The following is a 57,671-nucleotide window of genomic DNA, read 5'->3' as shown; positions in this document are numbered from 1 at the left end:
AACTGATTCGTGATGTTGAATTGTTAGACAGAGGATTATATGGTGCACCGATTGGCTGGATAGATGATGAAGGAAATGGTGAATTTGCGGTTGCACTTCGCTGCGGATTATTAAATGGCGAGAAAGCATCCTTATTTGCCGGTTGCGGGATTGTAATTGATTCAGTACCGCAACTTGAATATGAAGAGACAAGTTTGAAGTTTAGACCGATGCTTGGTGCTTTGGAGGAATTAATGAAATGAACAATCATATAGAAGCATTATCATATTATTTAGGCGCGTTCGTGGATGAACTGACGCGTCTAAATGTATGTGATGTTGTCATTAGTCCAGGCTCACGGTCAACGCCGATTGCTCTACTAATGGAACAACACGAAGGAATGAACACATATTTACATGTAGATGAAAGATCTGCAGGATTTTTTGCGCTCGGTATCGCAAAAGCGAAAAAACGTCCGGTTGCATTATTATGTACGTCAGGAACGGCAGCAGCGAACTACTATCCAGCTGTATGTGAAGCTTTCCATTCACGAGTGCCGCTTATCGTCTTAACAGCAGATAGACCGCATGAATTAAGAGATGTCGGTGCACCACAAGCGATGAATCAATTTAATTTATACGGTACGTTTGTGAAGCAATTTACAGAGATGGCACTTCCAGAAGCGAGTGAAGCGATGTACCACTACGCTCGCATGACAACGCAGCGCATGATAGCAAGTGCTTGTTTAGCGCCGCAAGGACCTGTTCATCTTAATTTTCCAGTTCGTGAACCGCTTATCCCGGACTTTTCATTAGAAAGTTTATGGGATAAAGGACGCGGGGAATATACAGGAGTAGTTCAGCAAGGGAACGTGGTGATGCCGAGTGAATATGTAGATTCTCTTGTAGGGCGCCTTTCACATATGGAAAAGGGGCTTATTATTTGTGGAGATGATAGTCATTCAGAAATCGCAACGTTTGCAACGCAACTAGCTGAAAAAACGGGATACCCAATATTAGCAGACCCACTTTCTAATATTCGTAGCGGACACCACGATAAAACGATGGTAATCGACTGTTATGATACATTTTTACGAAATGAATTGTTAAAAGAGACGTGGAAGCCGGACGTTTTAATTCGTTTTGGTGGTATGCCTGTTTCGAAAGCATTAACGCAGTTCATTAAAAAACAAACGAAAGCTGTTCATATCGTTGTTGACGAATCTGGACAATGGAGAGATCCAGCTCTTGTTGCGACAGAAGTTGTACAGGCAAGTGATATTGCATTTTGCAGTACATTAATAGAAAAAATGCCAGTTATGAAAAAGAATGATTGGCCCCAAATGTGGCAACATATAAACGAAAAAACGAAGGAAACGCTTCGTGAAATGGAAACATATGAAACTGCATTTGAAGGAAAAGTCATTACAGATATTGTACGCGTATTACCAGAAGGAGCAACGTTATTTGCGAGTAATAGTATGCCAATTCGTGATACAGATTCATTCTTCTTCACATCAGATAAAAATATTCAAGTGATGGCAAACCGCGGTGTAAATGGGATTGATGGCATCATTTCGACAGCTTTAGGAGCGAGCATGATTTGCGATCCGCTCGTATTAGTCATCGGTGACTTATCATTCTATCACGATTTAAATGGACTATTAGCTGCAAAATTACATGAATTAAATATAACGATTGTCGTTGTAAATAATGATGGTGGGGGTATTTTCTCATTCTTACCACAATATGAGAAAAAGGAACACTTCGAATCGTTATTTGGAACGCCGATTGGGCTTGACTATGAGCATGTTGTTAAAATGTACGGTGGTTCATTTAGCCGTGTAAATGGTTGGGAGCAATTCCGGGAGGAAGTACAAAAGGGAGCAACGACAGAAGGTTTACACGTTGTAGAAATTTGTACGAACCGTGATGAAAACTTAACGTTGCACCGTACGTTATGGGCAAAAACACAGGACGTAATTACTACATCATTGCAAGGTGAATCAAAATGAAAGTAACGCTGCAAGGTGTATCGTATGAATATGAAGTAGTCGGAAGCGGGGAACCACTTCTACTTCTTCATGGTTTTACGGGAAGCATGGAAACGTGGCGTTCTTTTATCTCTTCATGGAGTGGGCAGTTTCAAGTTATTGTAGTGGATCTTGTTGGACACGGAAAGACCGAGAGTCCTGAAGATGTTGCGCATTATGACATTCGAAATGTGGCATTGCAAATGAAAGAACTATTAGATTACCTTCATATTGAAAAAGCACATATACTTGGCTATTCAATGGGCGGTAGACTGGCGATTACGATGGCGTGTCTATATCCAGAATATGTACGTTCTCTTTTATTAGAAAATTGTACAGCTGGACTCAAAAGTGAAGATGAGCGAAAAGAACGCTGTGAAAAAGATGAGCGACTTGCCGATAAAATTGAGCGAGAAGGCATAGAAAGTTTTGTATCGATGTGGGAAAATATTCCGCTGTTTGAAACGCAAAAACGTTTAGCAAAAAACGTACAAGAAGCGGTGCGAAAAGAACGACTTGCTAACAATCCAAAAGGACTTGCAAATAGCTTGCGCGGCATGGGAACAGGGGCTCAGCCTTCATGGTGGGATGAGCTACACAACTTGAAAATGCCTGTTCTTTTAATGAACGGAGAGCATGATGAAAAGTTCTTTCGCATATTAAAAAACATCGAAAAATGCGTCTCTGACGCGAAATTTGTCAAAATTGATGGTGCTGGCCATGCAATTCATGTGGAACAACCGGAAAAGTTTGATACAATAGTAAAGGGATTTCTAAAAACTATGCAGTGATGCTTTTTTCAGTTAAGAATGAAGTTACACTTATAGAGGAGATCAGAAATATACAAGGAGGTAGTTGTAATGGCTATTGAATGGGTAAAAGAAGGCAATTACGAAGATATTATTTATTCAACATACAATGGTATCGCAAAAATTTCGATTAACCGTCCTGAAGTACATAACGCATTCCGTCCAAAAACGGTAATGGAGTTAATCGACGCTTTTGCACAAGCTCGTGATGATGCAAATGTTGGCGTTATCATTTTAACAGGTGAAGGTGGACGTGCATTCTGTTCTGGCGGCGACCAAAAAGTTCGTGGTCATGGTGGATATGTAGGTGACGACCAAATCCCACGTCTAAACGTATTAGACTTACAACGTCTAATTCGTGCAATTCCTAAACCAGTTATCGCAATGGTAGCAGGTTATGCAATCGGTGGAGGACACGTACTTCATATCGTATGTGACTTAACAATCGCTGCAGACAACGCTGTATTCGGACAAACAGGTCCTAAAGTAGGAAGCTTTGACGGTGGATACGGAGCTGGTTACTTAGCTCGTATGGTAGGCCACAAGAAAGCTCGCGAAATTTGGTACCTATGCCGTCAATACAGTGCTGGGGAAGCGCTTGATATGGGCTTAGTAAATACAGTAGTACCATTAGAACAACTTGAAGCAGAAACAGTACAATGGGCACAAGAAATCTTAGCAAACAGCCCAATGGCACTTCGTTTCCTAAAAGCTGCATTCAACGCAGACACAGACGGTCTAGCTGGTATTCAACAACTAGCTGGAGATGCAACGTTATTGTACTACACAACTGACGAAGCAAAAGAAGGTCGCGACGCATTCAAAGAAAAACGCAGTCCGGACTTCGGTCAATTCCCTCGTTTCCCTTGATCAAATCAAAAGCGGAGCCGACTGTTTAGCCTCGTAGGCTAAGGTTCTTTCGCACAGAAAGTGTTTTTTACTTTCTCGTGCGGAAGGTTCTTAGACGGAAGGGGCTAGGAGGCGCAGCTAGATGAAACCAAAAGCGGAAGCGGCTCGCTTAGAACAAGAGGGCGTTGGAACTCCTGACGTAGAGGCGCTTTTTGCCTCGTAGGAAGGCGTGAAACGACCGACTGTTCTAGCCGCTGTAGCTAGATGAGATCAAACCGGAAACAAAACAACTAAGAGACTTGATGTCACATCAAGTCTCTTTCTTTCATGAAAGGAGAATGTATGATGGAGACGATGCCAAATTGGTTAAAGCAACGTGCATTTTTAACACCAGATCGTACTGCAATTGAAATAGAGGAAGAGAAAGTTACTTTTATGCAGCTGCATGAAAAGGTAGTATCTGTTTGTGAACACCTCACGCATGTAGGAGTGAAGCGAGGACAAAAGGTGGCTGTTCTGATGAAAAATGGTATGGAGATGATTACAGTTATTCACGCCCTATCGTACGTAGGGGCAGTAGCTGTGCTTTTAAATACGCGTCTTTCAAGAGAAGAGCTACTTTGGCAAATGGATGATGCTGAAGTTATTTGTTTAGTGACCGATCAAGAATTTGATGCTAAAGATGTTCCTGTCTATTCATTCGCCGAAGTGATGAATGGACCAAAAGAGGAAGCCTCTATACAAGAAGAATTCTCTTTAGAAGAAGCGATGACGATTATTTATACGTCAGGGACGACAGGGAAACCGAAAGGCGTTATTTTAACATATGGAAATCACTGGGCCAGCGCGGTTGGCTCTTCGCTTAATTTAGGACTTCGTGATGATGATTGCTGGTTAGCGTGTATGCCGATGTTCCATGTTGGCGGGTTATCTCTTCTAATGAAAAATATTATGTACGGCATGCGCATTTTACTCGTTCCGAAATATGATGCTGATTTTATTCATACAGCACTTCAAACGAGAGGCGTAACGATTATTTCAGTCGTATCAAAAATGTTAACTGATTTATTAGAGAGACTTGGAGAAGAAACATATCCTTCTTCTTTACGATGTATGTTACTTGGTGGAGGACCAGCGCCAAAACCGTTACTCGAAACATGTGTAGATAAAGGAATTCCTGTGTATCAAACGTACGGTATGACAGAAACGTCTTCGCAAATTTGTACGTTGTCCGCAGATTACATGTTAACGAAAGTAGGATCAGCTGGAAAGCCACTATTTCAGTGCCAACTTCGTATTGAAAAAGACGGCGTAGTAGTGCCGCCACATGCGGAAGGTGAAATCGTAGTAAAAGGACCGAACGTAACAGGTGGTTACTTTAACCGTGAAGATGCGACGCGTGAGACTATTCAAAACGGATGGCTTCATACTGGTGACCTCGGTTATTTAGATGAAGAAGGATTTTTATACGTATTAGATCGCCGCAGTGATTTAATTATTTCTGGCGGAGAGAATATATATCCGGCTCAAATTGAAGAAGTGTTGCTGTCCCATCCAGCGATAGCGGAAGCTGGTGTTGTAGGTATGACTGATGATAAATGGGGACAAGTACCCGCTGCTTTTGTTGTGAAAAGCGGGGCGGTAACAGAAGAAGAAATTCTTCACTTTTGCGAGGGGAAATTAGCGAAATATAAAGTGCCGAAGAAAGCATGTTTCTTAGAGGAATTACCACGTAACGCTTCGAAAAAATTGTTAAGACGAGAGTTAAGAGAATTAGTGGAGGAGAAAGAAACAGTAAACAAAAACATAGACAAAAGTAGGCATATATAATAAAAAGTAATTATGAAACAATATAAACCAAAAGAATTTTCAGAAATGCTTAATGTCTCTGTTAAGACATTGCAAAGGTGGGACAATCAAGGTGTTTTAACTGCTTACCGAAACCAAAAAGGAAGATGATACTATACAGAAGAACAGTATAAGGAATATATGGGTATTCAAGAAGAAAATAAAGTAGGCAAAGTAGTTATTTACACAAGAGTATCAAATCCAGGTCAGAAAGATGATTTAGAAAATCAGGTTGAGTTTTTAAAAACATTCGCAAATGCACGAGGGATGATTGTAGATGAAGTTATCAAAGATATTGGTAGCGGATTAAACTACAAAAGAAAACAGTGGAATAACCTGATTGACAGTTGTATGGAAAGAAATATTTCGACTATCATCATTGCACACAAAGATAGATTTGTACGTTTTGGATATGAGTGGTTTGAAAAGTTTCTTCGTAAAATGGGAGTGGAAATTATGATTGTTAACAATGAAAAACTATCTCCTCAAGAAGAACTTGTGCAGGATTTAATATCTATCATTCATGTATTTAGCGGTAGAATATATGGGTTGAGAAAATACAAAAAGAAAATGTCGGAGGATGAAGATTTATGAAAAGAGCATATTTAATAGAAATCAAACCGACAACTGAACAAGTTAGTAAAATCCGTCAAACTATTGGGGTGTGTCGATATGTATATAACCTGTATATCTCTAAAAATAAAGAGGCATATGAGTCGGATGGGAAATTTCTTAGTGGCTATGACTTTTCTAAATGGTTAAACAACATTCATACAAAAGAGTGTGACCAGTGGATTAAAGAAGTGTCGAGCAAAGCGGTAAAACAAGCGATTATGAATGGAGATAAAGCTTTTAAGCGATTTTTTAAAGGTTTATCTAAGTTTCCACGATATAAAAAAAAGAAGAAGCAAGATGTGAAGTGCTACTTTCCGAAAAACAACAAAACAGATTGGACAGTAGAAAGACATAGAGTAAAAGTCCCTACAATTGGTTGGATAAGGTTAAAAGAGTATGGATATATTTCAAAAAATACAACTGTAAAAAGTGGTACAGTATATCAAAGAGCAGGAAGATACTATGTGTCTATACTCTGTGAAGTGAAAGAGGTAAAACCAAATTCAATTCTCAATGCAGTAGGTATAGGAATTGATTTGGGAATTAAAGACTTCGCTGTACGTAGCGATGGAAAAACTCACAAAAATATAAATAAAACAGTACAAGTAAAAAAGATAGAAAAACGGTTAAAACGTGAACAACGCTCTTTATCACGCAAATTTGAAAATATAAGAAAGAGAGGTGAACAACCTGTTACTAATAAAAGAGCGAATATAAACAAAAATATTCTTAGGGTGCAACAGCTACATGCTAGGCTAGCAAATATTCGATTAGCGTATGTAAAGTCTATTGTAAATGATGTGGTGAAAACCAAGCCAATGTTTATTACAGTAGAAGATTTGAATGTGAAAGGTATGATGAAGAACAAACATCTATCTAAAGCTGTAGCGCAACAATGTTTTTATGCTTTTAAAACATGGTTATCAACGAAATGTAGGGAATATGGAATTGAACTACGGCAAGTGGACAGATTCTATCCATCTTCTAAAATATGTTCATGTTGCGGTCAAAAAAAGTCGGATTTAAAGCTGTCTGACCGAGTATATACATGTGATTGTGGAAATGTAATGGATAGAGATTTAAATGCATCTATCAACCTTTTACAAGCAAAAAAATATACAATACTAACGTAAATAGATTGTATATATGTACGGTGGGCTACATCGGAATTTACGCCTGTGGAGTGTCACAGCAAACTGTAGTAGCAAGTGATTAGCGAGGCAGGGCACGTAGAAGCAGGAATACTCTAAGAATATACATTTGTCTATATTTTTAGTAGCAGATGTAGGTGGAAATAAAAAAAGCGACACTTCATATAACAGAAATGCCACTCGTAATCCCGTTTGCTGCAAGCTACGGAACGTATGAGAAGCGTGAGAGCATCGTTATTAAATTAGAGGATACGGACGGATACATTGGATTTGGCGAAGTCGTCGCCTTCTCTGAACCGTGGTATACGGAAGAAACAGTGAAGACAGCATTGCATGTACTGCAAGATTTTTTATTACCTGATTTATTAAAGGCTGAAATTTCTCATCCGAATGAAGTGCCAAGTTTGTTCCAGCATATAAAAAGAAACCGAATGGCAAAGGCAGGAATAGAAGGAGCTGTTTGGGATTTATATGCGAAGCGACAAAAGAAGTCATTAGCGACATTACTAGGCGGGACTAGACCTGAAATTGAGGTCGGTGTTGTAATTGGTATCAATACAATTCCGGTTATGTTAAAACAAATCGAAAAGTACGCAGAAGAAGGGTACGAGCGTTTTAAAGTGAAAATAAAGCCAGAGCATGACTACGAATTATTGAAAGAGATTCGTAAAGAATTCCCGCACATCTCGTTAATGGCTGATGCGAACTCAGCGTACACGTTAGCGGATACGGAGAAATTGAAACGATTAGATGAATTTCAATTGATGATGATTGAACAACCGTTAGCGGATTACGATTTTCTTGATCATGCACAGCTGCAAAAGAAAATCGAAACGCCAATTTGCTTAGACGAAAGTATCCATAGTTTAGAAGACGCGCGCGTTGCGACTACGCTTGGAAGTTGCCGCATCGTAAATATTAAACCAGGGCGAGTGGGCGGATTAACGGAGTCGATTCAAATCCATGATTATTGTATGAAGCATAATATCCCCGTTTGGTGTGGCGGTATGGTGGAGATGGGGATTTCAAGAGCACAAAATGTTGCGCTTGCCTCATTGCCGAACTTTACGATTCCAGGCGATATATCTGCTTCTAGCAGACATTGGGAGCAGGATATTATTTCGCCGGAAGTGATGCTTAAGGGCGGAAAAGTTATGGTGCCGCAAAGTGTTGAAGCTGAGTATGAAGTAGACCGCGGAAGGTTGGCGGAGATCACGAAACAGCGAATTGTTTTGGAGCGGTAACTTGAGTCTTTAAAGTAGCGGGCGAATTTCGTTGTTAATTGTCGGTAAGTCGATATATTTCAATAATCGCTGATATAATGCGAGTTACGGTCGATATAATTGAGAAATCGCCGATATAATTCAAGTTATGGTCGATATATTTGGAAAATCGCTGATATAATTTTATTTACAAAGGTTACTCTAACGGGTAACCTTTTCGTATTGTACAAATTGGATAGACTAGTTTACAATCGAGCGTATAAAAGGGGGAGTAAAATGAAGCGCATTTCAATTTTAATAGTGGATGATGAGGCAGAAATTGCTGATTTAATTGAGATACATTTAGAAAAAGAAGGGTACCACGTCGTGAAGGCAGCAGACGGGGAAGAGGCTGTTCATATTATTGAAACGCAGCCAATCGACTTAGTGGTTTTAGATATTATGATGCCGAAAATGGATGGGTATGAAGTGACGCGTCAAATTCGCGCAAAGCACCATATGCCAATCATTTTCTTAAGTGCGAAAACTTCGGACTTTGATAAGGTGACAGGTCTTGTATTAGGCGCAGATGATTATATGACGAAACCTTTTACACCGATTGAATTAGTTGCGCGTGTAAATGCACAATTACGTAGGTTTCTTACATTAAATCAGCCGAAAGTAGCGGAGAATAAATCTGCTTTAGAGATAGGCGGAGTTATTATTGATCCTGAGCGAAGAACAGTGAACGTCTATGGAGAGCAAATTGAGTTAACACCGAAAGAGTTTGATATTTTATATTTATTAGCGAGCCATCCGAAGAAAGTGTATAATGTGGAAAATATTTTTCAGCAAGTATGGGCAGATGATTATTATGAAGGCGGAAATACAGTTATGGTACATATTCGTACGTTGCGGAAAAAGCTTGGGGAAGATAAAAGAAAGGATAAATTAATAAAAACAGTGTGGGGAGTAGGTTATACTTTCAATGGCTAATATGATGAAAAGTTTTCGATTTAAAATGATTGCCTTATTTGCGTTAAGTATGGTGCTTGCAGCAACTGTAACTTATATAATTTATAAAGGATTACAGCTGTATTATAAAACGATGGTTCGCTACGAAGAGCCTTTAGCGCAATTTAGGTCAGTGGTAAGGGAAGTTGGAGACATTAACTTCTTTTTAATTTTCTTTATTCCGTTATCTATTATCTTTTTCTTCTTTTTGACAAAACCGTATTTAAAGTATTTTAGTGAGATTTCTAACGGGATTCATCATCTTGCGAACGGTAACTTTACGAATAAAGTTCAAGTTTCATCAAACGATGAGTTTGGAGATATCGCACGTGAAATAAATGTTGCGAGTGAAAAGTTAAAAGAAGCGGTGGAAAGAGGAGACTTTGCTGAAAGTAGTAAAGATCAGCTCGTTGTAAACTTAGCTCATGATTTAAGAACTCCATTAACATCCGTGTTAGGGTATTTAGATTTAATTCTTAAAGATGAGAATTTAACAAAAGAACAAATTAAACATTTCTCCACAATTGCATATACGAAATCGCAAAGGCTCGAAAGTTTAATTGATGAGTTATTTGAAATTACACGTATGAATTATGGCATGCTAAAGCTGGATAAAAAGCCGATTGATATAAGTGAACTACTTATACAGTTAGATGAGGAATTGTATCCTTTATTAGAGAAACATCATTTACAAGCTAGGTTGAATATTGATCCTCATTTGCCAATTAACGGTGATGGAAAATTGTTAGCTAGAGTATTTGAAAACTTGTTAACAAATGCCGTTCGATACGGATATGATGGGCAATTTGTTGATCTGAATGGGTATATCGATAATGGAGAAGTTGTCGTACAAGTTATGAATTATGGAGACAGCATTCCAGAAGAAGATTTACCGTATCTTTTTGATATGTTTTATACAGGTGATAAATCGAGAACTGAGAACCGTGGCGGGACAGGCCTTGGACTGTTTATTGCGAAAAATATTGTTGAGCAGCATAACGGCACAATTTCTGCTGAAAGTAATGTAGTTAGAACAATGTTTGAAGTGCGATTGCCAAAAGACGAGAACTTAACAATTTAATAAAAATTTAAACTTTACCCCACTTTTTATTTTAATAGTTTTTTCTATTCTATACGTAAGTTACGTTAAGGAGGAACTAGAAATGAAAAAGTGGGTATTTATTTCTTTTTTTATAGCATGCACAGTATGTGTAGGCTTTTATATATCACCGTTATTTCAAAAGGAAATCGATGTTAAAATTGTCGGAAAAGATGAGCTAGTAAAGGCGGCAAATACCGAGAGGAAAGAGATTACGAAGGAACAAATTTATAAGGGTGATTTATTATTAGTTAATAGGGATTATCCAGTAAAAAAAGATAGTATTAGGTCTGATATTATAAATGTAAATCATAATAGTGAATTAGTAAGAGGCTACGTAATATTTGATAGAAATCTTCGTTTATCAAAGTATGTTGTAAAAAAGTTTTTGAACGTTGTCGATGCGGCTGGAAAAGATGGCGTACAGCATTTCTTAATGAGCAGTGGGTATCGAGATTTTAAAGAACAAAGTAAATTATATAAAGAAATGGGATCTGATTACGCGCTTCCAGCAGGATATAGTGAACATAATTTAGGATTATCACTAGACGTTGGATCAACGCAAAAGAAAATGGAGAAAGCGCCTGAAGGAAAATGGATTGAAGAGAACGTATGGAAGCATGGCTTTGTACTACGTTATCCGAAAAATAAAAGTAACATTACTGGAATTCAATATGAGCCATGGCATATCCGTTATGTCGGCCTACCTCATAGCGCGATTATGCAAAAAAAGAATTTCACACTAGAGGAATATTTAGATTTCTTAAAAGAGGAAAAAGAGATTTCAACTGAAGTAGAAGGTAAGAAATATACTGTTTCTTATTATAAAGTTTCTGAGAATATGAAAGTGAACGTTCCAGCAAACAAGCAGTATGAAATTTCGGGGAATAATATGGATGGGGTTATTGTGACGGTTCAGGAATAGAGAAAAAGGCTGTGCCATTTGGGACAGCCTTTTTTTATATAAGAAAGGAATTGACGTTTCTTGTCGGTAAATCGATATTCCTTGTCGAATCGTTGATATATTGTAAGTTATGATAGATATAATTGAAAAATCGTTGATATATTGTAAGTTATGATAGATATATTCAAAAAATCGTTGATATAATTTCCTATACTACTACCATTTTGGAGGAGCATCTTTTTATTCACTTTCAAACATTATAACGTTATATTTACTTCTGACTTTTTTTGTGTTACGCTAAACGTGTGAAAGAGATATAAAAAATGAAACTTAAATGTAAGCGTATTCTTATGGCTTCTTATAGAAAAGGGTGGAAATACAATGACAGAACGATTCGTACTACGTAATGTGAAACGTGTGAACGGGGAAGAGATTGACATTGTAATTGAAAATAACAAAATCGTACAGGTGACGAAAGCTGGTGCTGGCGAGGGTGGAAAGGTTCTTGATTACTCTGGTACTTACGTATCGAGTGGTTGGATTGATTTGCACGTTCACGCTTTTCCAGAGTTTGATCCGTATGGCGATGAGGTGGATGAAATTGGCGTTAAGCAAGGGGTAACGACAATTGTTGATGCGGGTAGCTGCGGAGCTGATCGCATTGCAGATTTAGTAAAAAGTAGAGAGCAGGCAAAAACGAATTTATTTGCCTTTTTAAATATTTCTCGCATCGGTTTGAAACGAATCGATGAATTATCCAATATGGAATGGATCGATAAAGAGAAAGTAATAGAAGCAGTAGAAAAGTATAAAGATGTAATCGTTGGGTTAAAGGCGAGAATGAGTAAAAGTGTCGTTTGTGATAGTGGAATTGAACCGCTGCATGTTGCACGCTCTTTATCTCGTGAAACATCATTACCGATTATGGTACATATCGGTTCAGCGCCTCCTCGCATAGAGGAAGTTGTACCTCTTTTAGAAAAAGATGATGTGATTACACATTACTTAAACGGGAAAGAAAATAATTTATTTGATGAAGAAGGCAAACCGCTACCTGTATTACTAGATGCAGTGAAGCGCGGTGTTCATTTAGATGTTGGTCACGGCAATGCTAGTTTTTCTTTTAAAGTAGCAGAGGCTGCGAAGCGTCACGATATCATCTTTAATACGATTAGTACAGATATTTACCGGAAGAATCGTATACACGGTCCCGTGTATAGTATGGCTCACGTTCTTTCGAAATTCCTTTACTTAGGTTATCCGCTAGAAGAAGTAATTGACGCGGTTACGAAAAATGCAGCAGAGTGGCTGAAAAAACCAGAGCTTGGCCGTATTCAAGAAGGAGATATTGCAAACTTAACTTTATTTACAGTGAAAGATGAGAAGGTTACGTTAATTGATTCAGAAGGGGATCAGCGCATTGCTGAAAGAAGGATTGATACGAAAGGGGTTGTAATCAATGGGTCATTCATTGAATGCTAAGTACGGATTAAAAAGAGTAATTAATGCGAGCGGTAGAATGAGTATTTTAGGTGTATCCGCTCCTACAGATACAGTTATGGATGCGATGAAACATGGTGGACAAAATTATGTGGAAATTGCTGATTTAGTAGATAAAGCGGGAGACCATATTGCGAGAATTCTAGATTCAGAGGCAGCGGTCGTTGTGAACTCAGCATCGAGTGGCATTGCGCTTTCTATCGCTGGTATCGTGACGGAAGGAAATCGCCGTAAAAGTGAAAGACTTCATCAAGAAGTAATCGCGAAAAACGAAGTAATTATGTTAAAAGGTCATAACGTTCAATACGGTGCTCCAGTTGAAACGATGATTTATTTAGGCGGCGGTAAGCTTGTTGAAGTGGGTTACGCAAATGAAGGGAAAGCAGAGCATATTGAAGATGCAATTGGTGAAAATACAGCAGCGATTCTGTATGTGAAATCACATCATGCAGTGCAAAAAAATATGATTTCTGTTGAAGAAGCATGGGAAGTAGCGCAGCGAAATAACGTACCACTTATCGTTGATGCGGCAGCTGAAGAAGACATTCAAAAATATGTGAAGTATTCAGACCTTGCCATTTATAGTGGTTCAAAGGCAATTGAAGGACCTACTTCTGGTATTGTTGGCGGTAAACGAAAATATATCGAATGGCTGAAAGTGCAATTACATTGCATCGGAAGAAGTATGAAAGTTGGGAAAGAAACAACTTTCGGCTTACTTCAAGCGCTTGATGAGTACGGCGTAAAAGAAGATAAAAGTGAGCAAGAAAAAGAATTGCTACAAATACTTATGCCGCTAAAAGAATTAAAAGGTGTAAATGTAACGATCGTTCAAGATGAAGCTGGAAGAGCAATCTTTAGAGCACGTATTCATATTAGCGAAAAAGAGTTAAATAAATCGGCAAAAGACGTTGTGACAGCATTACGCGAAGGGGAAATCGCAATCTATACACGTGATTACGGAGTAAGACAAGGATTCTTTGATATTGATCCACGTCCACTTCAAGGTGATGACATACATGTAATTGAAGAAAAATTGAGAGAAATTGTAGGGGGAAACTAAAATGACAAATATTCAAAAACGTTTTTATAAAGGCCGCGTAGCATTAAATGTATTAGCGAACAATACCCGAAATGCGAAAGATATTTTTGAAGCAGCAGAAGGGTATGTAGTAGTGGGGGTATTATCAAAAGACTACCCAACAGTAGAAGAAGCCGTTACAGCGATGAAAGCATACGGAAAAGAAATTGATGACGCTGTATCAATCGGACTAGGAGCAGGAGATAATCGCCAAGCGGCAGTTGTAGCTGAGATTGCGAAGCATTATCCTGGCAGCCATATTAACCAAGTGTTCCCTTCAGTTGGAGCGACACGTGCAAATCTTGGCGAAAAAGATAGCTGGATTAATAGTTTAGTATCCCCAACAGGAAAAGTGGGTTACGTAAATATTTCTACTGGTCCAATTAGCGCAGCTGGAGAAGAAAAAGCAATCGTTCCAATTAAAACAGCAATTGCACTTGTACGTGATATGGGCGGAAATTCATTGAAATACTTTCCAATGAAAGGTTTAGCTCATGAGGAAGAATATCGCGCAGTTGCGAAGGCTTGTGCAGAAGAAGGATTTGCATTAGAGCCAACAGGCGGAATTGATAAAGAAAACTTCGAAACAATTGTACGTATTGCGCTTGAAGCAAACGTAGAGCAAGTTATCCCGCACGTGTACTCTTCTATTATTGATAAAGAAACTGGTAACACGAAAGTAGAAGATGTTCGTGAATTATTAGCAGTCGTGAAGAAGCTAGTTGATCAATATGCGTAAGAAAATTGCAGCGTTTGGCGAAGTAATGATGCGCATGCAAGTACCTGGATATGAATTGTTGTCGCAAGCTAACACGTTAAATTACTCATTTTCAGGTACAGGTGTGAACGTTGCAGCGGCACTTTCTCACTTAGGGCATGAAGGGCTTCTTATTTCAACTTTACCGGAAAATTCGGTTGGAGAGGCAGCTGTATCTTACATTCAAAAGTTAGGGATTCAAACTTCTCTTGTTTCAAGAGGCGGTAAATATGTAGGTATGTATTTTTTAGAAAATGGATTCGGTGCACGTGCAAGCCGCGTTACGTATTCGAATCGACTAGAAAGTAGCTTCAATACGGCGTCTGAAGAGATGTACCAATTTGAAGAAATTGCTAAGGAAATTGATATCGTTCATTTTTGCGGTATTACACTTGCGATGAATGATACGGTGCGCCATCATATGAAGTCTTTAGCGAGAGCAGTTAAAGAAAACGGAGGAACCGTCGTTTTTGATTGTAATTATCGTCCATCACTTTGGGGAGAAGACGGATATGAACAGGCAAAACCGCATTATGAAGAAATGCTGGGACTTGCTGAAATCGTTATGATGAACGAAAAAGATGCAATGTTCGTTCTTGGAATGAAAACAGAAGAGACAGAGCGAGAGGCGCAACTTGTTGATCTTATTCCAAAGGTTGCTGAAACATATCATATCGCTACAATCGCTGGTACACATCGCTCTATTAATAGTGATAATACACACTCGCTACGCGGGTTTATATGTAAAGATGGTGCGTTCACTTTTGCAAAAACACTTGCGTTTTCTGTATATGATAGAATAGGTGCTGGAGATGCTTATACGAGCGGGATTATTCATGGCGAGATAGAAGAGTTTGCACCAGAGAAAGCTGTTTCATTTGCGTCAGCAGCTGGAATGCTTGCACATACAATCGTCGGTGATACGCCCATGTCATCAGAGAAGGATATACTTCGGGCAATGACGGCATCAGTAGGTGATGTAGAAAGGTAGTGGGTGTAACGGTGAACGTAACGAGGAAAAAAGGACCATTATATTTACAAATAAAAAATATTATTCGTGATCGAATATTGCATGGTGTATATGCGATTCATACGAATATTCCTTCTGAACCGCAGTTAGAAGAAGAGTTCAAAGTGAGCAAAATTACAGTGCGTAATGCAATTAAAGAACTCGCTCAAGAAGGATATTTAGAAAAGAAAAGCGGTAAAGGAACGAAAGTTATCCGTAATACTTCTGCGACAAAGTTGTCAAAAGGTAAGAAATTTACAGAAGTGTTAGTGGAAGAAGGATATAAAGTACAAAAGAAATTGCTAAAAGCAGAAATCGTTCATAATGAAGAAGGAACGGTGCCATTTCGATTATTCGGCAAGGAGAGTTTTCGTATTGAACGTTTATATACGTTAAATGATGCACCTTACATTCATTATACGCACTATTTCTCAGCAGGAATGGCAAGTACAGATTTATCGGACTTTGACTTGCAATCGCTTTATGATTTAGTTGAAGACCGAGGCATTCACTTAGAAAACTTCAGAGATGAATTCGCTGTTGGACTCGCGCCTAGTTTCGTTGCAGAAGCGCTAGGTGAAAAAGAGGGGACAGCGCTATTAAAACGTATGCGTTATTCTTACGATGAAGTTGGCGAAGTAATTGAATATAGCGAAGGCTACTACAATACAGAGATGCAGCATTATGTAGTGAATTATGACGTATAAAAAAGAGGGGATGTTCCCTCTTTTTTTTTAAAGTAAAACTTTAATTAGTGGAGGAGGGCATCATCCACTAATTATTAGCTCACACCAATCGGGATAAAAGTAAGGGGAATGAGAGATGGATATATACTTATTAATCGTCACGTTACTTGCGATCACAATTGTTATTTTAGGGGTATCATGGTGGAAATGGCATGCATTTATTAGTTTAACAGTTGCGAGTTTATTTTTAGCTATTATGTCTGGACTGAACTTAACGAAAATAGTGGCTGCCTATGAAACTGGTGTTGGTAGTGTACTAGGGCATTTAGTTGGTATTTTAGCACTTGGAACAATTTTAGGAAAAATGATGTCCGATTCAGGGGCAGGCATGCAAGTTGCAGATTTCTTTATTCGATTTTTCGGCGTAAAAAAATTACCTTGGGCTATGTTATTTGCAGGGTTTGTTATAGGGATTCCCGTATTTTTTGAAGTGGGGATTGTCATTTTATTACCACTCGTTATTTCAATTCGAAAAACGACGAAGCAAAATATATTATTAATTGCGTTACCTGTCATTGCAGGATTATCTATTGTTCACGGGCTCGTACCACCACATCCAGGGGCGATGACAGCAATCGGTATTTATAACGCGAACTTAGGAAAGGTACTTTTATATTCATTAATTATCGCGTTACCAACAGCCATTATCGCAGGCCCAATATTTGCAAAGTGGGTACATAAGAGGGTTATACCTGAAAATGAACCGGAGCTTGTTCGAGTTACGACAGTATCAACTGATTTGCCAAGTCGTAAAGTTTCATTCTTTATTATTTTATTACCAGTTGTATTGATGATTTTATCAGTAGTTGCACCATATATTTCATTACCGAAAAAATTGACTGAATTTTTTGTGTTTATAGGGAGTCCAGTAATCGCCTTACTTATTTCATGTTTCGCAGCATTTTATTTACTTGGTATCAAACAAGGTATTAATAAAAAGATGATTAAAAAATTAACAGATGAAAGTTTATTGCCTGTCGGTTCTATTATTTTAATAATTGGTGCAGGCGGTGGATTTAAACAAATATTAATTGAAAGCGGCGTTGGAACAGCTATTGCACAAATGGCAGAACATATTTCGTTATCACCAATTGTATTAGCTTTCATGGTAGCTGGTTTAATTCGAATTGCAACAGGTTCAGCTACAGTAGCATTAACGACAGCAGCAGGGATTGTTTCACCAGTTATTCAGCACATGTCTGGTGTGAATTTAGAGTTGCTAGTTATTGCAACCGGTGCAGGATCATTAATGTTTTCTCACGTAAATGATGCAGGGTTCTGGCTTGTAAAAGAGTATTTAGGTTTGACGGTGAAGGAAACATTTAAAACGTGGACGGTACTCGAGACATTGTTATCATTTATTGCATTTGGTTTTGCTCTTTTGTTGAATATGTTTCTTTAGGGAGAAAAGCCCATTTTAATTAATAAAACCCACAGGAGAAATTCAATTTCTCTGTGGGTTTTGCTATTTTTTAATCGTAGTTACTTACAAATATACAGGGCAAGGTGCTTTTTATATCTTTTTTCTATTGTCCTATTATTTAATAGAACGGACATACTGATTTTCTCCATCGTCTTTGACAAAGACTCCTAGCTCATTCAAATCTTTGCGTAAATGCTTCTTTTTTTTCGAGTTTCCTTCTCGAAGGGCATTTCGTCTTTCATACAAAATAGTATTTATGCTTTTATTAAATCGCGCATCCTCTAATTTCCATAAGCTATACTCATGTTTATAAGGATCTTGTTCCACCCAGGGGAAGTCGTGCATTAAGAAAGTATCTTTAATTTTGCTTGGGGTAATGTCAGATGTTTCACGTAACCATTCTCGGTCTTCTTGATCAATGATAACCACTTGACGCTTATCTACAAAAACGGCTTTTACATTTGATCTGGTGATTTGTTTCTTTTGATCGTCCTTATTCACGTGAATGCTTTCCGAAGTAATGTTCATTTTTAAAGCTTCACTATAAATAATTAAAGAAAATAAAATTCCTGCAATAACACCAATTAGCATGAGGATAATAGGAAGCCAGAAGGGATTAATAAAATTTAAAAGTTCTATAATTTTTGAATCAGAAAAGAGAGGAATCTTTTTTATAATCTCTATTAATTTAGGTGAAAAATATCCAATAACGCCTAAAAGGATTGGACTTACTATAGCAAGTAACTTTTCTAAAAAACCTAATCCAATGACAGATGCCTTTTTCATGTGTAGTTCATCCTTTCTTATATATATTTTTTAACCAGGGCATGTTTTAAATAGTGAGTTTTTTCACCATTTTTATGAGCTCACCTGAGTAATTTTCTATGGATATAGATGAATTTGCCTTCAACATTCTTTCTTCGATTGCTCCTAAAATAAATGAAGCTAATGTGTCGGTTTGAAAAGAGTTAGAAAACACGCCATTTTGTTGTCCAGTCTTCAAAATATCTAATAACATCGTTCTAAGAGCATCCTCTTCGTCGTCTTCGATTCTGTAATAAGGAATGTTCTCTTCATTTCTTGCATTAAAGACAATCTCAATTAAGGCAATATTATTTTTGTAATGAGTTTCTTGATAAGCCAAGTGTGCTTCAATAAAAGCCTCTAGTTTATTTATTTCAGATTGAGCTAATAGTACTCGATTACTAATAAATTCATGTTGTTTGGCAACTAAAAATTGTAATGTACGGTTCATAAGGTAAAGCTTATCATTAAAATGATAAGAAATAAGTCCGGTACTAATCTTAGCCTTTTTTGCCACCTTCGTTAAGCTCAAGTTGTTATATCCAACCTCTTCTAATGTATCAATACATGCAAGAATAATTTGTTCACGCCTAGCCTCTGCAATAAAAGAATCAGTCACGCTATTCAACTCCTGATTTATATAATTTGAATGTATAATCAAAAAATTGATTGATCGTTCAATTAAATATTAGTAAGAAATTATTAGTATGTCAAATGTTTTATACCTACATCTTGATAAGGCTCATTTTCTGAAACAAGCCCGTTTTTAAGAAAGCCAAGCTTCCTATTCGCCCTGAAAACATACTATAAATGGAATCCCCTCATTTAGAACAAGAGGAACTTGTTATGAATGATACTAAAGGAGGAATAGGGTAATGAGCGAAAAGTGTGAACACAGACATGATGATTGTAACCGCAGACATGGTTGCGGAGGCGGTTTTGCGCTTCTAATCGTATTGTTTATTTTATTAATTATCATCGGTGCTAGCTGCTTCGGCGGAGGCGGCGGTTGTGGTTATGGCGGTTACGGCGGCTACGGATATGGTGGCTACGGCGGATATTGCTGCTAATTATTAAAAACTATTGAAAATGGCCTTGTGCAATACGCACAAGGCCATTTTATTCATATTTTTATGTGCTGTGATAATTTATTAATGTACAGAGAACGGATTAAGAAGAAGAAAATGATCTCGATAATCCCGAAAAGGGTGAGTACGATACATGTCTCTTTTAGTAAGGAGAAAGAAAACATGCTTTGTAAAAACTTAACCGCAAATAATGTGTGAACACCAGCAACGATGTAAGGTACGAAAAATAAAATTCCTAATTGAATCGTTGCAGAGCGAAACATTTCTGATTCAGTTAAGCCAAGCTTTGTAATCGTAATATACTTTTGTCTTTCAGTTGTTAAGTCATTATACATACGGAAGTATAGAACACTAGCCGCACCGATAAAGAAAATAAAGCCGAGAAATGCCCAAATAAAAAATTGAGCAACTGCATTTCCTTTACCGTAAATAAGTTCATCCGTAGCCGTATGTATGAAGAAAGGAACTTGAGCGTTCTCTTCAGTATGCTTTTCGTAGAACTCACGTGCATCACCACTAATAACACGTAACATATTTTTTGTTGGAACGATTGCATTTTCCCAGTTTTCTACGAAATAGTTATAGATTACAGTTGTTTCAATATGAGGAATCATATTATCAAATACATAATCTTGTACGACAGCTAAATGAGGGAATGCAAATGATGGTTCGATTCCCTTATTAATAAACCCTTTAATATGAAATTCTTTTTTATTAGATCCAAGTGTAATCGTATTTTGCTTTGCAAATGGATTAGATACGAGATCGAGAAGTTCTGGTGAGTGCCGAGAAATAATATAAACTTCTGTAGAATCGATTGTTATTTCCGGTCTTTTCAATTGTTTAGCAATTGCGTTATAATCACTCATCTTCATAAGCATAATATCTTCTTTGGAAGCTGTATCTTTTAATACTGTAAACTTATATTTTTTGTAAAGAAAATTATTAGTTGTAAGCTCCGTTTCAATTGTAGAAATATGCTTTTGTTCAAGGGAATTGTCACCTTCTGATGTATACGTGAAGGGAACGGGATATCGCTCTAATACTGATGCCTTCGTATTGTTATTAGCGGCGAATAATCCAATAATAATCGTAAATGCAAGTGCAGATAGCATAGAAACAATAAAGAGTACATTAATATTACTGCGTGTACGAGAAACTAAATCTGAAATCCATAACATATTTATTTGTTTCAAATAAAACTTTCTGCGCTTCTTTAAAATATAGATGAAAAGAAGGAATGTTTGTGAAAAGAATAAATATGTCCCGACTATTACGAGCGGTAAAATAGATAACATAATAAAAAAGACAGATCCATTTTGCACATTTTTTTCCGTTACGTAGCCTCGCGGATAACCAGCGATATAATAGCATAGCCCTAAACAAATTAAAGCGAATAAAGAGATGAGTATAGATGGTCTTTTTTCAGCTGGCATTTTCTTGTTCCCTTTAATGAGGTGGGCTGTCTTTCGAGTACGAATAAACATTGGTGTAAATGTAGAAACGATTAAAAATAAAATGATAAACGTTACGGTTGTAACGATAATCGCTTCTGTTGGCCAATATAAATAGAGACCTTTCGCACTTGTTAATTTCGAAGTGACTAATAAGAAAAAGTTAGAAAATACAAGTCCACCTTGAATGCCGATAAAGATAGATAATATCCCAATTATCATGTTTTCGGTAAATAACAATCTTTTTAATTGTCTCTGTGAGATACCAAGAATAGTGAGTATCCCGAATTGCTGCTTCCGAACATTTAAAAATGTTCCAATTGAATATAAGAGAAAGAAGAACGAGAACATAACGATCACAAGTTGTGCTGTACTAGCTAAGTTCATTAGAGGATCACGTTCTTGAAAGCTTTGTACATGTTGCAAGCGCGGATGATACGCGTATACGGTAAATGAAAAGAAAACCATGATAGAAAAAGCACTACTTACAAAATAAGCGAAATATGCTTTAGAATTACGCGAGACATTTTTAAATGCAAATTGCCAAAATGTCATCCACGTCTTCCTCCTAATAATGCTAAAACATCTAATATTTCTTGATAAAATTTCTCGCGATATAATCCGCGGTGTAGTTCATTGTAAAGCTCTCCATCTTTAATGAAAATAACACGGTTACAATAACTTGCTGCAAACGGATCGTGCGTAACCATTAAAATCGTTGCATCTTCTTCTTTATTTAATTTCGTAAATAACTCCATTACGTCAATTGCCGCTTTTGAATCTAAGTTTCCTGTCGGTTCATCGGCTAGTAAGAGAGAAGGGTGATGAATAACAGCACGTGCTACTGCGGTACGCTGTGCTTGTCCCCCAGAAACTTCAAAAATACGCTTGTCCAAAATATGATCAATTCCAAGCTTTTTTGAAATGTTATCAAGCTTTTCATCCATTTCTTTTAATGGAACATTATCTAATGTTAAAGGTAGTACGATATTTTCACCGATTGTTAGTGTATCTAGTAGGTTAAAGTTTTGGAAAACAAATCCTAACTCTTGGCGGCGGAAAATAGCTAACTTCTCTCTACGAAATGTGTGCGGTTTTTTTCCGTTAATTACGACATCACCAGAAGTCGGAGAATCGATTGTAGAGATAACGTTTAAAAATGTAGATTTTCCGCTACCAGATGGTCCCATAATGGCAACGAATTCCCCTTTATCCACGTGTAAATTTATATTTTTTAAAGCAGTATGAGGGACTTTCCCCTCATATACTTTTGAGACGTTTTTTATGTGTAATACTTCTTCCATAGTAATCACCTTTCTACTTTTTAAAACTTAATGTGTTGTGATAATTTTTGCATATAAAAGGAACGAATTAAAAGGAAAAATAAAATTTCAACTGTTCCAAAAATCAACAGTACGACTGTAATTTCAGCGAAGAACGAGAGATGTAATATTTCTTGTAGCATCTTTGTCGCAAACATCGTATGGATTGATGCCATAATGTAAGGTACGAAGAAAAGAATCGCAAGCTGAATTGTCGCTGAACGTTTCATTTCAGTCTCAGTTAAGCCGATTTTCGTAATCGTTATATATTTTTCTTGTTCATTTGTTAAATCTGTATACATCCGGAAGTAAAGAACACTGCCAGCACCGATAAAGAAAATAACTCCTAGGAAAGTACCAATTAAGAAGAACGAAGCGACATTTAGTTTTGTCTTATATAGAGAATCGCTCGCTTCACTTGCATGGAAAGGTGGATGCTCTGCTTGAATTGCTGCATTATCGTTATGGATTTTTGTTATAAACGATGAACCGATATTATGTGCTTTTTCCCAATCTGTAACTTTGAAGTTATATACACTCATTTGTTTGGAAACGGTGGATAAGGCTTCTACATTTTCATCAGATAGTATGAGTAATTGGTATATTAAGCTGTTTGGGAATGGGCTATAACTTTTATATTCTTTCACTTGTAGTTGTAAATTGTTTTGAGTAAGTGTAAGAGTATTTTTCTGTTCTTTATTATGGAGCGTTCCAATAACTTGATCATCTAAGTCTTTCATAAGAATATAAGATTCATTCTTATTGACCGTGAGCGTTTCCCAATTTAAAGCCTTAGCAAGTACATTATAGTCACTTTGTTTAATGGCATAATAGAGCTGCGTGTTATCTTCAGCTGAAGATACTTCATATATATCTGTTTTAAATTTTGTATAAGTGAAGTGCTCTTCATTAAATTTCTGCTCTAACCAGTTTAAATGTTCATCAGCTAACGTATTCTCAGTATGCGATAAATAAGTAAACGGGAAAGGATTTTGTCTAATCGCATCAAACTTTGTAAATTTCCCGAAGCCATATAAGAATGTAATCATTGTAAAAGCGAGCGTCGATAGCATCGCTACAATAAAGAGCATGTTAATGTTTGTCCGAATACGTGATGCTAGATCTGAAATCCAAAGCATATTAATTCGTTTCATATAAAACTTTCTTCGTGTTTTTAAAATACGAATAAGTAAAAAACTAATTTGTGAAAAGAAAAAGTATGTTCCAGCTGCAATAAGCGATGGGATGACAAATATACTAGAGACGGCATATAAAAGCCCAATTATGTCACCTAGCGACATAAAATACAGCGGATTTGCGGCTAACGCATATCCACATATTAAACAGGTCGCACCAAATAGAGAGATGAGCACGGATGCTTTTCTTTCTTTTTGTTGTTTTCCTTCTTTTAAAAGACGTACGGCTTTTCTCGTGCGAATGAGCATCGGTGTAAAAGATGATACGAGAATGAAGAGGCCGAGAAAGATGATGATAGTTAAAACGATAGCACTTGTAGGCGGATATAAATATAAACCAGGTACGTGTGTAATTTTGGCGGTAACTAACAAAAAGAACTGTGAAAAGACAAGTCCAAGTTGAATGCCAAAAAATATAGAAAGAGCACCAATTAACATATTTTCTATAAATATGAGTCGCTTTAATTGTTTTTGAGATATGCCAAGCACTGTTAAAATCCCGAACTGTTTTTTTCGTACTTTTAAAAACGTCCCGATTGAATACAGTAAAAAGAAAAATGAAAAGAACACAATGACAACTTCTGAAATTGTCATTAATATGTTCAGAGAAAAATTCACGTCTGTCATATGCAATTTAGGATGAAATAAATAAACTGCAAATGAGAAAAAGATTGCGATGGAGAACGCACTGCTTACAAAATAGGCGAAATAAGCTCTGGCGTTTCTTGTGACGTTTTTAAATGCAAACTGCCAAAATGTCATTCACCTAAACCTCCTAATAGGGTGAAGATGAAAAGAGTATGAGAGATACTCTTTTCATCAAGTTTGTTTTAAATATTTTGTCCACTCGTGTAATGTGATAATTTTTGCATATAAAGTGAACGAATGAATAAGAAAAATACGATTTCAACGAATCCAAAAATAATAAGAACGGCTGAAACTTCTTTGAACAGAGATAAACCAATTACATCTTGTAGCATTTTTGTTGCGAACATTGTATGAATGGATGCCATAATGTACGGAATGAAAAATAAAATACTAAGTTGAATGGTTGCAGATCGTTTCATCTCTGTATCTGTTACACCGATTTTAGAAATCGTTATATATTTCTCTTGTTCGTTCGTCAAATCCGTATACATTCTAAAGTAAAGAACGCTACCAGCTCCAATGAAGAAAATAACTCCTAAAAATGTCCCAATTAGGAAGTACGCGGCACTACCTGATGTTATTTTGTATAACGATCCTGCTGATTCAAAGGATCGAATAAGAGGCCCTTCATACTGGTATTTATTTCGATCTTTTTGCACTTTTTTTATAAAATTATCAGCAATTTCATATGTCTGTTCCCAGTTTTGAATTTTGTAATTGTATGCTGATATATGTTTTACGGTGTTAGGTAAGTTATTTACGATAACATCAGGCAACACTATCGTTTGATATGAAAAGTCAGATGGGATTGCGTTTACATGCTCATAGCCTTTAACTCTTAATTTCGTATTTGTACTAGAGAGTGTAATGTAATCTCTATTGTAGCTTTGCTCAAATTCGTTGAATATGGTGATATAAGATGTCCCTGTTAGCACATATGCTTCGTTATCATCCATAAATAGTTGTTTCATTCGTAAAGAATTCGCAAGTTTGTTATAGTCACTTTGCTTAATTGCGTATACGTCATTATAAATAGCTATATCTTTATCTTCTTTTAGTGGTGTTTCATATATATCAGCTTTTATTTTTTGATAAGGGAAATGCTCTTTTTGTAATTGTTGCTCAAGCCAATTTAAATGCTCTGTAACAAAAGGGTTCGCATCATAAGAGAAATAAGAAATTGGGAAAGGGGAAGTTCTATTCACCTCTAGCTTAATAAATTTCCCGAATCCATATAGGAACGTGATCATTGTGAAAGCAATTGTAGAGAGCATCGCTACAATAAAAAGCATATTAATATTCGTCCGAATACGGTTTGCTAAATCTGAAATCCAAAGCATATTAATCCGTTTCATATAAAATCTTCTTCTTTTCTTTAAAATATAAATCAGTAAGAAACTAATTTGAGAAAAGAAAAAATATGTTCCTATTGTAACAAGCATTGGGATAACGAAAATACTCGAAACCATATATATAACACCGATTTGCGGGCTTACTGATACGAAATATTTAGGATTTCCAGCTAACGCATAACCACCAAATAAACAAATCGCACCAAATAATGAAACAAGTATGGATGGTTTTCTTTCTTTTTGTTTTCCACCATTTGTTTTTAAAAGGTGTACCGCTTTTTTTGTACGAATAAGCATTGGTGTGAATGCAGATACAATGATAAAAAGACTAAGGAAAACAATGGTTGTTAAAATAAACGCGTTAGTAGGACCGTATAAATATATTCCTGGAACATGCGTAAGTTTGGCTGTTACTAATAAAAAAAATTGAGAAAAAACAACTCCAAACTGCATGCCGAAAAAGATAGATAAAATCCCGATTAACATATTCTCCATAAAAACAAGACGATGTAATTGTTTTCTCGATATTCCTAAAATGGTCAAAACACCAAATTGTTTTTTTCTAACTTTTAAAAAAGTACCAATGGAATATAGTAAAAAGAAGAAAGAGAAAAATACAATTACTACTTCTGAAAATATCATTAATCCTGAAATTTCAGAGGTCATGTCAAAGTTTTGTAATTTCGGATGGAATAAGTAAACAGCAAACGAAAAGAACACAGCAATGGAAAAGGAACTACTTACAAAGTAAGCAAAATAAGCTCTCGAGTTGCGCGTGACGTTTTTAAATGCAAATTGCCAAAATGTCATAGATTATACCTCCGGCTAGAAGATATAGAAGTAGTTGTATTGCAAAAAATGTATGAGAGTGTGTTCTCATACATTTTGCTTGCATATGTTACGATCATGCTTCGGTCACCTTCTCCGTATGTTCTGCTTGATTATTTGCAGCGTTGTGGAAGATGATTTTAATCGTCGTTCCTTTACCAACTTCAGAATCTAGTTTGACAGAGTGACCTAAATAATCACAAATTTTACTTACAATATAAAGCCCCATACCAGTAGATTCTCCGAATGCGCGACCGTTTTTCCCAGTGTAAAATGGTTCAAATACTCTTCGAATATCTTCTTGCGGAATACCAACACCTTCATCACGAACTTCTAAAATAATATCCTTTCCGTTTCGGTAAGCAGATAAGAAAACTTTCTTTCCGCGCTCACCAGAGTAACGAACAGCATTTGTCATTAACTGATAGATGATAAATTTTAGCCATTTCGCATCAGAAGCAACTTTTAAATCAGAATGGACTTCTAAAACAGGGAAGACACCATTACGAATGAATAGTTCTTTTAATCCGTTAATATTTTTTGTTACCGTATCTTTTAATGAAATCGTCTCCACATGGAAATCTTCATGGAAGTTATTTAACCTAGCCATGTATAAAGCCATATCAAGCCCTTGGTTTAGACGCTCTAATTCTTTTTTAAACTTTGGAATTAAATGCTCGTCTTCCATTTCTAGCACCATAAGCTGCATAACAGAAACAGGTGTCTTCATTTGATGTACCCAGTGGTTAATGAATAATTGATGTTCTTGTTGTTTTACTTCATACGATTGTAGTTCTTTTTGGAAGAGGCGGTACTGCGTACGCACGAGTTCATTGACACCGTGAGGCATCGGAGCAGTTGCTCTTTCAATAAACGCATCTTCCATTTTTTCTGGTTGCTCGCTTAATCTATGGTACATTCTACGATTGCGAACGTAACGGTAAGCGAGGAAACAAATAAATAAATATAAACTTAAAACGACGAAATAAAATTTATTGTTTTGAAATCCATCTACTGCATCATAAAGAACGAAAATGATACCAAAGTTTAAAACGTACAGTAGGAAAAATGCAAAATGATCACGTAAAAATAGCTTCATGCTTATTCACTCCAAGTTGCGTTAAAGCGATATCCAAGTCCACGTACTGTTTCAATAGAGTTCTCAATACCAAGCTCATTAAACTTTTTACGAAGACGCGTAATGTTTACGTTTAATGTATTTTCTTCAACGAAGCTTTCGTCATCCCAAAGTGCAGCTAATAAATCTTCACGGCTTGCTGTACGAGGGAATTTAGATAATAACATTTCAGCTAAAATAGCTTCTTTTTTCGTTAAAAGAACTTGTTCAGATCCGAAGTGAATTTCAGGACGTTCTGGGAATAGTTTTAAACCTTCTACTTCAACGATACGTTCAGAAATATTTGGTGCATAATCACCGTAAATACGGCGTAATTGTCCTTTAATTTTTGCCATTACAACGTCGTAGTGGAATGGTTTTGTAATGTAATCATCCGCACCGCTTTCAATTGCCATAATTTGTTCCATCTCACCAGCACGCGCTGAAATGAAAATAATTGGACAAGTAGATTCATGACGAATTTGACGGCACCAGTAGAAACCATCGAATTTCGGTAAGTTTACATCAAGTAAAACAAGATGTGGTTTCACAGCGTTAAACGATTCCATAATATCATCGAAATTCTCTGCAACAACAGCTTCATAACCGTACTTCTGAATGTGAGATTGCAGTAATGATGAAATATTTGGATCGTCTTCAACGATTAAAATTTTATACATATGTATATTCCTCCTCAGAAAAACAATTGTAGCTATAGTGTATCATGTGTTTCAAGTCTTTTCATTATGTTGAAAGATAAGCTAGTAAACAGTATAGGATAAAAGTGAGAAAAGTAAAAAGGGCCTCGTATATAATTGACAATCAACTGAAATCATTTTAACATTTAGATAAGTATCTAAATGTCTAATTATCGAAAGGAAGAAAGACATTGAATCAAGCATTCAAAGCATTAGCAGATCCAACAAGGCGAAAAATTTTAGACTTATTAAAAGAAGGTGATCTAACCGCTGGTGAGATCGCTGAACATTTCAATATGACAAAACCAAGTATTTCACACCACTTAAACGCACTTAAAAATGCTGAACTTATTCAAGATGAAAAGAAAGGGCAATTCGTTGTGTACTCTTTAAACACAACGGTCTTTCAAGATTTGTTGACTTGGGTGTTTACATTTACGAATAAGGGGGAAGAGGGGAAATGAGAAAGCATATATTTCCGTTACTATTAATAGCTTTAACGATTATTGCATGGTGCATCGCGTGGCCGCATTTACCGGGAGAGGTTCCGAGTCATTGGAATGTGTCTGGTGAGGTAGATGGGCGTATGTCAAAAATGGGCATGATGATTTTGGATGTTGCAGTTATGGTTTTTATATATGCTTTATTGACTTTATTGCCTAAGATAGATCCTAAGCATGAGAATTATGAGGAATTTTCTAAAGGGTATAATGTAATAAATTATAGCGTATTATTCCTATTATTTTTAGTAAGTATCATTGGAATTGGAGCTGGATTAGGTTATGACATTCCAATGAATAGTACACCATATATTCTTGTTGGTCTTTTATTTATAATCATCGGTAACTATTTACCACAATGTAAACCAAATTACTTTGTAGGTATAAAAACACCGTGGACATTAAGTAACGAGGAAGTATGGAGAAAGACACACCGTTTTAGTGGGAAGGTGTTTGTTGTATTAGGAGTTATTATGATTTTAAGTATTTTTGCTCCGGCAGCGTGGAAAGGTTTCCTAATCATTGGCATTATTACCGGTGCAGTAGGATTAACAATGGGATATTCATATATTGCTTATAAAAAAGAAATAGGGGCTTAATAAAAAATTATGGGGGAGAGAGGATGAAAAGACACGTATTACCATGGAGTTTAATTATTGGCATTGTAATTGGATGGTATATTGTATGGCCACATTTACCAGAACAAATTCCACGTCATTATAATGCGGCAGGAGTAGTAGATGGATATTTTTCTAAAGTAGAAGCAAGTTCTGTTTCAATAGGTAGCATGATGTTGCTGTATTTGATATGGCTAGCTCTTGGGTATATTGACGTAACGAAAGATAAGTATAAACAGCATGCTAAAGTCCTTTCCGCAATCCGTTATGCTATTCTTTTGATAGGATTCGGCTGTAACTTATTTGCGCTATTAGCAGCGTCTAATTATATTGCATCGGGCTCAATTGCATTTAATTTTGGACTTGGAACATTGTTTCTTGTACTAGGTAATTACATGCAACAAACGAAGCCAAACGGGTTAGTAGGCATTCGAATGGACTGGACATTAGAAAATCCTGTAGTTTGGAGGAAAACACATAGATTTGCTTCGAGGGTATTTGTAATAGGTTCACTTTGTATATATGCCGGGGCTTTGCTTCCAGATCCATTTAATATTTTTATAGGGATTGGAATCATATTAATATGCATTATCGTATCAACAATAAAGTCATATAGTATTTATAAAGAAGAGTTGAAAATGTAAATAAAGCTGCTTTTCCTTTTAGGGAAGAGCAGCTTTGTTTTTAGGTTATTCGAATTACTATATTTAATAAGTTATATTCAAATTTTTAATTAACCAAGGCTTTATCAATGACAGAACTGTTATAGGTTGCATAGCTTTAGTGTGATCCATATCATTTCCTCTTAAGATTTCTATATCCCATCCAAGATGTTCTAACTTTTGTTTGTTTTTTTGAAGTATACCAATAATATCAACTACTACATTGCCAAAATTTTCACCGTAAACAATAGTGTCTTTTTCCCCAGAAAACGCTAATCTCGGAATGATTAGTTTATGTTGGATGTCTTGATCATCAAACTCCATCAAATTCTCGTACATTGTAACAAACTGTTTAGTTTGACTCATGTCGATCTTTATCTGTATGTTATCCCAATCAATTTTTTCAGGATTAATATGTGCTTGATCAATAACAGGAGAATTGTGATTATTCACAGCTTGCTCATATGTTTTATTTGTTACTACCATCATTTCTTTATATGGACCATCTATTGGTGGAAACCCGCCCATGATTATACTGTCTAATCTATCCGTTCGAATGGCTAATTGTAACCCAGCTAAAGCTAACCAAGAGTAACCATAATAACTAAACTTATTAATATTCATTTCGTCAGCAATTGTTAATAGGTCTTTTACTATATTTTCAGGTGTGAGATTCTCTGGATTTGGATGTTGCAAACGATGGCCTTCGTAGTCAAAATATAAAATCTGAAACTTATCTATGAGTCCATCAATAAAATGTTTTCCAAATTCAGGATCTACTCCCCACAACTTCAAAGTTTCAGCATCTTGCCCATATACAGATTCTTTAGCAACTGGGAGCATGATTGTTCTAAATTTTGGATTTCCAACCAAACCAACCTTTAATACTGATTCGTCCGTAAGTTTTATGATTTTCTCCATTTCTATCACTCCTAAATTGTTTATACTAAAATCATATAACATTCATGCAATCTTCCGGATTTATGACTTTTTTCTCGTATATATAAGGATTTTATTTGAAATATGTTAATGTAGCACTTTAAGGTTTTACTTTAAAAAGGAGTTAATAAATGGAGACATATAGCCCTAAACAAATTGCAAATGTCTTAAATGTTAGTACAACAACTTTGAGAAGATATGAAGAACAAAATCTCATTCCTGTTGTGCCAAGAACGGAAAGTAATCACCGGTTTTATACATCGATACACTTTCAAGCATTTATTACCATTAGAGCATTATTAAAAGGATATGATATACCTATTGTTTATAAAGTTATGAGGATGATTAAAAACGTAAAGTTTGAAGAAGCGCTTTGGTTAATTAATGAACAGCAATTCAATGTTCAGGTGGAGAAAAAACGAGTAGAAGAAATACTAAACATGATTCAAAATGCTGATTTTACTAAATATAAAAATGTAGAGTTAAATGAACGCATGAGCATTGGAGAGGCTGCAAACATAGCAGGCGTAAATACTTCGGCTATCCGTCATTGGGAACATGAAGGGTTAGTCCACTCAGAAAGAAATAAAGAAAACGGTTATAGAATGTTTCCAATATCTGAACTGCGTAAAATACTGGTTATAAGCAGTTTGAGAAAAACCGTGTATTATATAGAAAATATGAAAAGCTTGCTAGATGATTTAGAAACATTACACTATGGAAAAATTGAACGTTCCTTTCAGTTGGCTTTAGAAAACTTGAACAATCAACTATTACTCCAATTTAAAGGAATCGAAGAACTGATGAAATATATACACTTTTACGAGTAAGCAAATATGTAAAAAGAGCTAGGCACAATGCTTAGCTCTTTTCCTTTTGTTATCACTTCTTCAAAACCGGTATCCAAATTTCACTTTTAAAGTTTGGAGAAGATATATCTTTCTGTTTATTCCACAATATCTCCGGTCCTTCCGCTAGTTCATAGTTCGAAGAAGGGAACCATTCAGAGTAAATACGTCCCCATACATTTTGTAATGCATCAGGAAATGGACCGACAGCTTCGAATATAGCCCATGTTGAAGCAGTAACTTCAAGCTGTTTAAACTGCTCTGGACAATCCTTTGTTGTGGCTACTCCAATGTAGTGATCGAGTTCGCCTTTTTCCTCCATTCTTCCTTCAGAAAAGTTAGTAGAAGCACTAATGATTCCAGTAGGTTCAATGTTTGAAAGGGACTTTAATGTTTGAATAGAATCTGGGTTTAAACTTTTCCACATAGAAGCAATTTCTTCATTTACACCGTTAAAAACGATTGGTACTCGTTTTGTAATACCTATAATTCGAAATGGCTCTTTTTCTTCAATTCGATAGTTCATTTCATTTCCTCCTTGAATGGATAATTGGAAGGTCATTGGTGAATAAGCCTTCAAAGAATGGCTACTATTTCGGGCCTCTGAAGGTGTTATACCGTGCAAGTTTTGAAATGCACGGGCGAATGAATCTGGTGAGTTGTAGCCATATTTTATAGCGACATCAATGACTTTTGCATCGCTATTTTTTAGTTCAAAGGCAGCGAGAGTAAGACGTCTACAGCGAATATAATCAGATAGTGATATACCTGCTAAAAACGAAAACATTCTTTTAAAGTGATACTCAGAACAGAGAGCTAGCCTCGCAACTTCTTTAAAATCAATTTCATTCGTAAGGTTATCTTCAATATAGCGCATTGCAGTATTCATATTTTTAAGTGAATCCATATTATGACCTCCTCTGTACATAGAATAGCAGGAACGAAATAGCTCCATCCGACATTTCGTGCACAACTTTGTAGGGGACATTTTTAACCTTACAAAATTGTAATGTTCCTGTAAGGAGAATGAATGGATGGTATGATATCCCAATGTTATAGTAACAAAGTACTTTTGTTCAGTAGGTTAAATTTTTATATCTTTACTTATGCGTCTTACATAACTGTCATGTTTGTGTAAGAAACATCGATAGTGGCAAGAGTAGAGAGTGTATATAGTTGAAAATAGAGAATAGAAGAAATGAGGGATGTCGAGATGAAAACAGTGTTAGAAGCAAAAAATATTGAAAAAGTGTACGACACGGGTGGGAATAAATTTGCAGCGTTAAAAGGTATTAACTTACAAGTAAAAGAAGGTGAGTTCGTTGGAATTATGGGACCTTCTGGTTCTGGTAAGACGACTTTACTAAATGTTCTTTCTACAATTGATAATGCGACGAACGGTGAAATTTTAATTGATGGAAAAGATATTGTAAAGATGAATGATGATAAGTTAGCGTTATTCCGCCGTGATCATTTAGGTTTCATTTTCCAAGATTATAACTTATTAGATACGTTAACGGTGAAAGAGAATATCGCTTTACCACTTGCGTTATCAAAGGTGAAAGCGAGTGAGATTGATCGCCGCGTTCTTGAAATCTCAAAGAAATTCGGTATTGATCATATTTTAAGTCAGTTCCCATATCAAGTATCTGGTGGACAGAAGCAGCGCTGTGCAGCATCGCGTGCAATTGTTACGAATCCAAGTATGATTTTCGGAGACGAGCCAACTGGAGCACTTGATTCTAAATCTGCAACAGATTTACTTGAAAGTATGAAGTCGTTAAATGAATATGATAACTCAACAATTTTAATGGTAACGCACGATGCATTTGCAGCAAGTTATTGTAAACGAGTTATTTTCATTAAAGATGGTGAACTATATAAAGAATTACACCGCGGTGAATCGACGCGTAAACAGTTCTTCCAAAAAATTGTTGACGTAATGTCTTCTATTTCTGGAGGTATGGCTGATGACCTTATCTAGCATTGCCCTCCGCAACATACAGCGGAACTTTAAAGACTACTTTGTATATTTTGCATCTATGATTTTTAGTATCGTTATTTATTTTACATTTAAAGCACTGCAATATAATTCACAAATGGAAAAAGCAGCAGAAGCTTCAAAAAAAATTAGCGGAGCGTTCCAAGTTTCAAGTGTGATGCTTATCATCTTCGTAGCAGTGTTTATTATATATTCGAACGGATTCTTTACACGTAAACGTAAAAAAGAAGTTGGACTCTATTCCTTATTAGGTATTCGTAAAAGACAAATTGGTAAAATGCTCTTTTATGAAAATATGTTAATGGGATTAATGTCATTAGTAATTGGGATTGCGATCGGTAGTGTCCTTTCAAAATTATTCCTTGAGTTATTAGTAAATATGATGGGATTAAATTTAAACGTTCATTTTGAAGTACCGATGGCTGCCATTATTGATACAGCAATTATTTTCTTTGTAATTATTTTATATACATCACTTCAAGGATATCGTTTAATTTATCGCTTTAAGTTAATTGAACTTTTCCGTGCAGAACGTGAAGGAGAAGCAATGCCAAAAGGATCTGTCATTATGGCATTAATTTCAGTTTTCTTAATCGGTTCAGGTTATTTTTTAGCATTAATGTACATGAAAGCAGTTATGTATGCAGACTTTATGGTCGTTGCATTATATATTTTATTAGCGACAGTAGCAGGGACTTATTTACTGTTCATGTTCTTCACAGTATTTGTATTGAAACGTGCAAGAAATAATAAGTCAGCATTTTATAATGGTATGAATATGGTAACGACATCACAGTTACTATATCGTATTAAAGGAAATGCGAAATCACTGGCGACAATCGCTATTTTAAGTGCGGTAACATTAACAGCGGTTGGTACGTCAGTTACGATGTATTACAACACATTTACGCAATCAAAAGTTGCTGCGCCGTATAGTTATTCCTATGAGAAAAAAGATGCAGCATTAGATAAAAAAGTAAATGAAATACTTGCTGGAGAGAAGAATAATCACCCAGTCACATATGAATCAGAAGTTGAAATGATTCCTGTGAAGGGAACATTTAAAGGTGAAAGAGCTGATCAAGTTCTGAACACACACTATAATGTTACGAATCAGTACCAGCTTATTTCTCAATCAAGCTTTAATACACTTGTGAAACATTTAGATGTAGAACCTGTAAATTTAAGTGCGAATGAAGCTTTCGTATATGATAGCTTATATATTGAGAAACTTGATTTTGGTCCTCTTTATACAGGAAATACAGCTGTATTCCCTGTTGGAAACGAGTCAAAAGAATTAAAAATTAAAGGTGTAAATAATAGAAGCCTTACAAATTTAAATGAACTATTTGTAATCGTTCCTGATAAAACATATGAGCAAGTGAAACAAGTAAACGAAACGCGTACTGTAAAAAATATTGATGTAAGAGGTGAGCGAAATAGTAAAGAGTTAACAGCAAAATTAGCAAGCATTATGCCGGCTGGAGAATCAGAAGTTTTAAAACCATTTAACGATTTCTATACAGGATTCCAAATGGGGCTTGAAACAACAGGCTTAATGATGTTTATTGGGTTATTCTTAGGATTAGTATTCCTATTAGCAACAGGCTCAATCATTTACTTTAAACAATTAACAGAAGCAAGTGCTGACCGTGATCGCTACGTTGTTCTTCATAAAATTGGTGTAACGAAGCAAGAGATGAAGAGAGCTATCGCAAAACAAGTGAGCTTTATCTTTGCTATTCCGTTAGTAATTGGTATTTTACACAGCCTATTTGCACTAAAAGGTTTATCAAATATATTACCATTTGAAATTATGATTCCGCTTCTAATTAGTATCGGAGTATACGGCGCGATTTATATTGGATATTACTTCTTAACGGTTCGTTCTTATTATAAGATCGTGAGTGCGAAGTAATAAGGGACAGCTATCGCTAGAGGCGATAGCTGTTTTTTTATTCTTCATAAAATCTTAAGAAATCTCCTCAATTTTTGTTAAGAAATAATAGTTATACTTAGAAACAAGTTAAAAACTATTGAACGAATGAGGAGAGGTTTATATGCAACTCATAACATTCTTACATGAATTTATTAAACATCCGAAACATACTGGTGCAATTGCGCCAAGTTCAAAAATATTAGCAAAGAAAATGGTAGATGTAATTGATTTTAATAAAGCGAAATGCATTGTAGAGTTAGGTCCTGGTACAGGAGTCTTTACGAAAGAAATTATGAAGAGAAAGAAGAAGGAAACAATATTTCTTCTTATTGAAATTAATGAAGTGTTTTGCAAGGAACTAAAGAGAAAATTTAAAGATGAGCAGAACGTCATTGTTGTACACGGTTCAGCCGAAAATATAAAAAAGTATATAGAAGATCTCAATATAGAATGCGTGGATTACGTTTTATCGGGATTACCTTTTACCTCTTTACCAGAAGAAGTTTCAAAGCGTATTTTAAACAATGTAATGGAAGGGATACATGAGAATGGTGAATTTATTACATTTCAATATTCACTTGTGAAAAAAGGATTTATACAGCACTTCTTTCCTGAAATTACGCTAGAGAAAGTGTGGCTCAATTTCCCACCAGCGTATGTCTTTAGCTGTAAAAAAGAGCTAAGGAGAGCATATGCATAATGGAATTACATGAATTATTATCTTATATTGAACAATACGGTTATTGGGCATTATTTTTCTGTTTATGGTTAGGTATTATTGGTATGCCAATTCCAGACGAAATGATCGTAATGAGTGGTGGCTTTGTATCTTCACTAGGGATATTAAGTGTCATTCCTGCATTTTTATTAACATATTTAGGTGTTGTATCTGGGCTTTCTTTAGGTTATATATTAGGGAAAATATTTGGTACGAAAGTACTTGATAAGCTAATGAAAAAGAAAAAGGCGAAATATCTTTTGAAATCTCAACAAATGGTAGAGAAGTATGGTCATTATGCGTTAGTCACAAGTTACTTCATACCAGTTGTAAGACATATCGTACCGTATTTAGTTGGAATGAATAACATGCCATTTAAGACGTATGCTTTGTATTCTTATACGACAGGATTTGTTTGGACACTCGTTTACTTTGTGCTCGGTGCTTTATTTGGACAACACATTGAAAGTATTGTAGCGATTGCGATAGAATATGGCTTGTATTTTGGCGTGATTGTTTTTATTGTTACAGGTATTCTTTATTTATATAGACAAAAAAGAATCACACTGATGAGTAAATAGAAGTAAAGAAAGTTTCTTCCAGTATGAAGGACAAGATAGGATTATAAGTATAAAATTATCTTTATTTAATGGTGAAATATAGGTAAGTAGTTAAGGGAGGAAGAGCGTTGTGCTACTCATTTTTAGCCTTATCTTAATTGGAATTATGTGCAGTATGAAAATAGTATCTTTACACATGATAGAACGACAAAAGGTAGAGGAACGATATGTATATTGTCCAAAATGTGATACAAAAATTAGAAGAGGAAATTCAGCTCCTTTTTGTTCGAAATGTAATTTAATATTTTTAAGTAAACATTAATCCACCTAGTTCTCTTTCGTTTGTTTATTAGCTAAAATGGATTATGAATAACAATAGTATGTAAACGAAAATAAATATAAATGTACACATGGAGTGTTATATTTGGAGATTTTAATCATAGTAGGATGTCTAAACTGTATGGATGTTAACCTTTTTAGAGAAAGATATCCCAGCTAATTTAGTTTGGAAGATTGAAAGAATAGATTGAAAATAGATGAGAAGTGGAGTGCATATGATGGAGACACAAATCGTTATTGGAGTACCTGGTTTATGGAAAGATAGAACAGAATTAATACAAGAAGTTGTGAGTAAAAGTAACTATATATTAGCGGGAAATGTTATGCACCATAAGGAGAAAGAGATTGGCTTTGAAATTGATATATATGAACAAGGGATTGAGTATACGAATATTATTGAAGGATATCCCATTATTATGAAGTCTTTCGTAGAGATGGATTGAGAAGTTTTGAGGGTTTTATTACCTGATGACAGGGGGATTCTTCCTACTAGGCCAGAGTGTGATGAATGTTATAAGACTCAATTGGATAGTATTGAGGAAATTTGATAAAAAATAGCTTGAAACCATTCAAGCTATTTTTGAATTATTACATATGCTGTAAAGTAGGTTTTCGATTTGTAGTAATATCTGCTACTGAATAACGTTTCGTTTTATTAGTGCCAGTTAGCCCATTTCGTATTTAGCATATTTTTTTCTTCTTCTGAAATTATATTGTCTTTATACCAGGGTAAATGTTTACAGGTGAAATTATCAGCTACCCTTACGGCATTATAAAAACCGTTACTAATAAATTTTTTATTGTAAACAGCAAAAGTTGTATCAATTCCAGCGTTGAAAACTTTAGGGTTATTGTATTTAGTTATAGGAAAAAGCCAATACTGCATTTCCCATTCTGTTACTGTACATTTTTCATTTGACATGAGCTCTCTGTTGAAATTAGAAGTAGGTATAATGTCTAAAGCAAGGCCGGCTTTAAAGAGTGAAAGCTCGATTGTTAACTGCTTTAAATACTCTAAAAAGTTATCTGGCATTTTTTCATTAAAAGATAAATCAGGATCAGTTACAGCAAAAAAATCTGGAAGTAAATCGAAAATATAAGGAACGGCAAAAAAACGTGGTCCATAGTTGGCATTATTTTTCACTAAATTATATTTAGTTGATATTTGCTCATAAAAAGCAAGCAAAGCGGGAGCGGTTGAATTATTGTCCCAAATCCATATATCTTCACTTTTTATCTTTTTGTTTTCTAATTGTTTTAACATATTTTTCACATAAGTAAGGTTATTGAAGGCTATTACTATTATAGGAATGTTTGAATTATATTTTAAGTTTTCTATATTAGAGAGACTTAGTTCGTTCTTACATTCGAACACGATTTATAACACCTCCGAGCAAAAATAAAACACACTGCATTAGAAGCAACAATATTCCAATATATGCGTAAGTAAGAGAAATGGAATCGGTGTACGGCCTATATATGATGGAAGTAGGAAAAGCATTTTTGTTAAGATAGATTGAGTATACGAATAGTGATGAAAGAGGAATTTTTCTAGCTACATGAGAGCACGGTAAACGTTAGATAATATTAATGAAAAGGTGATACATGTGCAAAAAGAGATTTTAAGGTTATTAGATAAAAAGCAAAGTAACTATGAATTTCCTGCCTTTGATAATGAATATATGGATATTTCACAAGTGAAATTCTCTCTTTTCTTTAAAGATGCTAAGGATTGGCTAATGGTGTTTCAAATTGTGGGTGTAGGTTCATTAGGTGTATGTAATGATATTCAAGTATATGGCGATAGAATTACTCATTCAATGGGTGATGATTGCATTTTACAATTAAATAATGGCGATTATGAGTTGTTTGATGATGAAGGTGAATTTATACCGAATATTTATAACGGCAGTTTAAAAATTCGCGAGCATCATTTTGAATATGAATTTACAGAAGAGGATTATATAAATAATGGAATAGAAGTACAAACGACAGAGCATTATCCAACATACTTTATGCGTATGCTTGCTACTAATGAGGAAGCTCAAAAATTATTGTGGTGGGATAAAGGAGAAATTTTAGAAGAGTTCGGTTTAGAAGGCGACTGGGAAGTAGCGTATGAAACGGAAGAATGGAAACATGTTGAAGACGAAAAAGTAAGTGAAAATGAATTCTTCCAATCAGTAGCCGCTGCAATAGAGAAGAAAGATCCAAGTGTTATTGTGAATGAAAATGCTAATACGCATTGGAGAAATTGGGTAGAGTTTGATTGTGACTGAAAAGGATAGGAGAAAGAATGACAAATGAAAAGAAGAAGAAAATCCGGAGAAAAAGTACAAATGCATCGTTTTGCACTACCTCTATGCTACGGAAGTGAAGCACCATATTATTATTACGAGGTAGCGCCCCATGAAAGAGAGGAACGCTTCCATTTAACATCAGATCTTTGTGTAATGGATGGTGAACATTATTTTATTAGAGGATGTTTAGAGATTCCTATAATTGACTACCACGAAAATTTCATATGGACTGTGTGGGTATCACTTAGTAAAGAAAGTTATGATGAAGTATTAGAAAAGTGGGATGAGAGAGGCCGAGAAAATAGTGATCCTTATTTTGGTTGGTTATCTGTAGAAATACCAGTTTATCCAGAAACATTAAATTTAAAAACAAATGTACATATAAGAGAAGTTGGAATGGCACCGTATGTTGAATTAGAGCCAACCGAGCATCCTTTAGCGATCGAACAAAGAAATGGAATTACTTTAGAGAGAGTTAAAGAAATAGAGGAAATGATCCAACAATATAACTAGATTAGAAGAGAAAAAACGAGTGCTAGCACTCGTTTTTTTATTACACAACCGCAGGATTATAAATCATCGTAAAGTGTCCTGGTAATAATTCAATGTGACAAGGTGTATGAAGCGAGCTTTCTCCATCTGTATCTACTTCTTTTTCTTCTTTCGTTTCAATATGAATGGATTTCGCTTTTACGTGGAAGATGTCATTTTCATTTGAGTCTTCAAATAGTTTCTTTCCGATGTAATCTTTAAATGCTTGAATACCTGTTGATTTGACTACGAAAATATCAAGTGTTCCGTCATCACATTTTACGTTCGGAATAAAGGATGGAATACCACCAAGATATTCACCATTTCCAACCATGACAAGGACAGCTTCGTCTTCATATACTTGTCCGTCATAAGTAATTTTTACTGGGAATGTTTCAGCATTTTTTACAGTTCGAATTGTGCTTAAATAGTAACCGATTTTACCAAGCTTTGCTTTTTCTTCTGCATCGATATTGTTTGATACTTCAGATACGAGTCCAATGCCCCAGAAGTTTAAGAAATGTTGTTCATTTGCTTTTGCAACGTCAACTGGTTTTATATGTTCTTTTGTAATAAGTTTTGCCGCTTCTGCAATGTTTTGCGGAACACCAAGTGTGCGAGAGAAGTCGTTGCAAGTTCCGCCTGGAATGATTGCAAGTGTAGGTCTAGTTTCGAGAGGTGCTAAGCCATTTGTGCATTCAAATACTGTTCCATCACCACCAAAGACGATAATTAAATCTACTTTACTAGCAAACTCTTGGCAATATTTTGTTGCATCACCTTGTTTTTTCGTATGAAGGATATGTAGATCAGGAAAAGCTGCGGCAAGAGGTGGTACGATTTTCGTTAAATTTGTATGTAAGTCACCTTGACCAGCTTTCGGATTTACGATGAGGAGTACTTTTTCAAATTTTGTCTTTGTCATATTTCATCTCTCCCTGTAGTTTGTAATGGAAAGAAAGGAGCTGTTCCCATGTATTTTAGAACAGCTTCTCCCTATTAATTGGGTGCTAAGATTGTCAGTTATTGTCGGTAAGGCGATATATTTAAAAAATCGCCGATATACATTTTATGTACTATCGATTTTTTAAGTTATACGATTATTCCGTTACAACTGAAGCAATGAATGGTAAGTTACGATATTTTTCCGCACAGTCGATACCGTATCCAACGATGAATTCGTCTGGAATTTGGAAGCCAACATATTCAGCTGTTAAGTCTACTTTACGACGTTCTGGTTTATCAAGTAATGTACAGAACTTGAGTGCTTTTGGTTTATGCATAAAGAAGTGATCTTTTAGGAAATGAAGTGTTAAACCAGAATCGATAATATCTTCTACAACAATTACGTTTTTCCCAGTAATGTTTACGTCGATATCTTTTAGTAGTTTCACTTTTCCTGTTGTTTCTGTTTGATTTCCGTAGCTAGATGCAGAAATAAAGTCAATTGTTACATCATTTTTGATGTTACGAATTAAATCAGCAGCAAATACGAATGAACCTTTTAATACTGCGATAACTACGATTTCTTCTCCTTCAAAGTCACGTTCGATTTGAAGTGCTAATTCTTTAACTTTTGCTTGTAATTGTTCTTCAGAAATTAAAGTGTCTTTTATTTCAATATTCATTGTAATCCTCCTACAGTGTAAAACTTATGAACATTTCGACTGTAAAGGATAGAATAGAAAAAGTCAAAGGAGATAGTAATTTTTTACAAAGATAATGACAAAATCATCTGATGATATGATATACTAAGTGTATTAAGAAAACGCTTCCATGAAGGGTGAATATGATGAAGAAGAAACAGTACACAAGTGTAACATTTATAAAAGCATTACTTTTAACAATTGTTCTTGGCCTGTTGGCTTACGTAATTGATGTACCTGCGATTCGTATTTCATTAATTGGAATGACTTTAGTGTTAGGAGCAATTTCGCATGGTATGATGTCGCAGCTAAAAGAAGCTGGACTTGATGATATGAGAGATCATATAGATAAAAAGTGAGAAACCTTCATTATATAGAGTGAAGGTTTTTTTGTTTCTTACAAAAATGTAAGGTAGTTGTAAGGCAAATCGATAGTTGCATAAGAGCATTTTGGATAAACTATGGGTGTAAGGTAAAAGGCAAGCATATTTTAGGTAAATTAAGTTTTAGGCACTCTATATGTGAAAAAGGAGTAGGAGGGCATGGAGAAACGTTGGACGACCTTTTCTTTTTTAGCGACTAGTAACACCGTAATGCTAGATGGAAAAATGGATTTTTTGCACTTGTTTGATCGTGAAAATGATCATTCTTCTTCTAAATTTACAATGAAATGGAATAAATGGAGCGAGAGTTGTAAGATTGAAGAAGAGGCCTCTAACGAAGAGCAAAAGATTATTTTAACAAACCCTATTAAAGCGTGGGTTGTTCAACGTCGTAAGTGTAACGTCAAAAATCACTTCAAGAAAACTGAGCCGAGACAATTAGTTATCGCTCCGGCCCGTTCTACTTCCAAATCACGCGAAAGTAACATGTAAATAATTGAGACACACACCCGAAAAAAACATCGTACATATTGCGATGTTTTTTTCTTTTTCTACAATGAAATCTTTAAATGAAATATATTTCATCTGCATCTTATATTTATATCTCTTGCTTATTCTAGTAATACATCCGATGCGAGTAGATGTGAATAAAATATAAGGAGAGAGTGAAAATGAAAAAGAAACTATTACCAATTTGTGCAATGGCACTTTTAACAGTAGGATATTCTTCAGTAGCGAGTGCGGATACTGGAACAGTAACAAAGGAAGAAGAAGCGCAAGTACAACAGGATAAAGCTAAAAAAGAAGAAGCAATTAAGGAACAGCAAAAAAGTGAAATAGAGAAAAAGCAAGCAGCACAAGTACAAGAAAAAAATGATATGGCTAAAAAAGAGGAAACAATAAAAGCTGAGAAAAAAAGTGAAGAAGAGAAAAAGAGAATAGCGCAAGAACAGTTAAAAAACGATATGGCTAAAAAAGAAGCAGCGATAAAAGCCGAGCAAAAGAATGAAGTAGCTAAAAAAGAAGAAGCAAAGCCAGTTGTACAAGGTGAAAAATTACCAAATACAGCATCAAATAATGTAGCAATGATGGGATTAAGTGCATGTCTTGTAGCGGTAGGTACATTATTTGGTTTGAATCGTCGCAATAAGATTCAAGCGTAAATAAAATATTTTCCTATAAAGAATGGGATAATTTCATATATTAAAAATGGTAGGTTACTCCTACCATTTTTGGCATGGAGGAATGAAGAATGAAGTTACTCAATTATATCGGTATCATATTGATGGCTATAGGGCTATTCATGGGATCCTATTATGCTGTGGAATGGTATAAAGGAAGAAGCTCTGCCGGGCAATTAACGGCAGAAGAAATAAAGAGCCTTAAAAATATACAAGATACTCAACTTTCTCATGAAACACCTGTAACTTCTCAAGTGCCTTCTTCTCAAACAGAACATAAAGAAGGAGAAAAGGTAGCGATGTTAAACATACCGAAAATAAAGAAGAAGTTTTCTATATATTGGGGAGCAGATGATACGACTTTGAAAAAAGGAGTGGGTATGTTCGTTAGTGATTTAACGACAACTCCATCTGGAGGGGGACATACTGTACTGAGTGGACATCGAGATACTGTATTTACAGATTTAGAAGAGTTGAAAGAAAAGGATACCCTTGTTTTAGAGTATGATAATAAAACGTACACATATGAAATTCAAAAGACATGGATTACTCATGCGGATGATCGTACTGTTATTATAAAAAAAGAAGAACCGATATTAACACTGACAACTTGTTACCCATTTGATTATATAGGGGATGCACCAGATAGATATATTATAGAGGCGAAGTTAACTGGCAGTTATTCAAAGTGAAATTATAGTTTCTGAAAGCGAGAGGGGGATATATAAGTTATGTCAAAAAACATTTTAATTGTTGAAGATGAAGACATATTACGTGAAATATTAAAAGATTATTTTTTAAGTGAACAATATGTAGTGTTTGAAGCGAGGGACGGGAAAGAGGCTTTAGTTGTATTTGAAGAAGAAGAGGTTGATTTAGTTATTTTAGATATTATGTTGCCAGAACTCGATGGATGGTCTGTTTGCCGAAGGATTAGGAAGACGTCCGAGGTGCCTATTATTATGCTGACGGCGCGTGTAGATGAAGACGATACGTTACTTGGTTTTGAACTTGGAGCAGATGACTATGTGACGAAGCCGTATAGTCCTCCAATTTTATTAGCAAGAGCGAAACGATTATTAGAAAGTAGAAAAGCATCGAAGAAACCTTTAGAGAACGAAGATGATACGTTATCGATTCATGGCATCCATGTCCATTTTCCGTCGCGTACTGTTACTGTTGATGAGGCAGATGTTAGTTTAACGCATACGGAGTTTGAAATATTGGTGTATTTCATGAAAAATCAAGGAATCGTTTTAACGCGAGAGCAACTCATTTCAAGAATTTGGGGATATGAATTTGCTGGCGATGATCGAACGGTGAATAGCCATATTCGTAATTTAAGAAATAAATTAGGAGAGAAAGCAAAGTATATTACAACTGTAGTACGAACTGGTTATAAATTTGAGGGGAATGTATGAAGAAAGGAATTGTACTAAAATTATTTACTCTTACAACAGCATTATGTATGTTGATTTTAGCGACGATATTTATTGGACAAACGATATTTTTTAAACAATATTATGCGAATCGAAAAGTGGAAGATATTAAAGTGAATTTAAATTCTTTTGAGAAGAATTATTTAAATTATGCAGGAAATGCAGAAGAAATTCAGAAACTAGAGCAAGACTTTTTAAGAGAAAATAATACGTGGATTACGACATTAGATGAGAACGGGAATTTAAAACATGCAGATGATTTTTATTTTGAAGTAACGATAGATCGTAGGCAACAAAAGAGCTTTGGACAACAAATATTTAAAATTCCCTTAGGTAATCTCGTCAATATAGAGGAAATTGATAATAAATTATCAGAGCAGTTTTTAGGGCAAGAAATTTATTTTTCTGGAGTGAGAAAAGAAGATAGTTTTATTCCATTCTCTTTTTCTTTATCTAAGCAGAATTTAAGTGGATCTAATAAACCGTTAGAAAAAGCATTTAATGAGAAAATGAGCAAATTAAATGAGGAGAAAAAGAGAGCAGTTGAGGAACAACTTGTTAAGGAAAAGAAACCAGCTGTTCAGGAGCAAGCTGCTCAGGAATTAGGCGTTTACATAGGAGGACGTGTTACAAAAGTACAGTTACCAGATGTAAAAGGTCCTGTGAATCCAATTTATAAAAATGGCATCTTCTTAGATAGCATAAAAGAATTTCAAACTAATTTATTATTAAAAGAGAGCAAGCCCATACAATATACAACACAAACAATGGACTATGAAAAAAATGATATTAAATATAAATTATTAATCAAGCCAATAGAAAAAGACGGATCAGTAACATATATTTATGCGATGGCTTCTTTACAGCCCGTAGATGAAGCTGTACAAATGGTGCAAGATTACTATATCTATATCATTGCATTTGTAGTTGTTCTTATTTTTTTAGCTTCGTTCTATTACTCAAAACAAATTGCCAAACCGTTATTAAAAATAAATGATACGACGAAGAAAATAGCACAATTAGATTTTACAGAAAAAATACCGATTACTTCAAAAGATGAAATTGGAGATTTATCGAAAAATATTAATGTGCTATCAAATAAACTCCATTCCCATATTGGACAGTTAGAAGAAGATATTGAAAAGGAAAGAAAGTTAGAAAGGACGCGAAAAGAATTCATTTCTGGTGTTTCACATGAATTAAAAACACCGCTAAGTATTATGAAAAGTTGTATTTCCATTTTAAAAGACGGGGTAGCTGAGCATAAAAAAGAGTATTATTTTCAAGCGATGGAGAGAGAAGTAGACAAAATGGATACTTTAATTTTGGATATGCTTGAGTTAGCTAAATTTGAATCTGGTACATATAAAATGAAAAAGGATTCGTTTTATATTGATACAGTAATTGAAGATATATGTGAACATCTATCTGTGGAAATAGAGAAAAAAGAACTTCATGTTCATAAAAATATATGTTCATTTGAAGTGATTGCAAATCAAGGCCGGATTGAACAAGTCATCGTGAATTTCATTACGAATGCCATACGTTATACACCAAATAAAGAAGATATTATTATTTCTACAATAGATGAGAAGGATCGTATAAAAGTGTGCATTGAAAATAAAGGTACTCACATTGAAGAAGAACAATTAGATAAAATTTGGGATCGTTTTTATCGAGTGGATACAGCTCGTCAGCGTTCACAAGGTGGGACGGGACTTGGGCTTGCTATTTCTAAAAATATTTTAGAATTACACGATGCTGAATATGGAGTGAAAAATACAGAAGACGGTGTATTATTTTACTTTTACTTACCGAAAAAAGCGTAGATAATGCATGCTACGCTTTTTTTAATTTATTTTCATATTATCTTTACCTAATCTTTATTTTTAAGCGATATAATCTGGTTAGAAAATGAGGTTATGTAAGGAGTCGATGAACCGTGCATAGCAATTGGCTAAGTATAATGGTATTTATTTTCTTTTGCGCATTTATTGTATTTTTAATTAATATTACGATATGAAAAAAGAGCGCTCATTAAGCGCCCTTTTTTTGTGTATTCATTTGATAAGCACTGATGCTTTTGAATAAGCGTGGGGAAGTGAGGAATAAAAATATAAGTAAAACTGTACATAAAATAAAAGAACCAAGCATTGTACTTCCATTTACGATTAATGAATATAACACAGCTGATTGACCTTTCGGCGCATATTGTCCCCAGAAAATAATACCGGCAATAAAGTGACAGAAATAGCGAGCAAAGCTACCGACAAATGTAGCAAGGATAATGTAAACAAGGATTTTCTTACCATGGTTTTGTTTTGCTGAAGGTTTTTCATTGCGACTACCTAAACTTGAATGTTCTTCACTATTTTCATTAGACGTTAAAAGTGCTTTTTGAATTGGACGATAGAATAAGCCAGCAAATCCGATAAAAGCAAAGGCAATGAAGTACTCAATGAATGCTTGAACAGGTGTTAAAATATAAGCATCCCCCACGACTATTTGTAATAGTCCCCAAACTAAACCACCTAAGAAAGCTGATTTAAAGCCCCAGCGGTAAGCAATAATAAAAATAGGAATCATAGCGAATGAGATAGAACCGCCTGTTGGAAGTTTAAGTGATAATGGTAAAATATCGATAATCATGGCGAAGGCTGCAAGAATAGCAGATTCGATCATCGCTTGTAAATTAGTGTTACGCATGTTGTCTCCCCCTAAATCCAAGTTGTACAAAAAAGAATAGATATCATAGGAGGATACGAAATACGTAAATAAAAATGAGGTATGTATTTCGGACGTTTGCACAATCCCTGCGTTAGCATTAACTAACAGGTTCGAAGGGTCGGAACGAAGTGTTCCCTCTCAGCGGCATGGCTCCCCCAGTGATAACGAGATTCTTTATTTGCTATTGTTTATTGTAAGCGAAATGGATGAGAATGGCAAACGAATACAGTATGACAATAATTGAAATAGAATTGTAGCGAAATGTTAATAAATATGAAGCAAAAGGGTATAGTACAAGAGAAATTGGGTGTGGTATAATTTTTTTGAAAATAATTATCATTCTCTTCTGAGGGGGAAGGTTATGAGTTTAGTAGATATTAAAATTGGAGAGAAAGTGTTAGTAAAAAGTATTCAGTCTTTAGATCAGCTATTAAAGCGTAGACTAGCTGCTTTCGGTCTTGCTGAAGGAAGCGAACTTCGCCTGAAACAGAAAGCGATGTTCAAAGGTCCTTGTACATTGGAGTGTCGTGGACAGTTAATTAGTATTCGTCATTGTGACGCGAAAATGATAAAGGTGGAATTAGCGTGAATAAGGTAGCTTTGCTAGGGAATCCGAATACAGGGAAGACATCATTATTTAATGCACTTACTGGTTCTTATGAGTATGTAGGAAACTGGAGCGGTGTAACAGTAGAAAAGAAGGTTGGTAAATTAAAAGATAGACAAGGAACATTAATTGATTTACCAGGTGTTTATGATTTAAATCCAGTTTCACGTGATGAAGGTGTTGTAACAAACTTTCTATTAACAGAAGAATTTAATCATATGTTAAATATCGTAGATTCCTCGCAGTTTGAAAGAAATATGCATTTAACGTTGCAATTACTTGAATTTGGTAAGCCAGTCTCAATTGGTTTAAACATGGTTGATGTGGCGAAGCAAAGAGGAATTGTCATTAATGTAAAACGATTATCAGAACTATTAGGTGTAACAGTCGTTCCTGTTGTTGCAAGAAGTGGAAAAGGCTGTGAAGAACTGCTTACGACTCTTAAAGAAAATGACAAAAAAGAGAAAAAGCCATTCCTTATTTCATATGGTGTACAAATGGATGAAGGAATTGGAGAAGTAATTGCTCTTTTAGAGACAGCGAATTACGAGCATCCGAGATGGTTAGCACTTCAATTTTTAAGCAATAACGAAGTAGTAGAAAAAGAAATGAAAGCATTACCAATTTATAAGGAACTCATAGCCATTCGATCTCGCTTAGAAGGAAAACTTGATTGTACGTTAGAAGAGCACATTTACAAAACTCGTGAAGCGTATATTGAAAAGTTAAAAACAAATGTTATGAAGCATGAGAAAGAAGGAAAAATTCCTTTTTCAGAAAAAATTGATAGATTAATTACACATAAAATTTTAGGACTTCCAATCTTTTTAGCAGTTATGTTTTTTATTTTTCAGGTTACGTTTACGTGGATTGGTACACCTTTATCTGATATGTTAGATGAGTTTTTTGGTGGCCAGCTTACGGATTGGGTGACGGCTGGACTTACAAGTATTGGAGCTTCTCATTTTATTCAAGCACTCGTTACAGAAGGTATTATTGCCGGTGTTGGTGCTGTATTAGTATTCGTACCACAAATCTTTGCACTATTCTTTTTCATTTCATTATTAGAAGACTCAGGGTATATGGCGCGAATTGCAGTTGTTATGGATAGAATTATGGAGTTTTTCGGCTTAAACGGAAAAGCTTTTATTCCGATGATTATCGGTTTTGGATGTAACGTTCCAGGTATTATGGCTGCGAGAACGATTGAACAGGAGAAAGAACGTTTACTTACCATTTTAGTAACACCATTTATGTCTTGTTCAGCACGATTACCTGTATATGCATTATTTGCGGGCGTATTCTTCCCGCATAGTCAGGCGACTGTTGTATTTTCTTTATATGTTGCAGGGATTGTTCTTGCGTTATTAGTTACAAAAATTATGTCTCTTACGATTTTGAAAGCGGAAAAGTCTATTTTCGTAATTGAATTACCGCCTTACCGTGTGCCACAAGCGAAAACATTATGGCTGAGCACGTGGGAGAAAGGAAAAGGATTTGTTCGTAAAGCTGGTACATTCATCTTTGGTGGTTCGGTTGTCATTTGGTTATTAAACTATGCAGGTCCATCAGGATTTGGTGTTGATATGGGAGACAGTTACTTAGCGATGATTGGTGGATTTATCGCACCGCTATTTGCACCGCTCGGCTTTGGAACGTGGCAAGCTGCAGCATCCCTTTTAACAGGATTTTTAGCGAAGGAAGTTGTCGTTTCAACAATGGCAATTATTTATGCAGTTAAAGAAGATGTGCTTGGAAACGTAATGGGAGCACATTATACAGCATTATCAGCTTATGCATTTATGTTCTTTATTTTATTATACGTTCCATGTTTAGCGACGGTGGCTGTTATTAAACGTGAAACAGGATCAGCGAAATGGACGATTTTCTCAGTCGTTTACCCGCTTGTTGTTGCTTATGTATTAACGCTTATTATATACCAAGTTGGATCTTTACTAGGATTCTAAAAGGAGATGTATAATGATGGTCAATATTATAATTGGAGCTATCATTTTTGGTTATGCAGCATACACGTTAGTTAATTTTGTAAAGAGAAGTAAAAAAGGAAAATGCGCAGCATGTTCTTTAAATAAGTCATGTCAGTCGAAAACTTGTAGTCCAGATATGGAACAAGTTGCTCATAATAAATAGAAAAAAGCTTTGCGAATGTCGCAAAGCTTTTTTGTTTTACTTTTTAATTTTTACAAGTTGAGAAGCTTCGACGCCGTTGTAACCAGGGAATTCTTTACTTGGGTCTTTATCAAATTTTAATACACCTACAGATTTTTCATCACCTTTTACATTGTTGTAAGTTGCGTCATCGACAATCGCATACATATCTGTATATGCACGGCCACTTCCGATAATTGTGTTGCCTTCATATTTTAATTTCGCTCCATCAAGTGTAGCATTTTCTACTTTTTCTTTTGCAAATAATACACCTTGTTCTGTTGTTACAGCTGGTAATTTATCAAGTGGTTTCGTGTTGTCTTTTTCATCAACTTTGCTAAGTAACTCTTTTTTCACTAGTTCCTCACCAGTTTTCTTATCCATTACAAGAACTTTTTTACCATCTAATGTTGTCATTTTCATTTTATAGAAGTCTTTTTCTTTCACTTCTTTTTTGTTTTTATCTGTAATTTGCTGAACTTGTTCTTCTGAGCCGTACAGTACAAAACCGTTCGCTTTCTCTCCTAATAAAGAACAACCTGATAATGCTCCAAGTGAAATTGCTGCTGCTAATCCGATTCCTACTAATTTTTTCATGATGATTTCTCCTTTTATATGTTTTATATTAAATACAATTTTTGTATTATTGCTTACAAGTGAAGAAGCTTGTTTGTTGCTTCTGGTATTAGTGTATAAGAAATATCAGAATGCAACTATCGAGTTAGCTTACAGTAACATTACACTTATGTAATTTAGTGAAATTGCACAAAAGTAAGTTAATTTCAAAGAGGGATAATGAGAATATATTAGAAATACAATATTGTATATAGAATGTCATATTATAATGGATGTATTTTGGAAATAACATGTAAGGACATATTAGTTTTGTTATAATAAACACATAGGCTGTAAAAATGAATATTCTTTACTGTAAAGGGAGATTTTTCAGTTTTCCAAGTAGTGAATTTGAAATATGAGGTATATCATAGGAGGAATTTAGATGTCTGTATTCAAACGATTAAGAGATTTAACAATGTCGAATGTATATTCATTAATTGAAAAAGCGGAAGATCCAGTTAAGATGACTGATCAATATTTACGCGATATGCAAGCGGATGTACAAGAAGCTGAGAAAAGTGTAGCAGCTCAAATCGCGCTTGAGAAGAAATTCAAAATATTATTTGAAGAGCAAGAAGCACTTGTGAAAAAACGTGAAGAGCAGGCTCATATGGCTGTTCAAGCTAATAACTTAGATCTTGCGCGCCGTGCACTAGAAGAAAAACAAAATGCGGAGCAAAAGATGAATGAGTATAAAGCAAGCTATGAGCAAAATAAAGCTGCTGCTGATAACCTGCGCCTAAAGCTAGAAGAAATGCGTAAGCAATTAAATGAGCTGAAAAATAAACGTGAGACACTTGTAGCGCGTGTAAATGCGGCGAAAGCACAAAAGAATATTAATCAGGCGATGTCTGGATTTGATTCAAACTCAGCAAAAGCTGGTTTAAGCCGTATGGAAGAGAAAGCTCTTCAATTAGAGGCTGAAGCAGAAGCAAGCGGTGAAGTTTATAAGAAAGAAAAATCATTAGATGATGAATTCGCAAGCTTAAACAAAAATTCTGCTGTTGACGATGAATTAGCTCGTATTATGAAGCAGTATGAGAAATAATATAGAATAAAGACAAATGAACCGACATGTCTAAATATATTCATGTCGGTTTTCTATTATATTTAGAGGAGGTTTTGCAATGACATGGATGAATGTAGTTGCCATGCTTGTATGGACTGGAGCGAGTGCAGTACTTTTATTTGCAATTATGTGGGTTGATTCAATTTTTACAAAATACAATGATTTAAAAGAAATTAAAAATGGAAATACAGCTGTAACAACTCGTTTTATTATGAAATTATTTGCACAAGGGTACATTTTATCCCAATCAATTACGAAAGCAAATGACTTATGGCAGGCACTTCTTGCTTCAGCAGTTTCTTTCGTTATTTTATTAGTGGTAGAAATGTTTATCGAATTTGTATTAAAGAAAATGTCTGGTCTTGATTTAGAAGAAGGTACGAAAGAAGGTAGCGTTGCACATGCGATGTTAGCCGGATCATTACATATTGTTGGTGCACTAATTTTAGGTGCTTGTTTATAAAGAGAAAAGGAGGGGTAGATCATGAGTTTATTTAAACGAATTAAAAATATAATGAAAAGCCCAGAGCCACCGAAGCCGGAAAAGAGTCTTTTAACGTTAGCTCCTGGCGATATGATTGAAGTGTCATTAGTTATGTATGAATTAATTGGGAAAACGAGTATGCATTCGCGTAAGGAAATTGTTTTGACATTGCAAGATGGAAAAGACATTCGTTATTTAAAAATTGAAGATCGTGAAAATACGTATTACAAATTATATACACCAATTGATGGTCGCTTAGATTCAATTGATGAAATTCCGACGACAATTGAAATGGATGATACCGAGTACCATATGGAAGAACAATATAACGGACGTGTTGTTGTTATGGGAAAAACTCCATTCTCAGCTTCAGAAGAACAGCACGTATGGGAATTCCAATCAGACAATCGAAAATTATTGCGTATTGAATGGCAAAATGGTCGCACAATGATGTATGAGGGAGAAGCAATCATTCCTGCTGATGTACAAATTATAAGAGCAACGTAAGGGGGCGTAATCATGTCAAACCGATTGTTTACCATGATTAAATCGTTTGTAATCCCTATACTTGCTATCGTTATATTACTTGTTGTTGCTGGTTATGCCTTATCAGGTTGTCAAGGCGGGCAGACAAAGTCGATTCAAGACCGTTATCCACTTGAATCTGTTGCCAAGGAAGGTAAACAAGAATCTTACGTGTATAGGGCCGCCAATCGGTCAGTTCCTGAAGTAGCGAAGGAACTCATTAACGAAAGAGAACCGAAGCAAGCATCTAAAGAAGACGAAAATCAAATGTTCCTCGTTTATTCTGATAAGATTTATAACCTGCAAAAGGATAAAGAGAAACCATCTGATACGTTAATTGAAATAAGTAATAAAGAATTTGTCCGTCAAAATTACCAACCGTCCTTCTTGCAAGGATATATTATGGGTAGCATATTAAACGATATATTCGGTTCAAAAAGATCATCATCCGGTGATTACCGAGGATATAATGACAGACAAAATCATCAACCAGTTATTCCAGAAAGACCACCTACGAAAGAAGAAAAGAAAACCCCACCTCCAATTACGAAGGAAGGGAAAGGATCTATCATTAAGCGAGGCGATAATGTAGATTCGAAACCATCAGTAGGTGATAAGGGAAGTATTACTGAAAAAGGAAGTAATACGACGCCCCCACCTTCTACTGGAAGCAAGGGGAAAATTACGAAAACACCAGGCGGTTCAAGCGGATCAGATGTGAAGCCAAAATCATCTATTAAAACGCCGCCAAGGAATACATCTCCTCCGAAAACGAGGGTCGGTGGTTCAGGAAAGATTACGAAGAGAAGATAGTGTAGAGACCGAAAAGTGTAAATTGCTTTTTGGTCTTTTTTTGTTATGGGAATTAATCCCTTTCAGTTGGTACGATTTAGGCATAAGGGGGGAAGTAAAAATATATCAGCGATTATTGGAATATATCGACCACAACTCAAAATATATCAGCGATTATTGGAATATATCGACCACAACTCAAAATATATCAGCGATTATTGAAATATATCGACTTACCGACAAAAACTGACAACGATAGCAACTTAATAATAAAAAGAGGGTGTGCTAAAATTTTGGCACACCCTCTTTTATATAACGATTAATGAATATCACGTTTCTTGAAATTACCGCCTTTTACTTCTGCTACGTCATAAACTGTAATAAAGGCGTGTGGATCGATTTCATTAATAAGTTCTTTCATTTTACTTTCTTCTAAACGGTTAATTACACATGAAATTTCTTTGAATTTCTCTCTTGAATAACCACCGTATACTTCGTTATATGTTGCACTTCGGCCTAAACGATCGCGAATTGTTTCTACCATTAATTCAGGCTCTTTTGTAATAATTTTAAATGCTTTTGAACCACTTAAACCAACTTCAACGATATGAATCACTTTCGAAGCGATAAAGTAAGCAATTGCCGAAAGGATAGCTCCTTGAAGACCGAATACCGTTGATACGAAAATAAATACGAACATGTTTAAGAATAAAATAAGGTCACTCGTTCCAAATGGTAACTTACGAGAAAGCAATACAGCAAGCATATCGATTCCATCTAATGCCCCACCGTTACGTAATGCTAGTCCCATACCAAAACCGATGATAATACCACCAACAACTGTAACTAATAATGTATCGCCTTCAATAATAGCTGGTATTCCGTGCATGACAACGGTACCTACTGCTAATGAAGCAATTCCGATAATAGAATAAATCGCAAAGCTTTTACCGATTTGCTTATACCCTAACCAAACGAAAGGAATGTTAATAACTGCGATTAGAGCTCCTAATGGCAATCCAAATAATCTTGAACTAACGATACTTAAACCAGTCACACCACCGTCTGATACGTTATTTGGAATTAATACTGCTTCTAATCCGTACGCTGTGATAAATGCCCCAATAATAATCATCAAAGCTTTTGAAGCAATTTTTAGCTTATTGGGCTTGTTTTTGATAATTTTCTCCATATAATTTCCTCGTTTCAAACTAGTTTCTTATTTGTTACGTAATTCACACCTAAATTTTATTTTAACATTTAATTTGAAAAAATTCTCCTTTAATGGATGTATGCAGGGAATATTATCACCATATTATCTTTAAAATATTTTTGAAATCAGTATAAGAAATCCCATCCTTTCAAAGGATGGGATGCTATTAAGAAAATATAAAACTAAGTACTGATACGAATAAAGCGAAACCTAAAATAGTTCCACATATTTTCATATGGCGCTTACGTCCCATTACGACAATCGCAACATATTCGCGAATCATTGCGTTAGGCCAGTAATAAAATGCAGTTTTTGACCCGATTCCTTGGCTATTAAGACCAGCTTGTCTAGCGTATATGCCAGCGCGGAAAAGGTGGAAATTATTTGTGGTAAAAATACTTTTATATTTACCTTCAGGTTTTAAAGAATCCATAATTTCTTTAGAGAACAACATATTTTGATATGTGTTTACAGAGCGATTTTCTTGCACCGTATGTTCAAGAGGAATTCCTTTTTCAACAGCATAATTTTGCATTGCTTCTGCCTCTGGAAGACCTTCATCTGGACCTTGACCACCAGAGAAAATAATTGTTGGTGGTGTATTTACAGCTGCTTGTTTCCAATAGAAGTCGATAGCTTTATTAATGCGGCTTGCAAGTAATGGTGGTACTTTATCATTAATTAAGCCGCTACCAAGAACGATAATGAAATCTTGATTACGTCTTGGTCTGTTGAATTGGTATAAAAAATATGCGCTTAAGAAGTTAGATAAGTGTATAAAGAAATAGAAGCTTATAAGAGAAATAGCTGCAAAAATAGGCTCTAAATGCGATGAGACCAAACTTGCTGGGTTTATAATAGGGAGTAACATAAAGAATAACATCCCTAAAGCAGCAAGGAGTGTTAAACAGTTAGTGAACCGTCTTCCTTCTCGCTTCATTAAAATTCTAGCATTAAGAAATAGCCCAAACATTAAAGCAACAATACCGAAAGGAAGCATAATAAGAAGTGCTAAAATAGGTAAAATTATAATATAGCGTAGGACATCACTACTTGAATTTACAGATATAATCACACAAAAAAGAAGGAAAAAACAGACAAAGGAATTAAATAAAAAGCCGTTTATTATTTTTCGCGGATCTTTTAAATATGAGATAAGAAAAATAATAAATAATATAAGAGGAATAATTCCGAAATACATCATAAATATAGTACACCTCAATTTGTATAAGAATTTGACATACCTTTTATATTACATGATTTTATAAGTGAAAATGAAAGAAAAAGGATTTTGAATTTTCTCAATAAAATATATGGATACATATGTTACAATATATTCAAAGCGATATATTAAAAGTAAAATGGTTGAAAAGGCACTCAATAGAGTGCTTTTTCTTTTTGTATGCAATTGTGCATATTATATTTTTTTTCAAATGAAGAGGATTACAATATAATTTGTAGACAGACTTTATAAAGCAGAATTTAATACAAACATTTCCCTCTACTTTTTGTATCTAACAATCGTATAACAATAAATAATTCTGTTTTATAGTGTCTGTTTTTGAAAGGTGTCTTTTTTGAAGGCACCTTTTTTTATTAGTATAGATAGTTTTCACTGTTAGCATAGTGTAAACTATCTATACTAAACATTAGCAATCTTCCGTATAAATATTATCAATTTACTATATATTCCAGTGGTGTTAACCTACATATGAAAGGCTTTCTTTTTCAAAATATTACCCCTAATAAAATTTTGAAGAAGTCAACTGTCTCCAAACTTGTCTTTATGCTTAAAGAAAAAGCACTCAAATTGAGTGCTTTTTCTTATTGAAACATGCTATTTTTCTAGGCGATTTTCATAAAATAAAAGTAAAGAAATGAAAGTGGGTGACAAAATGCCGGCAGTTGTGGAAGGTGTTATTATTGAAAACTGCAATGGAACAATTAATGTAGGGGATAAATATAACGTACAGCCGATTGAAAAGACGAAAGCTTATAATGGATCGGGATCATCAAATACAGGAATGAAAGTACAAACGTTTAGCGGGATTAGTACGGCGGATGTAAGGGATAATGATGCGTATGATCAAGTTATTCAATCAACGTTATAATTTTAAAATGCAAAATTGCATAAAGTAACATGTTTGTTATATGTTACACTCTAGCTGTGAGCTGTTAATGATTCTTCTGTATTATAGTTGTTAGATTAGAAATATAACATCTTATCGAAAATCATACGTACAAAAAAAGACACTTCAAACTGAAGTGCACCCCAATTGTTAGACACATAATTAACAATTGGAGGTGCATTTTTTATGGCTAAATTTTCTTCAAAAGA

General features: G+C 35.2%; 60 protein-coding genes, 1 pseudogene and 1 riboswitch (1 of these 62 running past the window's edge). Of the genes and pseudogenes, 44 read left to right on the top strand and 17 right to left on the bottom strand.

The genetic code is table 11. The features are described 5' to 3' along the window. From ES895_RS25410 to gntP, 17 genes and pseudogenes are all read left to right on the top strand, one after another. Positions 1–242 carry the 3' end of an isochorismate synthase gene (locus ES895_RS25410; RefSeq protein ID WP_000616750.1) on the top strand. The gene continues 1,153 nt to the left of window position 1, outside the view, so only the last 242 of its 1,395 coding nucleotides appear in the window; its start codon lies beyond the left edge, outside the window; the stop codon is at positions 240–242. Beyond that, positions 239–1,993 (top strand): 2-succinyl-5-enolpyruvyl-6-hydroxy-3-cyclohexene-1-carboxylic-acid synthase, encoded by a 1,755-nt coding sequence (gene menD / locus ES895_RS25405; protein WP_065702966.1) that lies wholly within the window; start codon positions 239–241, stop codon positions 1,991–1,993. The genes ES895_RS25410 and menD overlap by 4 nt, the downstream gene beginning before the upstream one ends. Continuing rightward, positions 1,990–2,802 carry a 2-succinyl-6-hydroxy-2,4-cyclohexadiene-1-carboxylate synthase gene (gene menH, locus ES895_RS25400; RefSeq protein ID WP_000869215.1) on the top strand — a complete coding sequence of 271 codons (813 nt, stop codon included), beginning with the start codon at positions 1,990–1,992 and terminating at the stop codon, positions 2,800–2,802. Before menD ends, menH begins: the two co-directional genes overlap by 4 nt. 69 nt (positions 2,803–2,871) lie before the next feature. Beyond that, entirely contained in the window at positions 2,872–3,690 is an 819-nt protein-coding gene (gene menB / locus ES895_RS25395) for a 1,4-dihydroxy-2-naphthoyl-CoA synthase (RefSeq protein WP_000963884.1), read from the top strand. A gap of 324 nt (positions 3,691–4,014) precedes the next feature. Continuing rightward, the gene (locus ES895_RS25390; protein WP_176542963.1) at positions 4,015–5,499 is read left to right on the top strand and encodes an o-succinylbenzoate--CoA ligase; all 1,485 of its coding nucleotides are present in this window, start codon (positions 4,015–4,017) and stop codon (positions 5,497–5,499) included. Positions 5,500–5,511: 12 nt separating this feature from the next. Further along, positions 5,512–6,111: pseudogene (locus tag ES895_RS25385) on the top strand (IS607 family transposase). After that, positions 6,108–7,265 carry an RNA-guided endonuclease InsQ/TnpB family protein gene (locus ES895_RS25380; RefSeq protein ID WP_000817282.1) on the top strand — a complete coding sequence of 386 codons (1,158 nt, stop codon included), beginning with the start codon at positions 6,108–6,110 and terminating at the stop codon, positions 7,263–7,265. The pseudogene ES895_RS25385 and the gene ES895_RS25380 overlap by 4 nt, the downstream one beginning before the upstream one ends. Positions 7,266–7,420: 155 nt before the next feature. Beyond that, positions 7,421–8,527 carry an o-succinylbenzoate synthase gene (menC, locus tag ES895_RS25370; RefSeq protein ID WP_098664783.1) on the top strand — a complete coding sequence of 369 codons (1,107 nt, stop codon included), beginning with the start codon at positions 7,421–7,423 and terminating at the stop codon, positions 8,525–8,527. Between the two features lie 255 nt (positions 8,528–8,782). Then, positions 8,783–9,481 (top strand): response regulator transcription factor, encoded by a 699-nt coding sequence (locus tag ES895_RS25365; protein WP_000822516.1) that lies wholly within the window; start codon positions 8,783–8,785, stop codon positions 9,479–9,481. Then, the gene (locus tag ES895_RS25360; RefSeq protein WP_000002610.1) at positions 9,474–10,580 is read left to right on the top strand and encodes a HAMP domain-containing sensor histidine kinase; all 1,107 of its coding nucleotides are present in this window, start codon (positions 9,474–9,476) and stop codon (positions 10,578–10,580) included. Before ES895_RS25365 ends, ES895_RS25360 begins: the two co-directional genes overlap by 8 nt. A gap of 82 nt (positions 10,581–10,662) precedes the next feature. Continuing rightward, complete coding sequence (locus tag ES895_RS25355; protein ID WP_097862821.1) at positions 10,663–11,523, top strand: M15 family metallopeptidase; 861 nt, start codon at positions 10,663–10,665, stop codon at positions 11,521–11,523. A 360-nt stretch (positions 11,524–11,883) separates the two neighbouring features. After that, positions 11,884–12,984 carry an amidohydrolase/deacetylase family metallohydrolase gene (locus ES895_RS25350; protein ID WP_050964616.1) on the top strand — a complete coding sequence of 367 codons (1,101 nt, stop codon included), beginning with the start codon at positions 11,884–11,886 and terminating at the stop codon, positions 12,982–12,984. Further along, positions 12,962–14,065, top strand: a complete 1,104-nt coding sequence (locus tag ES895_RS25345; RefSeq protein ID WP_065702976.1) for a DgaE family pyridoxal phosphate-dependent ammonia lyase — start codon at positions 12,962–12,964, stop codon at positions 14,063–14,065. Before ES895_RS25350 ends, ES895_RS25345 begins: the two co-directional genes overlap by 23 nt. A gap of 1 nt (position 14,066) precedes the next feature. Continuing rightward, a complete protein-coding gene (gene dagF / locus ES895_RS25340; RefSeq protein ID WP_000181937.1) occupies positions 14,067–14,822 on the top strand; it encodes a 2-dehydro-3-deoxy-phosphogluconate aldolase in 756 nt (251 codons plus the stop codon). Next, complete coding sequence (locus ES895_RS25335) at positions 14,815–15,831, top strand: sugar kinase (RefSeq protein ID WP_098279274.1); 1,017 nt, start codon at positions 14,815–14,817, stop codon at positions 15,829–15,831. Before dagF ends, ES895_RS25335 begins: the two co-directional genes overlap by 8 nt. Further along, complete coding sequence (locus tag ES895_RS25330; protein WP_000539261.1) at positions 15,831–16,556, top strand: GntR family transcriptional regulator; 726 nt, start codon at positions 15,831–15,833, stop codon at positions 16,554–16,556. Before ES895_RS25335 ends, ES895_RS25330 begins: the two co-directional genes overlap by 1 nt. A 115-nt stretch (positions 16,557–16,671) precedes the next feature. Beyond that, entirely contained in the window at positions 16,672–17,997 is a 1,326-nt protein-coding gene (gntP, locus tag ES895_RS25325; protein ID WP_000356187.1) for a gluconate permease GntP, read from the top strand. 135 nt (positions 17,998–18,132) lie between these two features. Here gntP and ES895_RS25320 read toward each other — a convergent pair whose 3' ends face one another. After that, entirely contained in the window at positions 18,133–18,804 is a 672-nt protein-coding gene (locus tag ES895_RS25320; protein WP_000710356.1) for a YqeB family protein, read from the bottom strand. Positions 18,805–18,850: 46 nt separating this feature from the next. Next, a complete protein-coding gene (locus tag ES895_RS25315; RefSeq protein WP_098364816.1) occupies positions 18,851–19,441 on the bottom strand; it encodes a TetR/AcrR family transcriptional regulator in 591 nt (196 codons plus the stop codon). 256 nt (positions 19,442–19,697) lie between these two features. Between ES895_RS25315 and ES895_RS25310 the strand changes: the two genes are divergently transcribed. Then, on the top strand, positions 19,698–19,892 hold the full coding sequence (locus ES895_RS25310) for a YjcZ family sporulation protein (RefSeq protein ID WP_001290395.1): 195 nt from the start codon (positions 19,698–19,700) through the stop codon (positions 19,890–19,892). Positions 19,893–19,945: 53 nt separating this feature from the next. Here the strand turns inward: ES895_RS25310 and ES895_RS25305 are convergent, their stop codons facing one another. The 6 genes from ES895_RS25305 to ES895_RS25280 form a co-directional block, all read right to left on the bottom strand. Further along, a complete protein-coding gene (locus ES895_RS25305) occupies positions 19,946–21,919 on the bottom strand; it encodes an FtsX-like permease family protein (RefSeq protein WP_135238734.1) in 1,974 nt (657 codons plus the stop codon). Then, positions 21,916–22,668, bottom strand: coding sequence for an ABC transporter ATP-binding protein (locus ES895_RS25300; protein WP_000393250.1), 753 nt, complete (start codon positions 22,666–22,668; stop codon positions 21,916–21,918). The genes ES895_RS25305 and ES895_RS25300 overlap by 4 nt, the downstream gene beginning before the upstream one ends. Positions 22,669–22,688: 20 nt before the next feature. Continuing rightward, positions 22,689–24,644 (bottom strand): ABC transporter permease, encoded by a 1,956-nt coding sequence (locus tag ES895_RS25295; protein WP_000144973.1) that lies wholly within the window; start codon positions 24,642–24,644, stop codon positions 22,689–22,691. A gap of 68 nt (positions 24,645–24,712) precedes the next feature. Further along, entirely contained in the window at positions 24,713–26,692 is a 1,980-nt protein-coding gene (locus ES895_RS25290) for an ABC transporter permease (RefSeq protein WP_000145055.1), read from the bottom strand. A gap of 94 nt (positions 26,693–26,786) precedes the next feature. Further along, positions 26,787–27,809, bottom strand: a complete 1,023-nt coding sequence (locus ES895_RS25285; protein WP_000765341.1) for a sensor histidine kinase — start codon at positions 27,807–27,809, stop codon at positions 26,787–26,789. Between the two features lie 2 nt (positions 27,810–27,811). After that, complete coding sequence (locus ES895_RS25280) at positions 27,812–28,507, bottom strand: response regulator transcription factor (RefSeq protein ID WP_000276738.1); 696 nt, start codon at positions 28,505–28,507, stop codon at positions 27,812–27,814. 209 nt (positions 28,508–28,716) lie between these two features. On the opposite strand from ES895_RS25280, the gene ES895_RS25275 reads away from it, so the two are divergent. Genes ES895_RS25275 through ES895_RS25265 form a run of 3 tightly spaced genes read left to right on the top strand, consistent with a single transcriptional unit; the run spans position 28,717 to position 30,286 of the window. Beyond that, positions 28,717–28,989, top strand: coding sequence for an autorepressor SdpR family transcription factor (locus tag ES895_RS25275; protein WP_001070526.1), 273 nt, complete (start codon positions 28,717–28,719; stop codon positions 28,987–28,989). After that, positions 28,986–29,624 carry an SdpI family protein gene (locus ES895_RS25270; protein WP_061654857.1) on the top strand — a complete coding sequence of 213 codons (639 nt, stop codon included), beginning with the start codon at positions 28,986–28,988 and terminating at the stop codon, positions 29,622–29,624. The genes ES895_RS25275 and ES895_RS25270 overlap by 4 nt, the downstream gene beginning before the upstream one ends. A gap of 23 nt (positions 29,625–29,647) precedes the next feature. Beyond that, entirely contained in the window at positions 29,648–30,286 is a 639-nt protein-coding gene (locus ES895_RS25265; protein ID WP_000820678.1) for an SdpI family protein, read from the top strand. A gap of 63 nt (positions 30,287–30,349) precedes the next feature. Here the strand turns inward: ES895_RS25265 and ES895_RS25260 are convergent, their stop codons facing one another. Continuing rightward, the gene (locus ES895_RS25260) at positions 30,350–31,225 is read right to left on the bottom strand and encodes an alpha/beta fold hydrolase (RefSeq protein WP_000411236.1); all 876 of its coding nucleotides are present in this window, start codon (positions 31,223–31,225) and stop codon (positions 30,350–30,352) included. 149 nt (positions 31,226–31,374) lie between these two features. Here ES895_RS25260 and ES895_RS25255 point away from each other — a divergent pair, with 149 nt between their 5' ends. Further along, the gene (locus tag ES895_RS25255; protein WP_061654856.1) at positions 31,375–32,073 is read left to right on the top strand and encodes a MerR family DNA-binding transcriptional regulator; all 699 of its coding nucleotides are present in this window, start codon (positions 31,375–31,377) and stop codon (positions 32,071–32,073) included. Positions 32,074–32,125: 52 nt separating this feature from the next. Here ES895_RS25255 and ES895_RS25250 read toward each other — a convergent pair whose 3' ends face one another. Next, positions 32,126–32,998 (bottom strand): AraC family transcriptional regulator, encoded by an 873-nt coding sequence (locus ES895_RS25250; RefSeq protein ID WP_000377728.1) that lies wholly within the window; start codon positions 32,996–32,998, stop codon positions 32,126–32,128. Positions 32,999–33,304: 306 nt separating this feature from the next. Between ES895_RS25250 and ES895_RS25245 the strand changes: the two genes are divergently transcribed. From ES895_RS25245 to ES895_RS25220, 6 genes are all read left to right on the top strand, one after another. Then, on the top strand, positions 33,305–34,075 hold the full coding sequence (locus tag ES895_RS25245) for an ABC transporter ATP-binding protein (RefSeq protein WP_000859655.1): 771 nt from the start codon (positions 33,305–33,307) through the stop codon (positions 34,073–34,075). After that, complete coding sequence (locus ES895_RS25240) at positions 34,062–36,011, top strand: ABC transporter permease (RefSeq protein ID WP_098219780.1); 1,950 nt, start codon at positions 34,062–34,064, stop codon at positions 36,009–36,011. Before ES895_RS25245 ends, ES895_RS25240 begins: the two co-directional genes overlap by 14 nt. A gap of 142 nt (positions 36,012–36,153) precedes the next feature. Then, positions 36,154–36,732, top strand: coding sequence for a class I SAM-dependent methyltransferase (locus ES895_RS25235; protein ID WP_001176053.1), 579 nt, complete (start codon positions 36,154–36,156; stop codon positions 36,730–36,732). Beyond that, a complete protein-coding gene (locus tag ES895_RS25230; protein WP_000418920.1) occupies positions 36,732–37,331 on the top strand; it encodes a DedA family protein in 600 nt (199 codons plus the stop codon). Before ES895_RS25235 ends, ES895_RS25230 begins: the two co-directional genes overlap by 1 nt. 109 nt (positions 37,332–37,440) lie before the next feature. Continuing rightward, positions 37,441–37,632, top strand: coding sequence for a hypothetical protein (locus ES895_RS25225; RefSeq protein ID WP_097813958.1), 192 nt, complete (start codon positions 37,441–37,443; stop codon positions 37,630–37,632). A gap of 232 nt (positions 37,633–37,864) precedes the next feature. After that, on the top strand, positions 37,865–38,092 hold the full coding sequence (locus tag ES895_RS25220) for a hypothetical protein (RefSeq protein WP_000970755.1): 228 nt from the start codon (positions 37,865–37,867) through the stop codon (positions 38,090–38,092). A gap of 212 nt (positions 38,093–38,304) precedes the next feature. Here the strand turns inward: ES895_RS25220 and ES895_RS25215 are convergent, their stop codons facing one another. Continuing rightward, positions 38,305–39,024, bottom strand: a complete 720-nt coding sequence (locus tag ES895_RS25215) for a glycosyltransferase family protein (protein WP_000461059.1) — start codon at positions 39,022–39,024, stop codon at positions 38,305–38,307. A gap of 232 nt (positions 39,025–39,256) precedes the next feature. Between ES895_RS25215 and ES895_RS25210 the strand changes: the two genes are divergently transcribed. Continuing rightward, entirely contained in the window at positions 39,257–39,928 is a 672-nt protein-coding gene (locus ES895_RS25210) for a DUF7003 family protein (protein WP_001168352.1), read from the top strand. 24 nt (positions 39,929–39,952) lie between these two features. After that, the gene (locus ES895_RS25205; RefSeq protein ID WP_000830212.1) at positions 39,953–40,462 is read left to right on the top strand and encodes a DUF2199 domain-containing protein; all 510 of its coding nucleotides are present in this window, start codon (positions 39,953–39,955) and stop codon (positions 40,460–40,462) included. A gap of 40 nt (positions 40,463–40,502) precedes the next feature. Here ES895_RS25205 and ES895_RS25200 read toward each other — a convergent pair whose 3' ends face one another. Both ES895_RS25200 and hpt read right to left on the bottom strand, forming a co-directional pair. After that, positions 40,503–41,405 (bottom strand): diacylglycerol/lipid kinase family protein, encoded by a 903-nt coding sequence (locus tag ES895_RS25200; RefSeq protein WP_000167895.1) that lies wholly within the window; start codon positions 41,403–41,405, stop codon positions 40,503–40,505. A 175-nt stretch (positions 41,406–41,580) separates the two neighbouring features. After that, entirely contained in the window at positions 41,581–42,108 is a 528-nt protein-coding gene (hpt, locus tag ES895_RS25195) for a hypoxanthine phosphoribosyltransferase (RefSeq protein WP_001019298.1), read from the bottom strand. Positions 42,109–42,269: 161 nt separating this feature from the next. On the opposite strand from hpt, the gene ES895_RS25190 reads away from it, so the two are divergent. The 6 genes from ES895_RS25190 to ES895_RS25165 all read left to right on the top strand — a co-directional run bounded on the left by ES895_RS25190 (position 42,270) and on the right by ES895_RS25165 (position 46,958). After that, entirely contained in the window at positions 42,270–42,485 is a 216-nt protein-coding gene (locus ES895_RS25190; protein WP_002001286.1) for a hypothetical protein, read from the top strand. 183 nt (positions 42,486–42,668) lie between these two features. Further along, complete coding sequence (locus tag ES895_RS25185; protein ID WP_135238733.1) at positions 42,669–43,001, top strand: hypothetical protein; 333 nt, start codon at positions 42,669–42,671, stop codon at positions 42,999–43,001. A gap of 179 nt (positions 43,002–43,180) precedes the next feature. Continuing rightward, a complete protein-coding gene (locus ES895_RS25180; RefSeq protein WP_000728023.1) occupies positions 43,181–43,672 on the top strand; it encodes an LPXTG cell wall anchor domain-containing protein in 492 nt (163 codons plus the stop codon). Between the two features lie 89 nt (positions 43,673–43,761). After that, a complete protein-coding gene (locus ES895_RS25175) occupies positions 43,762–44,382 on the top strand; it encodes a class D sortase (RefSeq protein ID WP_000771590.1) in 621 nt (206 codons plus the stop codon). A 39-nt stretch (positions 44,383–44,421) separates the two neighbouring features. Beyond that, positions 44,422–45,111, top strand: a complete 690-nt coding sequence (locus ES895_RS25170) for a response regulator transcription factor (RefSeq protein WP_000041848.1) — start codon at positions 44,422–44,424, stop codon at positions 45,109–45,111. Next, positions 45,108–46,958: a sensor histidine kinase gene (locus tag ES895_RS25165; protein ID WP_135238732.1), complete on the top strand. Its 1,851-nt coding sequence runs from the start codon at positions 45,108–45,110 to the stop codon at positions 46,956–46,958. Before ES895_RS25170 ends, ES895_RS25165 begins: the two co-directional genes overlap by 4 nt. 208 nt (positions 46,959–47,166) lie before the next feature. On the opposite strand, the gene thiT is transcribed toward ES895_RS25165, so the two are convergent. Further along, entirely contained in the window at positions 47,167–47,835 is a 669-nt protein-coding gene (gene thiT, locus ES895_RS25160; RefSeq protein WP_001246585.1) for an energy-coupled thiamine transporter ThiT, read from the bottom strand. An 86-nt stretch (positions 47,836–47,921) separates the two neighbouring features. Next, positions 47,922–48,023: riboswitch (TPP riboswitch) on the bottom strand. A 194-nt stretch (positions 48,024–48,217) separates the two neighbouring features. Between thiT and ES895_RS25155 the strand changes: the two genes are divergently transcribed. The 3 genes from ES895_RS25155 to ES895_RS25145 are packed head-to-tail and all read left to right on the top strand — an operon-like array spanning position 48,218 to position 50,614. Continuing rightward, a complete protein-coding gene (locus tag ES895_RS25155) occupies positions 48,218–48,445 on the top strand; it encodes a FeoA family protein (RefSeq protein WP_000060512.1) in 228 nt (75 codons plus the stop codon). Then, the gene (feoB, locus tag ES895_RS25150) at positions 48,442–50,430 is read left to right on the top strand and encodes a ferrous iron transport protein B (protein WP_070757021.1); all 1,989 of its coding nucleotides are present in this window, start codon (positions 48,442–48,444) and stop codon (positions 50,428–50,430) included. Before ES895_RS25155 ends, feoB begins: the two co-directional genes overlap by 4 nt. 13 nt (positions 50,431–50,443) lie before the next feature. Further along, on the top strand, positions 50,444–50,614 hold the full coding sequence (locus tag ES895_RS25145; protein ID WP_000989593.1) for a FeoB-associated Cys-rich membrane protein: 171 nt from the start codon (positions 50,444–50,446) through the stop codon (positions 50,612–50,614). A gap of 36 nt (positions 50,615–50,650) precedes the next feature. Here the strand turns inward: ES895_RS25145 and ES895_RS25140 are convergent, their stop codons facing one another. Beyond that, positions 50,651–51,229: a lipoprotein BA_5634 family protein gene (locus ES895_RS25140; protein WP_000737502.1), complete on the bottom strand. Its 579-nt coding sequence runs from the start codon at positions 51,227–51,229 to the stop codon at positions 50,651–50,653. A 403-nt stretch (positions 51,230–51,632) separates the two neighbouring features. On the opposite strand from ES895_RS25140, the gene ES895_RS25135 reads away from it, so the two are divergent. From ES895_RS25135 to ES895_RS25120, 4 genes are all read left to right on the top strand, one after another. Beyond that, on the top strand, positions 51,633–52,298 hold the full coding sequence (locus tag ES895_RS25135) for a PspA/IM30 family protein (protein WP_000110280.1): 666 nt from the start codon (positions 51,633–51,635) through the stop codon (positions 52,296–52,298). 79 nt (positions 52,299–52,377) lie between these two features. Continuing rightward, complete coding sequence (locus ES895_RS25130; protein ID WP_000220087.1) at positions 52,378–52,782, top strand: DUF350 domain-containing protein; 405 nt, start codon at positions 52,378–52,380, stop codon at positions 52,780–52,782. Between the two features lie 21 nt (positions 52,783–52,803). After that, entirely contained in the window at positions 52,804–53,310 is a 507-nt protein-coding gene (locus tag ES895_RS25125; RefSeq protein ID WP_000051744.1) for a DUF4178 domain-containing protein, read from the top strand. A gap of 12 nt (positions 53,311–53,322) precedes the next feature. Then, the gene (locus ES895_RS25120; protein ID WP_000071185.1) at positions 53,323–54,141 is read left to right on the top strand and encodes a DUF4247 domain-containing protein; all 819 of its coding nucleotides are present in this window, start codon (positions 53,323–53,325) and stop codon (positions 54,139–54,141) included. Between the two features lie 298 nt (positions 54,142–54,439). Here ES895_RS25120 and ES895_RS25115 read toward each other — a convergent pair whose 3' ends face one another. After that, positions 54,440–55,312 (bottom strand): YitT family protein, encoded by an 873-nt coding sequence (locus ES895_RS25115; protein ID WP_000411244.1) that lies wholly within the window; start codon positions 55,310–55,312, stop codon positions 54,440–54,442. A gap of 187 nt (positions 55,313–55,499) precedes the next feature. After that, complete coding sequence (locus tag ES895_RS25110; protein ID WP_000990102.1) at positions 55,500–56,537, bottom strand: YdcF family protein; 1,038 nt, start codon at positions 56,535–56,537, stop codon at positions 55,500–55,502. 673 nt (positions 56,538–57,210) lie between these two features. Here ES895_RS25110 and ES895_RS25105 point away from each other — a divergent pair. Continuing rightward, positions 57,211–57,444 (top strand): spore germination protein, encoded by a 234-nt coding sequence (locus ES895_RS25105; RefSeq protein WP_002062565.1) that lies wholly within the window; start codon positions 57,211–57,213, stop codon positions 57,442–57,444. Positions 57,445–57,671 lie beyond the last annotated feature (227 nt).

It is taken from the genome of Bacillus sp. 007/AIA-02/001 (assembly GCF_004634455.1).
GTDB classification, from domain to species: Bacteria; Bacillota; Bacilli; order Bacillales; family Bacillaceae_G; genus Bacillus_A; species Bacillus_A cereus.
The sequence above is the reverse complement of the archived record's forward strand: the minus strand, read 5'-3'. Positions and strand labels throughout refer to the sequence as shown.

What these genes read in the sequence shown, in the direction of transcription:
- ES895_RS25240 (WP_098219780.1), top strand. Translation starts at nt 34,062, where the DNA reads ATGACCTTATCTAGCATTGCCCTCCGCAACATACAGCGGAACTTTAAA.
- ES895_RS25270 (WP_061654857.1), top strand. Translation starts at nt 28,986, where the DNA reads ATGAGAAAGCATATATTTCCGTTACTATTAATAGCTTTAACGATTATT.
- ES895_RS25245 (WP_000859655.1), top strand. Translation starts at nt 33,305, where the DNA reads ATGAAAACAGTGTTAGAAGCAAAAAATATTGAAAAAGTGTACGACACG.
- ES895_RS25165 (WP_135238732.1), top strand. Translation starts at nt 45,108, where the DNA reads ATGAAGAAAGGAATTGTACTAAAATTATTTACTCTTACAACAGCATTA.
- ES895_RS25365 (WP_000822516.1), top strand. Translation starts at nt 8,783, where the DNA reads ATGAAGCGCATTTCAATTTTAATAGTGGATGATGAGGCAGAAATTGCT.
- ES895_RS25220 (WP_000970755.1), top strand. Translation starts at nt 37,865, where the DNA reads ATGATGGAGACACAAATCGTTATTGGAGTACCTGGTTTATGGAAAGAT.
- ES895_RS25390 (WP_176542963.1), top strand. Translation starts at nt 4,015, where the DNA reads ATGGAGACGATGCCAAATTGGTTAAAGCAACGTGCATTTTTAACACCA.
- menD (WP_065702966.1), top strand. Translation starts at nt 239, where the DNA reads ATGAACAATCATATAGAAGCATTATCATATTATTTAGGCGCGTTCGTG.
- ES895_RS25135 (WP_000110280.1), top strand. Translation starts at nt 51,633, where the DNA reads ATGTCTGTATTCAAACGATTAAGAGATTTAACAATGTCGAATGTATAT.
- ES895_RS25175 (WP_000771590.1), top strand. Translation starts at nt 43,762, where the DNA reads ATGAAGTTACTCAATTATATCGGTATCATATTGATGGCTATAGGGCTA.
- menH (WP_000869215.1), top strand. Translation starts at nt 1,990, where the DNA reads ATGAAAGTAACGCTGCAAGGTGTATCGTATGAATATGAAGTAGTCGGA.
- ES895_RS25335 (WP_098279274.1), top strand. Translation starts at nt 14,815, where the DNA reads ATGCGTAAGAAAATTGCAGCGTTTGGCGAAGTAATGATGCGCATGCAA.
- ES895_RS25300 (WP_000393250.1), bottom strand. Translation starts at nt 22,668, where the DNA reads ATGGAAGAAGTATTACACATAAAAAACGTCTCAAAAGTATATGAGGGG.
- ES895_RS25230 (WP_000418920.1), top strand. Translation starts at nt 36,732, where the DNA reads ATGGAATTACATGAATTATTATCTTATATTGAACAATACGGTTATTGG.
- ES895_RS25235 (WP_001176053.1), top strand. Translation starts at nt 36,154, where the DNA reads ATGCAACTCATAACATTCTTACATGAATTTATTAAACATCCGAAACAT.
- ES895_RS25305 (WP_135238734.1), bottom strand. Translation starts at nt 21,919, where the DNA reads ATGACATTTTGGCAATTTGCATTTAAAAATGTCTCGCGTAATTCTAAA.
- ES895_RS25155 (WP_000060512.1), top strand. Translation starts at nt 48,218, where the DNA reads ATGAGTTTAGTAGATATTAAAATTGGAGAGAAAGTGTTAGTAAAAAGT.
- thiT (WP_001246585.1), bottom strand. Translation starts at nt 47,835, where the DNA reads ATGCGTAACACTAATTTACAAGCGATGATCGAATCTGCTATTCTTGCA.
- ES895_RS25185 (WP_135238733.1), top strand. Translation starts at nt 42,669, where the DNA reads ATGGAGAAACGTTGGACGACCTTTTCTTTTTTAGCGACTAGTAACACC.
- ES895_RS25120 (WP_000071185.1), top strand. Translation starts at nt 53,323, where the DNA reads ATGTCAAACCGATTGTTTACCATGATTAAATCGTTTGTAATCCCTATA.
- ES895_RS25125 (WP_000051744.1), top strand. Translation starts at nt 52,804, where the DNA reads ATGAGTTTATTTAAACGAATTAAAAATATAATGAAAAGCCCAGAGCCA.
- ES895_RS25295 (WP_000144973.1), bottom strand. Translation starts at nt 24,644, where the DNA reads ATGACATTTTGGCAGTTTGCATTTAAAAACGTCACAAGAAACGCCAGA.
- ES895_RS25130 (WP_000220087.1), top strand. Translation starts at nt 52,378, where the DNA reads ATGACATGGATGAATGTAGTTGCCATGCTTGTATGGACTGGAGCGAGT.
- ES895_RS25190 (WP_002001286.1), top strand. Translation starts at nt 42,270, where the DNA reads ATGATGAAGAAGAAACAGTACACAAGTGTAACATTTATAAAAGCATTA.
- ES895_RS25200 (WP_000167895.1), bottom strand. Translation starts at nt 41,405, where the DNA reads ATGACAAAGACAAAATTTGAAAAAGTACTCCTCATCGTAAATCCGAAA.
- ES895_RS25355 (WP_097862821.1), top strand. Translation starts at nt 10,663, where the DNA reads ATGAAAAAGTGGGTATTTATTTCTTTTTTTATAGCATGCACAGTATGT.
- ES895_RS25350 (WP_050964616.1), top strand. Translation starts at nt 11,884, where the DNA reads ATGACAGAACGATTCGTACTACGTAATGTGAAACGTGTGAACGGGGAA.
- ES895_RS25140 (WP_000737502.1), bottom strand. Translation starts at nt 51,229, where the DNA reads ATGAAAAAATTAGTAGGAATCGGATTAGCAGCAGCAATTTCACTTGGA.
- ES895_RS25280 (WP_000276738.1), bottom strand. Translation starts at nt 28,507, where the DNA reads ATGTATAAAATTTTAATCGTTGAAGACGATCCAAATATTTCATCATTA.
- menB (WP_000963884.1), top strand. Translation starts at nt 2,872, where the DNA reads ATGGCTATTGAATGGGTAAAAGAAGGCAATTACGAAGATATTATTTAT.
- ES895_RS25105 (WP_002062565.1), top strand. Translation starts at nt 57,211, where the DNA reads ATGAAAGTGGGTGACAAAATGCCGGCAGTTGTGGAAGGTGTTATTATT.
- ES895_RS25115 (WP_000411244.1), bottom strand. Translation starts at nt 55,312, where the DNA reads ATGGAGAAAATTATCAAAAACAAGCCCAATAAGCTAAAAATTGCTTCA.
- ES895_RS25290 (WP_000145055.1), bottom strand. Translation starts at nt 26,692, where the DNA reads ATGACATTTTGGCAATTTGCATTTAAAAACGTCACGCGCAACTCGAGA.
- ES895_RS25345 (WP_065702976.1), top strand. Translation starts at nt 12,962, where the DNA reads ATGGGTCATTCATTGAATGCTAAGTACGGATTAAAAAGAGTAATTAAT.
- ES895_RS25250 (WP_000377728.1), bottom strand. Translation starts at nt 32,998, where the DNA reads ATGGATTCACTTAAAAATATGAATACTGCAATGCGCTATATTGAAGAT.
- ES895_RS25205 (WP_000830212.1), top strand. Translation starts at nt 39,953, where the DNA reads ATGAAAAGAAGAAGAAAATCCGGAGAAAAAGTACAAATGCATCGTTTT.
- ES895_RS25320 (WP_000710356.1), bottom strand. Translation starts at nt 18,804, where the DNA reads ATGAAAAAGGCATCTGTCATTGGATTAGGTTTTTTAGAAAAGTTACTT.
- ES895_RS25380 (WP_000817282.1), top strand. Translation starts at nt 6,108, where the DNA reads ATGAAAAGAGCATATTTAATAGAAATCAAACCGACAACTGAACAAGTT.
- ES895_RS25360 (WP_000002610.1), top strand. Translation starts at nt 9,474, where the DNA reads ATGGCTAATATGATGAAAAGTTTTCGATTTAAAATGATTGCCTTATTT.
- ES895_RS25145 (WP_000989593.1), top strand. Translation starts at nt 50,444, where the DNA reads ATGATGGTCAATATTATAATTGGAGCTATCATTTTTGGTTATGCAGCA.
- ES895_RS25310 (WP_001290395.1), top strand. Translation starts at nt 19,698, where the DNA reads ATGAGCGAAAAGTGTGAACACAGACATGATGATTGTAACCGCAGACAT.
- ES895_RS25260 (WP_000411236.1), bottom strand. Translation starts at nt 31,225, where the DNA reads ATGGAGAAAATCATAAAACTTACGGACGAATCAGTATTAAAGGTTGGT.
- ES895_RS25170 (WP_000041848.1), top strand. Translation starts at nt 44,422, where the DNA reads ATGTCAAAAAACATTTTAATTGTTGAAGATGAAGACATATTACGTGAA.
- ES895_RS25110 (WP_000990102.1), bottom strand. Translation starts at nt 56,537, where the DNA reads ATGATGTATTTCGGAATTATTCCTCTTATATTATTTATTATTTTTCTT.
- ES895_RS25255 (WP_061654856.1), top strand. Translation starts at nt 31,375, where the DNA reads ATGGAGACATATAGCCCTAAACAAATTGCAAATGTCTTAAATGTTAGT.
- hpt (WP_001019298.1), bottom strand. Translation starts at nt 42,108, where the DNA reads ATGAATATTGAAATAAAAGACACTTTAATTTCTGAAGAACAATTACAA.
- dagF (WP_000181937.1), top strand. Translation starts at nt 14,067, where the DNA reads ATGACAAATATTCAAAAACGTTTTTATAAAGGCCGCGTAGCATTAAAT.
- ES895_RS25285 (WP_000765341.1), bottom strand. Translation starts at nt 27,809, where the DNA reads ATGAAGCTATTTTTACGTGATCATTTTGCATTTTTCCTACTGTACGTT.
- ES895_RS25180 (WP_000728023.1), top strand. Translation starts at nt 43,181, where the DNA reads ATGAAAAAGAAACTATTACCAATTTGTGCAATGGCACTTTTAACAGTA.
- gntP (WP_000356187.1), top strand. Translation starts at nt 16,672, where the DNA reads ATGGATATATACTTATTAATCGTCACGTTACTTGCGATCACAATTGTT.
- ES895_RS25265 (WP_000820678.1), top strand. Translation starts at nt 29,648, where the DNA reads ATGAAAAGACACGTATTACCATGGAGTTTAATTATTGGCATTGTAATT.